Here is a 45,537-nt window from a genome sequence, read left to right as displayed (position 1 = left end):
GCCCCTGCTCGCCCGCCGGCACCGCCGGCAGGGCCGCGCCCAGCTCCAGCGCCTGGCGGGCACGCTCGCGGGCGGCCGGCGGATCGGCGGCAAGGAGCGTGTGCGCCTCGGCCACCAGAGCACCGAGCAGGGCGCTGTCGACCTGGGCCGGCGTGAGGTTGAGCCGGTAGCCCGCGCCGTCGTGCAGCACGGCGGCGGCACCGCAGGTCGCCCGGGTGCGGGAGACGACCACCTGCAGCCCCTTGGCGGCGTTGGCCAGCGGCTCGCCCCGCCAGATCAGCTCGACCAGCCGCTCGGCCCGCACCGGCCGCCCCGGCTCGGACGCGAGCGCCGCCAGCAGTGCCTGCGGCCGATCACCGACCACCGACATCCCCTCCCACCGCACCCCGGCGAGCAAGGTGAGGGTGACGGCCACGCCGATCAGTCTAGAGTCGGCCGCCCACACCAGGCGATCGCCCGTCACCCCCCGGGCTGAAGACCCAGCTCACATCACCAACCATGGGCCTTGCCGGGGGTTTGCCGGACTGGTATCTGATGGACGATGACGCCCCGGAAGGTCTCCCGTGCAGCGGCCTCGACGCTTGGGGCCTGCCTGGCGCTCGTGCTGGCGTTCGCCGGCTGTGGCTCGGGTGGGGCCGGGCAGGAGAACCTTTCGTCCGGCTCCGGGACTGCGCCGGCCTCGACGTCGGCACTGCCGGGGTCGCTGGTCGTCCTCGGCCCCGGGGGGCTCTCCGGGGTGCTTGCGCGGCTGGACGAGGCGTTTGCCGCGGCACATCCAGGTTCCACGGTGTCGCCGAACCTCGGCCGCTCGCCGGCGCAGGAGCTGCAGCTCCGGCAGGGCTTTCCGGCCGACGTGTTTCTCACCGTCGGCTCCGACTCGATGACCCGGGCGTCGCGGGACGGGCTGGTCGCCGGCGGGGCGACGGTGTTCGCCCGCAACCGGTTGCAGATCATCGTCGCCGCGGGTAATCCCCGGGGTGTCCACACCCTCGCCGATCTGGCGAAGCCCGGTCTGACCGTCGTCCTGCCGGACGAGTCGACTCCGGTCGGCGGCTGTGCGGCGCGGTCACTGGCGAAGGCCGGCGTGACAGTGCGGCCGGCGTCGAGGGAACCGGGGGGCGCCGAGGTCGCGGAGAAGGTGGCCACCGGCAACGCGGACGCGGGCCTCGTGTTCGGGACCGACGTGCGGGCGGCCGGCACCAGAGTCACCGGCGTCGACGTTGCGGATGCCGACCAGGTGCCCGCCGAGTACGTCGCAGCGGTGCTCCGGCGCGCGCAGCAGACCGACACCGCCCGGGCGTTCGTGTCGTTTCTGACGACTCCCGTCGCCCAGCAGCACCTTCGCCAGTTCGGTTTTCTCGCGCCCTGACGGACGGCGGGTCGGGACGATCGGACTGCGGTGGTGGCCAACCCAGGTGGTGGCCAACCCAGGTGGTGGCCAGGTCGCGGTGGCCGTCAGAGACTGGCGCCGTCGTAGCGTTCGCGGGCGGCGAGCAGGTCACCGAGGTTGTCCCGAGACCACAGGCGGGCGGCCTCGATGAGCTGCAACAGTGACTGGCCGAGCTCGGTTAGCCGGTACTCGACCCGGGGTGGGTTCTCGTCGTGGCAGTGGCGGCTCACCAGGCCGTCACGTTCCATCGCGCGCAGCGTCTCGGTCAGTACCTTCGCGCTCACCGCTACCAGGATCTGGCGCAGCTCGGTGAACCGGCGCGGGCCGGCCTCGAGACACAGGACGATCATCGCCGTCCACTTCTCGCCGATGCGCAGGGGGAAGGCACTCATCGGGCACGCTGGGTCGAACGTCGGGGCGTTGGCCACGCTCTGCACCTGATCACGATAGCCGACGTTTTCCACCGGACTCATCGGCAAGGCGGTGGGGAGTCATCCTGCGCGGCCAGGCATTCTGGCCGATGCCGCGGCCGACCGCGTGGCCGGTCACCTTGCGGTAACCGGCAGGTCGTCGCCTACCTTGGCGCGCCATGGAACCCATCACCACGGAAAGTCCCATCACCACGGAAAGTCCTGCCTTCGACGGGCTGCGGGTGGCCGTGCTCGGGGCCGGTGGTCGCGCGGGGCGCGCCGTCAGCGCGGAGTTCGTCCGGCGTGGCCATGCCGTCCTCGGCGTGGTCCGGAACGTAGATCGGCATGCCGACCTGCGTGCGGCCGGCGTCGAGCTGGCGCCGGCCGACGCCACCCGCGAAGCCGAGCTGATCGACGTGCTGGCCACCGCCGACGTGATCGTCGTCGCGGTCACCCCCTTCACCGCCCCGCCACCCACCTTCGACGGCTTCGACGAGGCCTACTACGAACATGTCGTGCACGCGGTCGTGGCTGCCGCGCGGCCGTCCCCGCCGGTCCGGCTGTTGACGATCGGACTGTTCGCCACCCTGCCCCTGGCCGACGGTCGGCTGGTGCTGGACGACGCCGAGCTGTTCCCACCGCCGCTGCTGCCGTTCGCCCGCGCGCACGCCCGCGTCCTGCCGGCGCTGGAACGCCACGCCGGCGCACTCGACTGGCTTGTCCTCACCCCACCCGCCGGCCTGGCGCTCGCCGAACCGGCGTCGGGCGAACCGGCGTCGGGCGAACCGGCGTCGGGCGAACCGGTACCCGGTGGCGGCGTGGCGGCGAACAGCCCTGCGCTCGTCGTGCCGCCGGTCGAACGGGCCCGGGCCACCGGCACGCTCAGCTACGACGACCTGGCGCGGGCCGCCGCGGACCAGGCGGAGACCCCGACCCTCCACCGCACCCAGGTCGCCGTGCTGCCAGCCTGACCGCCCTGGAGCCGTCCACCCCGATGTTGGGGTCTTGTCCGTGCTCCGGCGGGCCTCCTACCGCGTACGTCGGCCGTGGCAACCCCACGATCCGCGGGTCCGGCCCGACCGGTGGCCCTGGCTCGTCGAGATGTAGATATGTCACACGTTCCGCGCGGACATGTCGGAGAGTGACCGCCCTGGGGACCGGCGGACGTCCCGCCAGAACACCCTCATGCCCATCCGCCCCCAACACCCGCCGACCGATACCCTCCGCGCCACCCGCACCACTTCCTGCGACGAAAACGGCTCCGTCGCGGGTAACCGAAAGCCATGATCCGTTCTTGCCGAGGCTTGGTGAAGGATCGGCGGGCCGGAATCTTCACTCCGCCTCGGCAGGAATCCGTGGCTTTGCGGAATGGTCGCCGTCCAAGGCGGACACGGAGGCACGGGCGCACGGGCGCACGGGCGTGTGAGACGAGGGTTGACCAGAACGCCGTCCATTCCGACCACGACGACCCTGCTGGCTTGCGCATGCGACGTGCTGGCTTGCGCATGCGACGTGGCACCGTCCCTCAACCATGGTCACTTTCTGTGATGCTGTTTTTGGGCTCCGCGGGTGTGGAGGGTGCACATGGGTCGTTGTGGGGGTGCTCGTGTCCGATATGACCCCACGAGGACCCGTGTAGCGCGATCTTGCTGGGGGCCGGTCGCGGGGCGTGGTGGTGACGGGGGCGTGGTGGTGACAGGGGTGGGTTGCTGTCTGTGCGGGTGAGGCGCGTTCTGGCTGCGGAGAGTAAATGGGTTGGCGACCGGGTTCGCGGCGGCGGAGGACTGCTCCCCCGTTCGGGGTGGACCAGCGGGGGTGCCCTGACCGGCGCTCGGCCCCGCGGGTAGGGCCGACGTCGGCGTGCCCGCAGGCCCGGCGGGATGCACGGATCTCCCGCACGGATGCCCCTCGGTGGACTCGGTGTGGCGGTGTGCGCGCACAGGCCGGTCAGGACTGACAGGTGACTAAAAGGTTGGCGGGATAGGCAGGAGCGCAGGACGAAGGGCAGGCGGATCGACAGACACGAGGGGAGCGTGGATGACGCGGCACAGGAACGACCGACCGCAGGTGCGCCGCGGCGGACGCAACCCCGCGCTGGACGGCGTGCGGGGACTCGCGGTACTGGCCGTGCTGGTCTTCCACATGGACTCGCTGCGCGGCGGCCATCTCGGCGTCGACGTCTTCTTCGTGCTCAGTGGATTTCTCATCACCGGGCAGCTGCTCGCCGAACAGGACCGGACCGGACGGGTCTCGTTCACCCGGTTCTACCTGCGCCGCGCCTACCGGCTGCTGCCCGCGTTCCTGCTGCTCATCGCGGTCGCCGCGACGGCCGTACTGGTGCTGGGCATCAGCACGGCAGCCGAACGCTCCTCGTTTCGGGGCAGCCTCGCCTCGTCGCTGCTGTACGTGAACAACTACGTCCAGGTGGGGTCGCAGTCCACCGGGGCGGGCTGGCTCGGCCACACCTGGTCGCTGTCGCTGGAGGAGCAGTTCTACCTGCTCTGGCCGCTGCTGCTGGTCCTCGCGTGCCGCTGGGGTCAGCTCGCCCGGCGGCTGCCGGCAGCGCTGCTCGCCGGGGCGGTCGCCGTGCTGGTGTGGCGCGACCTGCTGATCGCCCACGGTGCGACCGGCCGGCGGATGTACTTCGCCCTCGACACCCGGGCCGACGCGCTGCTCGTCGGCTGCGCGCTGGCCGCCTGGCTGCGGGTGGCCCGGGCCGGTGTGGACGGCGAGGGCGCCGCGGGTCTGGTGTGGCGGCGCCGTGTCGACCGGGTCCGGGCCGCCCTGCCGGTCGTCGGCCCGGTGGCGCTCGCGCTGCTGGCGGTGGGGGCACTGAAGGTGCCGGCCGACTGGGGGCCGCATCCGGCCCTGCTGTCCCACGGTGGCTACACCGTCGTCGCGCTCGTCGCCGGTGCACTTGTGCTCGCCCTGGAGCTGGGGTCCACCTCGAGCTGGCTGTTCCGCGGCCTGGCCGCCGCCCCGCTGGCCTGGCTCGGCCGGATCTCCTACGGCTTCTACCTGTGGCACTTCCCGGTCGTCGCCCACTGGGGCCCGGATCTCGCCGACGCGCTCGGCCGGTGGCCGGCGATCGTCCTGGTCGCCCTGATCTCCGTGGCCCTGGCCTCGGCCTCCTACTACCTGCTCGAACTCCCCATCCAGCGTCACCGCCCCGCCGACGCCCGCCCGCGGGTTCGCCCCGCAGCTGTCCAGCCCCGTCCCGCCGACGTCGGAGTCCGTCCTGGCGCGGAGCGGGTTCGTCCTGGCGCGGAGCGGGTTCGTCCTGGCGGGGAACGGGTTCGTCCTGGCGGCCCCCGGCTCCGCCCCGCCAGGTCGGCCGGCGTTTCCCCGGCCGCCGTGGTGATCGCTCCTCCTGCCTTCACCGTCACTGCTGCTGCCCTCGCCGGTGCGGGTGTCGGTGCTGGTGTCGGCATTCCGGCCGCGCGCACGGTTGCCGTGCTGGCGTCCGACGGGCACCAGGGGCGCTACGCCTGGAGTACGCAGGAGCGCCAGGCTTCCTAGGGTCACCTTGCAGGTAAGGGCTGGACGATCGCGTACGCCGAGGAGCCGCCGGCCGCGACGTCCTGTAGGTTTGCCGCCCCGGGGACCTGCCGAGGCCGGAACACCTTCGCTGGCCCGTGGGCGGGTGGCTGACCGATCCCGAGCTGCCCGTGGGCGTTGCTGCCCCAGGCCCAGATCGCGCGGTTGCCATAGGCCCCCGGTGTGGGGACCGTCCTGGCGCAGCGCGTAACCGGCCTCCCGCCGGCGGCTGTCGCCGTGACGGCGGTCAGGTCGGGCACCGGTCTGGCCACCCGGCCGTCCGCCGGGGAACCGTTGCCGAGCTGACCCAGGTCACCCCGGCCCCAGGCGGCCACGGTGTCGTCGCCCAGCAGCGCATAGGCGAAGTCCCCGCCGCCGGCGATCGTGCGGACCGTGGACAGCGGGGTCCGAGACCGTCCGACCACGGTCACGGGGGTCGTCCGGTTCGTGTGGCTGCCGTCGCCGAGCTGGCCGTGCCAGTTCGCGCCCAGGCCCGCACGGTGCCGTCGGTGCGTAGCGCGTAGCCGGCCCATCGGCCGCCGCTGATCGCGGTGACGCCGGTCAGCCCGGCCACGCGGACCGGGGTTGAGGCGTCCGTGGTGGTGCCGTCGCCGAGCTGCCCGTACACGTTGTTCCCCGCGACGACGCCGGCATGAGCGTCGTGTTCCTGCGCGGTGGCCTGCCAACCCTGCCGGACGACCAGCGTGACGATCACGCGAGCGGATTCATCCTCGCCTTTGTGGTCGATGATCTGGCGGGGGAGCTCGCCCGGCTACAGGCCGAGGATGTGCCGATCACGATGCCGCTGGCCGAGGAGGCATGGGGCGAGCGGGCGTTCCAGGTACGCGACCCGAACGGCGTCATCACCCAGCTCGCCGACTGGTCAGGTGCGGGCGCCCACGGCTAGGCCGTTTCTCGTCGGCTCCCAACCACCCCTGCCATCTACACACCGCCACTATTAGGCACCGTGGGTGCATGTCGCGGCTGTATCGCCGCCACGTTCGGGGGCATCCCACAGACCGTGGTCGTTCAGCCCGGCTATCACCGTGCCCAGCGACCGCTCTTCGGGTCCCGACCGGCCGGCACCTTGATCCACGAAAACCTGCCCATCCCAACCCTGGACGGGAGGGGGCCCGTCGACCCGACGGGCAGCGGCATACCCGGGACGACCACATCGCCGAGGAGTTCGGCGCCAGCGCCGATCCTGCCGAGGCTTGGTGACGGATCCGGGGCCTCGTGTCTTCACCAGGCCTCGGCAAGACGTGATCAAGGCCTCGGCGCGAGGCGACCAGCGTGGCTTCGACGGTCCACCGGAGGCGGAGGCGCGACCGCGTGACATCTTGAACCAGCCTTCGATGCCGAGGTGCGACCCAAGCCGCAAGGATCTTCGTGTCACTTCGTGCCGCGTCCAGTACCTAATGTCACACCGTCAATTCGGCACTCGTGACCGGGACCGGGGCCGGGAGTGGGAGTGGGAGTGGGAGCGTGACCGAGAGCGGCGCCGACCGTTCAGGGGCGGGTGCGGCCGTGCAGGACCAGGGCCCAGGTCAGGCAGGCGAAGGCCGCGGTGGAACCGGCGGTGCGGACCAGGTTCCAGCGGACCCAGGTCGTCTCGAACGCGGCCCGTGCGGCGGCGAGGTCGGTGGGTCCACCGGGCTGGCCGACGTGCGAGAGGTCGTTGTTGAGTGGCACGTTGACCGCGCCGGTGGTGACGATCGTCAGGCCGTACAGGACGAACCCGGCGGCGATCCAGCCCAGCGTCGCGCGGTGGCCGCTGCCGAGCTGGGCCACCCCCGCAAGGCCAGTGAGCAGCAGTGCGCCGATGAAGGCGAGGAAGAACCAGCCGTTGAGAATCGCGTCGTTGATCGAGCGCATCGTGGCGACGAAGGTCCGGTCGTCGGTGTGGCGCAGGCCCGGCATCACCGAGCAGGAGTAGGCGAAGTACAGCCCGGCCATCAGGCCCACGGCGACGGTGGCACCGACCAGCGAGGCGTGGCGCAACAGGTCCATCGACGATCTCGACCTTTCCGCAGGACGGGGCGTACCGACAACGGGCGTGGGGCGGTACTGCCCGGTGGTGTTCGTCATGAGGACCAGTCAAGGTCAACGCGTGGGGATGCTCCATGGCCGAGACGCTCGGATGCATGTTCGGGCGTCCAGATCGGGCGTTATCCTCGCGGCTGTGGACGCGATCGTCGGGCTGCTGGACGGGCCGCGGGCGAACCGGGCGTTCCTGCTGCGCTCGATCCTGACCCCGCCCTGGTCGCTGCGGATCCAGGACCGGGCGCCGCTGTCGATCGCGGCGATGGTCCGCGGCGAGGCGTGGGTGCTCGCCGACGACGGGACGCGTACCCGGCTCGCGGCCGGCGATGTCGTGGTGCTGCGCGGACCCGAGCCGTACACCGTCGCCGACGATCCGGCGACCCCGCCCAGCATCGTGATCCATCCCGACCAGCACTGCACCGATCTGGCCGGCAACAGCCTCGCCGCGGCGATGGACCTCGGCGTGCGTACCTGGGGCGACAGCCTTTCCGGCCCGACGGTCATGCTCACCGGCACCTACCTGCTCGAGGGGGAGGTGAGCCAGCGGCTGCTGCGCGCGCTGCCCCCGCAGGTGGTGGTGCGCCGAGACGGCTGGGACTCGCCGCTGGTCGGGCTGCTCGCCCAGGAGATCACCCGGGACGAGCCCGGGCAGGAGGCGGTGCTCGACCGGCTGCTCGACCTGTTGCTGATCGCCGTGCTGCGGGTCTGGTTCGCCCGGGCCGGCCAGGCCGCACCCGCCTGGTACCGGGCGCATGACGATCCGGTGGTGGGCTCGGCGCTGCGCTATCTGCAGAGCCATCCGGAACATCCGTGGACGGTCGCGAGTCTCGCCGCCAAGGTCGGGGTGTCCCGGGCGACGCTGGCCCGGCGCTTCACCGAGCTCGTCGGCGAATCGCCGATGGCGTTCCTGACCGGCTGGCGCCTCGACCTCGCCGCCGACCTGCTGCGCGAACCCACGGCAACGGTGGACGCGGTCGCCCGCAAGGTCGGCTACGGCAGCGGCTTCGCCCTGTCCGCCGCCTTCCGTCGCGTCCGTGGCACCAGCCCCCGCGACCACCGCCTCGCCCCGGCCGCCCGCTGACGTCCGCTGCGGTCCGCTGACCGGCTCGCCGCCGGCCGTCCACCGATCGGCTCGTCCTGGCCGCCTGGCCGCCTGGCCGCCTGGCCGCCTGGCGACCGGCTCCGCGGACGAACCATGACCTTAGGAGTTAGGTTAGCCTAACCTATTCATCGGTCCGGTTTGGGAGAGGGGACGGCATGGGCGAGGGTTTGGGATGGCGATAGACGTCGCGGACCTGCGTCCGGGGCAGGAGCTGGCCGCGCTGCGGCGGCCGGTGCGGACCCGGATCACGGTGGCCGCGGTGCTGCAGGCGCTGGCCGCGGTGCTGGCGGTGACCCCGGCGGTCGTGTTGGTGGAGATCGCCCGGCGGCTGCTGGACGGCGGGGGCACCGGTGGTACCGGCGGCGGCGGCGGTGGCCGGCCGGTGTGGGGGCTTGCCTGGCTGGCCGTCGGCCTGCTGTTCGCCCGGCTCGTGCTGTACGCCGTGGCCGGCCTGCTCAGCCATCTCGCCGACGCCGACCTCGCCCATCTGCTGCGCCGGCGCCTCACCGGGCAGCTCGGCGCGCTGCCGCTGAGCTGGTTCGCCGGTGGGGTGTCCGGGCAGGTGCGTTCGGTCGTGCAGGACGACGTGGCCACCCTGCACCATGCGATCGCCCACGCCCGGGCGGATCTCGCGGCGGCGATCGCCGGGCCGGTGGTCGTCGTCGGCTACCTGCTGTGGGTCGACTGGCCGTTGGCGCTGGTCACGATGGGCCTGGTGGCACTGGCCCAGGCCATCCGGATGTGGCTGGCCGTGCGCGCGGGCGACCAGCGGGCGCGGATGGCCGCGGCGAGCACCGAACTGGGCGCGGCGGTGCTGGAGACCGTGCGCGGCATCGCCGAGCTGAAGGCCTTCGCCCGCGACGGGCACGCCCCGCGGTTTCGCGCCGCGGCCGCCGCCTACGTTGACGCCGACGAGCAGGCTCAGCGGATCTTCCTGCGCCCGCGTGGGGTGGCCCGGGCGACGGTGGCGCCGTCCACCGTGGTGTTCGTGGTGACCGGGCTCGGGGTGGCGCTGGTCGGCGCCGGCTGGTCCGACCCGGTTGACCTGGTCGCCTTCGCCCTGCTCGGCGTGGGCCTGTTCGAACAGCTCACCCCGATCTACCTGGCGCAGGACCTGCGTGAATCCGCCCGGGACGCGGCCGGGCGGATCACCGCGCTGCTGCGCGAGCCGCCGCAGCCCGCCGTCGAACCCGACCGGGCCCGCACCCCGGGCACCCCGCTGACCGTCGACCTCGACGACGTCCACTTCGGTTATCCGGACGGCCACGCCGTCCTGCACGGGGTGAGCGCGACGCTGGCCCCGGGCACGGTGACGGCGCTGGTCGGGCCGTCGGGTGCCGGCAAGTCGACGCTGGCGATGCTGCTGGCCCGCTTCGCCGACGTCACCGGCGGCGCCATCCGCCTCGGCGGGGTCGACCTGCGCGAGCTCACCCGCGACGAGCTCTACCGCCGCGTCGCCTTCCTGCTGCAGGACTCGGTGCTGCTGGAACGCTCGATCCGGGACAACGTCGCGCTCGCCGTCCCGGCGGCCGGCGACGACGCCGTACACGCCGCCGCCCGGGCCGCCGCGATCGACGAGCGCATCCGCGCCCTGCCACGCGGCTACGACTCGGTCGTCGGCGTGGACGCACACCTGTCCGGCGGGGAGGCACAGCGGGTCGCGATCGCCCGCACGCTGCTCGCCGACACCCCGATCATCCTGCTCGACGAGGCCACCGCCTTCGCCGATCCCGACTCCGAGGCCCAGATCCAGGACGCGCTGGCCGCCCTCGCCGTCGGACGCACCCTGCTCGTCATCGCCCACCGGCTCTACACGATCACCGAGGTGGATCAGATTCTCGTCCTCGACAACGGCCGGGTGGTCGAGCAGGGCCGCCACGCCGACCTGCTGGCCGCCGGCGGACGCTACGCCGCGCTGTGGGCCGCCCAGCAGGGGGGCCGGCGATGAGGGGCGCGCTGCGCGGGCTGGTGCCCGCGGATCAGCGGGCGCCGCTGCGCCGCTATCTGGTGGCGATCGGCGGGTACGCCGTCGCCGAGGGAGTGGCGTTCGGGGTGCTCGCCCCGCTGCTGACCGCGTTGCTGCGCGGGCACACCGCCACCGCCGGACGCTGGGTGATCCCGATGGCCGTGGCGGCGGTCGTCGGCTGGTGGGCGCACTACTACCTGGGCTCGCGGGCACTGCGGCTGTCCACCGCCTGGCGGCGCGATCTGTACACCCGGCTCGGCGACACACTCCTGACCCTGCCCCTGGGCTGGTTCGACGCCGGCGGCGCCGGGGTCGTCCCGCAGCTGGTCACCGCCGACGTGGCCCGGGTGGCGAACATCGTCTTTCTCGCCCAGGCGCTGCTCGGGGCGATTCTGACCCCGGCGACCGTCGCGGTGTTCCTGTTCGCCTACGACTGGCGGATCGGGTTCGCCGCCCTGGCCGCCATCCCCCTGGTGCTCGTCGCGCTCACCCTCGCGCGACGTCTGACCGCCCGCGCCGAGGCCCTCGAGCACGCCGCGACGACGGATGCCGGCACCCGGCTGGTCGAGTTCGCCGGTGCCCAGCCGACCCTGCGCGCCGCCGGCCAGAGCGCCGCCGGGCGCGCCGAGCTGGACCGGGCCCTGACCGCCCAGCACCGCTCGGCCCGCCGCCAGATCGTCGCCGCACTGCCCGGTGAGTACCTGGGGGAGCTCGGCCTGCAGCTGGCGTTCACCGCCCTGCTGTTCACCGGGGTCGCCCTGACCACCCACGACGCGCTCGGCCCGGAGCGGATGATCGCGCTGGTCGTCCTCGGCATCAGCCTGCTGCGCCCGCTGGACGCCCTGGTCGGACTCGGCGCGGCCCTGCGGGGCACCGAGTCGTCCGCCGCCCGCATCGACGGCCTGCTCACCGTCGCCCCACTGCCCGAACCACCCCCGGACGCCGCCGTCAGCCGGATCACCCATGCCGGGGTCGACCTCGTCGACGTCCACTTCGCCTACCCCGACGGACCCGAGGTGCTGCGCGGGCTGACCCTGTCGATTCCCGCCGGGCGGACCACGGCACTCGTCGGCGTCTCCGGCGGCGGCAAGACCACGGTCACCAGGCTCATCGCCCGCTTCCACGACGTCGCCTCCGGATCGGTGCGCGTCGGCGGCGTCGACGTCCGCGAGCTGCCCGGCGCCACGCTGCTGCGCCACCTCGCGTTCGTCTTCCAGGACGTCTACCTCTTCGACGGCACCGTCGAGGACAACATCCGCTTCGGCAACCCCGACGCCACCGACGCCCAGGTCCGCGACGCCGCCCGCCGGGCCAGGGTCGACACCGTCGTCGCCCGGCTGCCGAACGGCTGGGCCGCCCGCGTGGGCGAGGGCGGCCGGCTGCTCTCCGGCGGGGAACGCCAGCGGGTCGCCATCGCCCGCGCCCTGTGCCGGGACGCGCCGATCGTGCTGCTCGACGAGGCCACCGCGTCCCTCGACCCGGAGAACGAGGCCGCGGTGCACGAGGCCCTGGCGGAACTCGCCGCCGAGCGGACGGTGCTGGTCATCGCGCACCGGCTGAACACGGTCGTGCGGGCCGACCAGATCGCGGTGCTGGCCGACGGGCGGGTCGTCGAATCCGGATCCCACGCCGAGCTGCTCGCCCGGGACGGCCGTTACGCCGCGTTCTGGCGCGAACGTGACCGGGCCGGCGGCTGGCGTCTGCGCGCCGACAACCCCCAGGTCAGCCCCGAACCGGGGGAGGAGGAACCGGCCCTTGGGTGAGCAGTGGAAAGCCCGCTCCGGACGGAGTGGACGAAGGCCCACCCACACCGGGGTGGCCGCAGGTCGGCCCCGGGTGGGGGTAGGCGAACGTGCGGGGGTAGGCGAAAGAGGGTGGGACGACCGGGTGCGTCAGAAGGACGGTCTGCCGACAACGGGCAGATCGCTTCGATCAAGGCGGGGATTGTTGAACTGCCACCGTCCGCCGACGAACCAGGCGAACGGCGTTTTCACAACAGAAATCCTACAGGCCATCGAGTCATATGCACTGAGCGCCCTGCCGTTTACCATGCGCTCATGGCGATACGGCTGGGTCGTCCAGTAATGCTCGCAGTAGTCGCCGCCGTCACCCTTGCCTTCGGGTTGGCGCCGGCTGCCGACGCGACGTCGCGGGCGCACCACGGGGCCGGATCCCCCGACGCCGCGACCGCCGTGCCCACCCCGGCTGCCGTGCCCGCCGCACAGCCGCCGGCAGAGCCCATGGACGTTCCCGCGTCGACGGGCACATCGGCAGAGGCATCGGTGTCGACGCAGACGTCGAGCTCGCCGTCGGCGGGATCGGCCTCGCCGTCCGCGGGGGTGGACGCGTCGGCGCCCCGGCTCCGCCTGGTGGTGTTCGAGCAGGACATCGTGCTCGTCGCGGCGCGCGGCTTTCCGGTACAGGCCCCGATCGAGCTGACCGCGACGGCCACCGGCCTGCGGGGCAGCACGACGACGCGCACCGACGCCGACGGGCGCCTGATCGTCGGCTTCCTGCTGCCCGCGGGCTACGACGGATCCGTCACCGTCACCGCCACCTCGGGCCCGACGAGCGCCACGAGCACCCTCGCGGTGACCGTGCCCACCGCCGCCCCGCACGCCACGACCTCGCCGTCCACCGCCTCCTCCGCACCCACTCCGTCGTCGCCCATGCCCTCGCCCTCGACGTCCTCCCCGGCCTCGCCGTCGGCTCCGTCGTTGGCTCCGGGTGCGACGCCCGCCGCCACCGCCGCCAGCTCCGAGGCGTCCCCGGCGGCGTCCACGCCCGTCGCGCCATCGACGAGCGGGGCGCCGCTGGCCGCCACCGGGGGTGGGGCACCCCAGCCGGTCGGGCCGGTCAGCCCGGGGGGTCGGGGCTGGAAGCTCGTCCTCGGCGACGACTTCGACGGCACCGCGCTGGACCGGACGAAGTGGCAGCTGTGCAATCCGAGCTTCCGTTCCCTGTGCCTGCCGTGGAACAACGAGAAGGAGATCTTCAACACCGCCGCGACGGACAACGCCAACGTCCGCGTGGCCGACGGCGCGCTGCACCTGAGCGCCACCCGGGACGCCGGCGGGCAGATCCACTCCGGCATGGTCAGCACCGGTCCGTGGCCGGCCTCCTTCGGCCCCGCCCCGGCCGGTTACCAGCCCTTCTCCTACACCTACGGCTACTACGAGGGCCGCGTCCGCATTCCCCGCGGCAACGGGTTCTGGCCGTCGATGTGGCAGCTGCCCGCAGGGACCACCGGCGGCGCCGGCTGGCCCGACACCGGCGAGATGGACGTCTTCGAGATCCCCGGCAACAATCCGTCCGAGTACCACTTCACCGCCCACTGGGGTGGCGGTGGCGGCGAATGCGGTCACCCCTGCTCCCCGCAGCAGGCGACGATCTCCGACGCGTCCGCCGGCTGGCACGTCTTCGGCCTGGACTGGGAGCCCGACGGCCTGACCTGGTATGTCGATGGAAAGAAGATGGGTCGCACCGTCAGCGATCCGGGTGCGGTGAAGAACACCCCGTTCTACGTCATCGCCAACTTCAGCGTCGGCGGAAGCTGGGGTCCCCTCGGCGGCGGGGTGGACGCGAGTACCCCGTTCCCCGCCAGCATGGACATCGACTACCTGCGCGTCTACCAACGCGCCTGACCGTCACCCCGACGGTCTCCCAGCCGACGGCCGGCTCCCACCCGAAGGTGACCCGCCGGGTGGCGGATCAGTCGCATAATGCATTATCGGGGGAACTCGGGTGACGGCAGGGCTGCCTGTCGAGCCTCGGACGACGGCACCGGTGGGGGCTGGGGGTCGCGGCGAGGTGGTTTCCGAACGCCTGGAGCGGGGGCGAGGTGCGGACGCAGGACGGGGCGGACGACCCCCGGGTCGCGCGTGCGCTGATCGTGGCCGCGCTGGCTGACGCGCCCACGTTCGAACGTGCCGCCGCCCGCCGGCTGCTGCATGACCGCGTCGTCGATCACCTTGGGCCGGGGTGCGAGCTGTACCTCGCCGAGTACGACGTGCCCCACCAGTGGTTCGCCGCCCTCATCCACGAGCTGGCGCAGGAGCCGGGCGGGCTCACCGCGCTGTGTCGCGCGGTGGATGATCTCCAGCCCGGTTCCCGGCTGTCCCGCCAGCTCGCCCGGCTCGTTGTGGCTGAGGAGGCACCCGATGACCGGGCGTCGATGCAGCAGCACCGGCAGCTGGAACCGGTCGAGCTCCGTGAGCTGGCGGTGATCTTCGGTACCGGGGTCGGCGCGCGGCAGCTGCTGGTCGCGGCCGGGCTGCCGGCGGAACGCATCCCGGTCGCCGAGGGCGACGCGGCTGCCTTCTGGACGCAGGTGTCATGGCTGCTCGGGCACGGGCTGATCCGCGACGGGCGTCGGCGGGTCCTCGCGGCCGCAGCCAGGGCCTTTCCGGGCAACCGCGTGTTCGCCACCGACGGCTCCTGACGGAGCGTCTGCTCATGAGGGTGGTGTCCGACGAGGAACGGGAACGTCCGATGACGATCGGCCAGTCGAGGAGAGACTCTCCCCGATCTGTCCGTCGGGTTACGCTGTGCACCAGATTCGGCGAGCTGCGCGATGAGGGGCGGCTGCCGGCGAGCCTGGTGCGAGCACCCGGGGGGGCCGTGACCCAGCGCGAATCGTCGTCCGTGCGGCGTGATCTGTTGCGTGCGCAGTTGCTGCGTGGGTTCGTCGACGTGCTCGACCACCGCGCCGCTCCGCTCGACCTGGCCCAGCGGGCCCTGTTGGTGGAGTGTTTCGAGCGGCGTGCCGGCGTCCGGCTGTACCTTCCGCAGCTCGACGTTCCCCGCGACTGGTGCTTCCAGTTCGTGACGGGATGCGTCGACGATCTCGACGACGGGGTGCAGACCCTCGTCGACGCGGTCGAGGACCTGCGTCCGAACTCGGTACTGGTACGTAACCTGCGGCACCTGCAGGATGAATGGGACGCCCTGGAGGTCGCCGACCAGGCTGGTGAGTTGTGGGAGGTGCTGCGCACGGAGCTGGGTGCGATCCCCGCGGAGGCGGCGACTCGAGCGTTTCGCCAGGCCTGCCGCCCGGGGCAGCCGCCCGAGCACTGCGTGGACGCCTGGCAGCTGTTCGTATGGGCCGCCGGGCGGGAGCCGCCCCCGGATGCCCTGGCGCCGCACGCGATGTTCCTGCTGCGCTGCGCCGATCTGCTCACACCCACCACGGCGGTCCGGGTCGAGGCGTGGCTGCGCGCGCTGGCCTATCAGCGGGATCTCACCCCGCAGCTGAACCGGTCCCGGCTCGAAGCCGCTGTCTTCTCCACCTGGTCCGGGGCGCGGCGCACCTGCGTGGTCTGCCTGCAGTTCCAACCGCTCGGGTCGGCGCGCACGCATCGCGCGGCCTGGTGGCTGGGCTGGGCGGGGGAGAGCGTCCCCTACCGTGGTCCGGCCCGACCGGCGCTCCCGGAGGAGTTCGAACAGATCGCTGCCCAGGTGATCGACGAGGCCGAGGAGGTCCTGGCGGGTGAGCTGCCGACCGGTGCGCTTGCCACCCTGACCGTGGAGATCGTCCTACCGGTGGAGCAGCTCGCCCTGCCCGTCACCGGGTGGGGCCGCACAGTCGGTGGCACCCGCCGTCTCCTGCTGCAGGACCACGCCCTCGTGGTGCGCAGCTTTGACCGTGCGCACTGGCCTGCCGCCGCCCGGTTTCGCTGGTTGCAGCGCTGGGCCGCGCTCACGCAGGCGGGCGGCGCCGCTCCGGTGGCGGTAGACGCCGCCCAGGTCGGCGTCTATGGACTGGACACCGACCAGCGGATCAGTGCGGTCGCGATCAGCGGTCTGCCCACCCCCGGATCGCCGGCCCACCGTCAGCTCACCGGTGCGCTGGCGGCGGGCATCGGTGTCGCTGCCTGGGAGCAGCCCGACCCCGACCGTCCCGCTGACGACACCGCCCTGATCTCCCTGCTGGTCGACGGCAGTCCCCTCGACCTGCCGCACCGCTTCCGCATCGAGAACCTCGCCCGCCTGGAGTCGCTCGGTGACCTCGCCGCCCTCGGCGATCCGGCGAAGGCCCGCGACGCCGCTGCCCGGCGCACGGCAACCCTGCTCTGGGATGATCCGGGACAGTTCGCCGGATGTGCCCGGTCCGACGCGACGTCGTGGGAGATCACATGACGGCGGACGACGCCCGTGGCCTGCACCGGCCGGCCGACGACCAGGCGGACAAGCCGACCCGGCTGCGATACCTGCGGGAGTCACCTCGCGGTGGGCTGCCGTCGACCGGCTGGGACGAGCGTGGATTCGCCGAGACCCTGGGCCTGGCCCTGCGCCCGCTGCCGGCGGATCCCTGGGATCTCCACCTCGTGGTCGACGCGAACCCGACGTTTTCCGCCGTGTGGTCCGATGCGGTTCCCGTGCTGGCCGGGACGCTGCGGGAACAGCGGGCGTTCCACCGGGTCGCGGTCACCTACCTGGTTCCCGACCACGATCCGACTCACCACAATCCGACTCACCACAATCCGACCGATCGTGGTTTGACCGATCGTGGCCTGGTCGACTACCTGGACGCCGTCCGTCCCCGGGGGGGCGCGGCGCGGCGGATGACCTGGCTGCTGACCGACGGGATGGGCCCGGCCTGGCGGTCCGGACGGATGGCGCGGGTACTCGGCGGTTGGGCGGTCGGCGGGCCGGTGGCGGTCCTCGACGTGCTCGCGGCGCACACCTGGCAGCAGAGCGACCTGCGGGCCGCGCGGGTGCGGATGCTCGGGGTCGGTGCCGACGATCCGGGCCGGGTGAGCTCGTGGCACTACGGCCAGCAGGCGCCCCCACGCTCCACCGGGACGAGCCGTGCGGGTGGGACGGACAGCGCGGGCGCCCCGGACGGCGTGGGTGCGCCTGCGGGCGGGGCCGGCGTGGCAGCCGGGTTCCCGACGGTGCCGATACCCGTGCTGGAAATCGACGCAGGGTGGATCGCCCGGTGGGCCCACTTCGTCGCCGCGCGGGATCTGAGCTGGTTCGAGACCGCTGCGGTCATCGCCGGGCCCGGCGCACCGCCGGCACCAGACCCGGCCGCACCGGACCTGGCGTCATCGGCGGCCGAGCGGCTCGCCGCCTTCTGCGCCTACGCCTCGCCCACCGCCCAGCGCCTGGCCGCGCTGCTGGCGGTCGTCCCCGCGCTGGGACGTCGTGGCCTGCGTGCGGTCGCCGGCATTGCCGGTGCCCACCGGCGGGACCTGTCCGAGGTGTTCGCCTTCGGTCTGCTGACGCCCGGTACCGCCCGGACGACGTTCGAGCCCGATCCCGACCTGCGCGGCGCCCTGCGTGCCCAGCTCACCCGCTCCGACGTCGAACGGGTGCGCCGCGCTGTCGACCCGACCACCCCGCCGCCCCCGCGCCCACCCACGCGGTCGCCGGGGCCCAGCCCGACCCGCAGCCCGACACCACGTCCACAATCCGAGACTGAGAGTGAAAATCTCATCACTATGAGTAGTATCGCTGGGGTGGGTCGACTCATGCCCGAGGCCATCGGGTCCTCGACGGAGATTCCCGCCAGCCGGCGGGACGACAGCGGGACGGGTCCACCCGTGCGCGGCACCGAAACGCCGGCACCGAGTGCCCCGGAACCGAGTACTCCGGAACCGAGTACCCCTGAGCCGTCGGGTCACCTGCCGCGGGTGTGGGCCAACGTGCCGCCACGCAATCCCCACTTCACGGGTCGGCACGATCTGCTGGTCGACCTTGACGTCCGGTTGCGCGAGGGGATCACCTCCGTCCTGCCCGAGGCGCTGCACGGGATGGGCGGGGTCGGCAAGACGCAGCTTGCCGCCGAGTATGTCTACCGGCATCTGGGCGACTTCGACGTCATCTGGTGGATTCCCGCCGAGCAGAGCGTCCAGATCGGCAACGCCCTCATCGAGCTGGGCCAGCGGCTCGGCCTTGACGTCGGTGCCGAGGCGAACGTCGCCGTCCGGCAGGTCGTCGAGGCGCTGCGGTTGGGGGACCCGTACCCGCGTTGGCTGCTCGTGTTCGACAACGCCGACGACCCCGCGTCGGTGCGAGAGTACTTCCCCGCCTCCCCGACGGGGCGGATCCTGGTCACTTCGCGTGATCCCGGGTGGGCAAACGTGAGCCGCCCCCTCGAAGTGGCCGTGTTCCGCCGTGACGAGAGCATCGACCTGCTGCGTAGCCGCGGCGGCCCGCTGACCGACGCCGACGCCGACCGGCTCGCCGCCGCCCTTGGTGACCTTCCGCTGGCGATCGAGACCGCCGCGACCTGGCGGGCCGAAACCGGTATGTCCGCCGACGAGTATCTGCTACTGCTCGAGAGCAAGCTGACCGATCTGCTCGACACCCAGACGGCCGACTACCCGCGCCCGGTCACCGCCGCCTGGAACGTGTCGCTGGACCGGCTGGCCGAAAGCAACCCGGCGGCGCTGGAGCTTCTCCAGGTATGCGCCTCCTTTGCGCCGGCGCCGATCTCCCGTCAGCTGCTGTCCCGGGCGTTCAACGAAACGATCTCCCCGCCCCTGGACGCGGCGTTGCGCGACCCGGTGAAGCTCAGCCGCGCGATCCGCGACGTCCACCGCTTCGCGCTGGCCCGCATCGACCATCGCGACAGCTCCATCGGAATGCACCGGCTCGTGCAGGCCGTGCTGGTCAACCGGATGACGCCGCAGCAGCAGGGGACCATGCGCCATGGCGCGCATGTGATGCTCGCGGCAAGCGACCCGAACGACCCGTTCAACCCCGCGCTGTGGCCGGTGTACGCGGACCTGTATCCGCATCTGGTCGCGTCGAACACCGAGCGGTGCGAGGATCCCCGGGTCCGACAGGTGCTGCTCAACCTGTGTGACTACCTCTGGGCCTGGGGCGACCACGAGGGCAGTGTCGAGTTCGGCCGCCGGGTGTACGACGCGTGGCGGGCCGGCTTCGGTGACGAGGATCCGTACACCCTCCAGATCGGGCTGCGGTTCGGCTGGGGGCTGGTCGCCGTCGGCCGCTACGCCGAGGCCGCCGAGGTGAACCAGCGCACCTACGAGCTGTCGACCAGGATCAACGGTCCCGACGCCGAGATGACGAACGAGCTCATGGGCAACGTCGGCGCCGACCTGCGCTGGCGCGGCGAGTTCGCGGCGGCACTCGAGATCGCCCAGGACGCCCATGCCCGCGCCCGCAGGGCGTTCGGCTCCGATGATCCGCAGACGCTGAGCACCGCCCACAATGTGGCGGTGTGCCTGCGCCTGCTCGGCCGGTTCAGCGAGTCCGTGGTGCTCGGCGAACAGGCCTGGGTCCAGAGCGTGCGACTGTTCGGGGAGGACAGCTCGAGCAGTCTGTCGACCCTGACCGGGGTCACCCTCGACCACCGGGAGCTCGGTGACTACCTCGGTGCCCGGGCCGCGCAGGAGAACATCGAGGCCGGTTTCCGACGGCTGTACGACATCTCGGCGGAGCATCCGTCCCGGTTGCACGCCAGCCGCTACCTGGCGGTGGCCCATCGCAAGGCCGGCGACCATCCGCGGGCCCTCACCCTGTCTCGTGAGGTCGAGCAACGCTTCTTCAACCGTTACGGTGGCTGGCACCCGTCGTCGCTCGCCGCCGCACTGGGACTGTCCATCGATCTGCGCCACGCTGGGCTGCTGCACGAGGCCCGCGCGATGTGCCTGCGGACGCTGCGTCGCTACGGTGAAAAAATCGGCGAGACGCATCCGCACACCCTCGCCGCGGCGGTCAACCTTGCCGTCATCGACCGGCTGGCAGGTCGTGCCGACGCCGCGCTCGACCTCGACGAGCAGACCCTGGCCGCCTTCGTCGAACGACTCGATGAGGCCCATCCCAGCACGCTCGCCGCAGCCGCGAACCTTGCCAGCGACCTGCACGCGCTGGGCCGCTTCGCCGCGGCGCTCGAGCGGGACGAACGCACGCTGGCGATCTCGACCGAGGTGCTCGGCGAGCAGCATCCCTCCACGCTGGCTGTGGCGGCGAACCTGGCGATGGACCTGCGGTCCCTCGGCCGCACCGATGAGGCACGCGAGCGGCAGGCCAGCACGCTGACCCGGATAGACGCGGTGCTCGGCCGCGACCACCCCGCCGCGCGCCAGGTGGTCGCCTGGATCCGGCTGGACTGTGACATCGACCCGATGCCCATCTGATCCGTCCGGCCAGGGCCGTCGGATCGGGCGGCGGGTGGCTGCTGCCCGGGCGATCGCCGCGGTGGGCCGGGCGTGCCACGGTGGGGGGTCAGGCGTCAGGTGGAGCAGGGGACGGCGGCGCGACGAGGGGGGCGAGCCAGGCGGCGAGATGGGGCACTACCCCCTGCGCCGCCGCCGGCCCGTCGCTTCGGACGACCTCCCGGGTCACCGCCGCGACGAGCTCGGGCCGCATCTGCAGCACACGGCCCGCCGGATGGTCCGCGCCGAGAGCCAGGCCCAGCCCGACCAGCGCCCGCCGGTGCTGCCCGGGCCGGTTCAGCTGTGCCAGGTAGAGCGCCCGCGCTCGGTCCCGGTCACCGCGTACGAGAGCACAGTCGGCGGCGCTCGCGCCGCGATAGACCCGCTGCGCCCCCTCCCGCTCGGTGCGGCGAAAGACATCCCGGTCGGCCAGCCACAACCGGGCCAGGCAGGCCCGGGTGTCGAATGCGCGGGCATCCGGATCGGGATCGAGGCGATAGGCGATCGCGGCCGGCTCGACGGGCGGCACCTGGGCGCCGGCGAGCCACGCTGCGGCAAGGCCGCGCGCGACCTGCGACCTCGCGACGAGATGATGATGCACGTGCCACAGCGCGCGGGCATCCGTGGTGGCCAGTTCCGCGAGGCGGCCGGCCTCGGCCGGTACCGGCTCGGTGAGCCAGCTGCGCACCGTGGTGACGACACCGGTCACGAAGCGGCGGCCCAGCGCGGTCAACGCCCCGGTCCGCAGCAGCTCGCGGCCGGTGTCGAACACTGCGCCCCGCCACAGGGCGAACTCGAAGTGGGCGAGCATCGCTTCGTTGCCTCGCGCCAGGTGGCGCTGGACGTGCCAGAAGTCGGCAACGCCGAAGAACGCGTACATCCCCTGCAGCATGCCCCTGGCGGGGCGCGGGTCGTCCCGCCAGGGCACCCGGTACCGTCGTGCAGCTGCCGCGGGATCGAGCAGATCGCCCAGGTGCGTCACGATGCCGAGCACCGCATGGCGCAGTTCGTGGGAGAGCATCACGGCGCCGTCCACCCCGTCCGACGGCACGGAGAGCTCCACGCTGCCGACCGCGTCCGCCGAGGTGGCGCTGAATGATCGGAAGCGCTGGGCGGCCGGCCGTGGCACGATGGCGGTGATCGTCGCGTCGAGTGCCGCCGCGGTCCGCGGATGCCCCGCCCGCAGCACACGCCGGGCCGCGGCAAGCCGGCTTTCCCACTCGGCGATCTGCACGGCGGGTAGCCAGTCCGGGCCGGCTGTGCCGCTGACCTGGCGATACGGGTCGACGTCCTCGATGGTGACCCCACTGGCAAGTGATCGGGTCGCCCGCCAGTGCAGCTGCGACGGCGCGTCGTGCAGGTCGCCTGGACGGTCGGCATCGGATGGACGGTCGGAGCCGTCCGGATGGCCGGGAACGGTGAGGTGTACCGCGGCCAGGGGACCGACGACGCGTGCGCCCGCGTCGGTCACCTCGACCGTGGCGTGGTCCCAGAGATCCAGCCCGGCGAGGTGGGCATGGCCGAGCGAGGGCAGATGGACGACGCCACGGCGGGCGGGGACCGCCAGGGTGCAGGCGCATCCGGCGCGCACCGCGGTCGCGACCGCCAGCGCATGCAGGTAACCGACCTCCACCCACAGCGGTAACTCCGCATGGACCCCTGCCGGCTCGGCGCCGGAGGGCTGACCGCGCAGCCGGCGCAGCAGCCGGGCGGCCCAGGCCCCGGTGAACGGCCGGTCGATGACCGCCCGGGCCGCCGCGGGGTCGCGGCGCTCGGCCGCGACGAGCAGCTCCCACGCGTCGTCCACCGGCACCAGCGGTCCCGCAGCGCCGGGCTGTACCCGCAAGAGCTCCAGCGCGGCGCGCAGGGCCAGGCGGCGATAACTGGTCTCGGCGTCCAGCAGCCGCCGCACGACGCCGTGATCGAGCCTGCCCAGTGCCAGCGAGTCGACGTCAGTACCGGACAGCGTGTGCAGGCCGATCTGCGGACTGTCGGGCGGGCGACCGGGCGGTGCCGCCGGCATCAGTCCAGCCGGCTACGGCAGCCGCCGCTGTCGTCGTTGGCAGACCATGCGCTGAACGCATCGACGTTGTGCAGCAGCTGGTCGACGCCGGACCGTAGAACCTCGTCCGCGCTGTCCCGGAGCTTGTCGAGACTCAGCTCGCGTACGTCGGCGAGCTGCAAACCGAGGGCGGCGTCAGCCATGGCGCTCCCGTTCATCCCCGACGGTTCCGCTCAGTGACCGAAACCGGCAGCCGAAACGTCACCTGTCGGGCAGAAGGTCAAGGCCGCTGTCTGAGTGTCGCACAACAACCACGCCTGGAGTGGCGAACGCAGGCGTCGGTCGCGTACCGGCAGGAGCAGGGGGCACGCGGTGAGCGTGTGGGTCAGGTGCCGTGCCGGCGTACCGTCCGCGGGAACGGCCGTCCTCGCCGGGGGACGGTCAGTGGGCGGTGCAGGAGGGGCGGATGTCGATGCCCGCGTAGTAGCGCTCGGCGGCGGGGGCGAGCGGGATCAGGCAGTACAGCGAACTGGCCGTGATGGCATCGCGTACGGAGCGGAAATGCCGGTCATCGTCGGCGCCCCACAGCGCGCGCTCGAAGTCGGCGCGGTCCTCGACCAGCGTATGGGCGGCGAAGGCGACCAGGGCCGGGTCTGCGGCGGCGTCGACCACCAGCCCGTTGGGCGCACCGATGGTGTTCACCTCCGGCACGCCGGCGTAGTCGCCGGGGCTGACGGCCACCGGCTCGTACACTCGACCGGCGACGAACCGGTCACCGAGCCGGTAACGGTAGGCGTCGTCCCAGTTCGTCATCATCGCCGGGAGGGAGTCCGCCAGCGGCAGCAGCCGCACCCGCAGCCCGGCGCCCAGGGCCTGCACGATCTGCGGGGTCGGCGCGCCACCAGCCCACACCAGGCCGTCGACCCGGTGTGCCTGCAGATCCGCCAGGCCGCTGGTGAGATTGTTCGGCACGGTCGGTGGATTACATTTCAGTACGTTCTTGAACAGGACGTCGCCGAGCTGCTCGGTGCCGGAGTTGTTCTGCCCGGTGGAGACCCGGTGGCCGCACAGCTGCGCCGCCGTCGTGATCGACGAGTCGGCCCGCACCAGCACGTGCAGCAGATCGAACCAGAGCGGGCCGACCGTGCGCAGGTCAGGCAGCGGTCCGTTGCTGAACTGGTTGACCCCGAACCGGGCGTCCACGGTGGTGTTGAGCTGGACCACAGCCATCGCGCAGGTCGTGCCGGTGGAATCCTGCAGGCGCAGCAGGTTGTCGCCGGTGCCGTTGGTGGCCAGCACCTCCACGTCGGTGCCGGGATAGCGGTCGGTGATGCGCGCTTTCAGCGCCTTGCCGTAGGCGTAGTAGGGGGTGCCGTGCTGCCCGGTGTTGATGGTGACGGTCGTGCAGGTCCCCAGCCGCGCCGCCGGATGCCACGGGGAGACGGGCGACGGCGGGACCAGCACGGCCACCAGGGCCAGGATCACCGCGGCGGCCGAGGCCAGGCCGAACAGCGCGCGTCGCCCTCGACGTCGCGGTCGCGGTCCGGGAGCGGTCCGACCCGCCGCGCCACCGGCACCATCGGAGCCGCCGGCACCATCGGAGCCGCCGGCACCATCGGAGCCGCCGGCACCATCGGAGCCGCCGGCACCATCCGAGCCGCCGGGACCATCCGCGGCACCTGCGCCCACCGACGAGCCGGCGCCGACCAGCGGGCCGACGAGGGTCGAGCTGGGCCGGGTGTCGGACGGGTCGACCGCGGTGGAGGGCTCGGCGGTGCCGGTCGGGCCGACCGGGACGCGCTGGCGCGGCGGCGCGATGATCGTGGTCTCCCAGTCGCGTCTGGCGCCGGAACTGCCGGACTCGAACGGCTCCGGCTCGGTGTCGCCGAGCAGGCTGCCGATCAGCTGGCGGGCGTCGGGACGACGGTCGGGATTCTTGTGCAGAGCCCGGCGGACGATCACCTCGAGGTCGGGGGCGAGACCGGTCAGGTCCGGCTCCTCGTAGACGACCCGCTCGAACAGCTCCGCGAAGGTGCCCTCGCCGAACGGCGCCCGCCCGGTCGCCGCGTACAGCACCACTCCGGCCCAGGCGAAGACGTCCGCGGGTCGGGAAATATCGAACATGCCCTGGTGGCGGGCGCGCTGCGCCTGCTCCGGGGCCATGTACGCCGGGGTCAGCCACTGTGGGACGTCCGGGTCGTCGCCGGCGTCCGCGCCGGTGCGCTCGGGGCCGACCAGCGCCGCGGCCACCCCGAAGTCGATGACCCGGGGACCGAACCTGGCCAGCAGCACGTTCGCCGGTTTGAGATCCCGGTGCACGACACCGGCGTTGTGGATGGCCCGCAGCGCGGAGGCCACGCCGATCGCGAACCGTTTGGTGTCGAACTCCGACAGCGGTTCGCCGGAAGTGATCTGGCGGCGAAGATCTGGACCGTCGACATACTCGGTCACCAGATAGGGGGTGGCCCCGGTATCGAAGTCGAGCACCGCCGCCGTGCAGAAGGGCTGTACCCGCCGGGCGCTTCTGATTTCCTGGAGAAAGCGACCGCGGAATCCCGGCGCGGCCACGTACTCGGCACGGATCGCTTTGACGGCCACCGGGGCGTCGTGATCGCGCGCCGCATAGTAGACGGTGCCCATCCCGCCTTCACCGAGGACGCGCTGCAGACGGTATGGACCGATTTCGTCCGGATCATGGGGGCGAAGGGGTAGTCCGGGCAGGTCCGACCGGCGGCCAGGTCCGTTACCCGGCACAGGATGCCCGCCTGCCGGAAATCCCGGGCTGCCCGTCACGCTGCTCCCGTCCGACGTGATCCGACCAGTCGCACTCCGGTGAGTCCGGCTGCTCGAAGGAACCATACCGGAGCGAAAAGTCTCCGCGGAATGAGGCTCGCCACCCGGTTATCGGCATTTCGGCCCGGCCCGGCGGCCCGTGCGCCGGCACTGGCCCGGACGGGTGACGGCCGGACTGATCGGGCCGGGTGAGTTGGTAGCGTCCGCCCTGGCAACGTAAGCGGGGTGTCCCGGGTGACCGGGAAGAATCGGGAAGCCGGTGGAAGTCCGGCACGGGCCCGCCGCGGTGACCGGGGAGCAGCCGTCCACGCGTCTCCCACGCAGCCACTGGGCCGTGCGGCCTGGGAAGGCGGGCGGCCGGCGTCGATCCGGGAGTCCGAAGACCGGCCCCGCCACAGCGCCGCCCTCACCGGCGGCCCGGCAGCGGGAGCCTGGCGTGTCCACCCAGCACGATTCCACCCAGCACCATTCCACCCAGCACCATTCCACCGAGCACGATTCCACTGCGCAGGTCCTCTACGACCTGCTGCACCGCCGTCGGGACGTGCGTGGCGAGTTCACCGGCGCCCCCGTACCCGATCCCGTCCTGCGTCGCGTGCTCGCGGCCGGGCATGCCGCGCCCAGTGTCGGGCTGAGTCAGCCGTGGGATTTTGTCGTCGTTCATGATCTCGAGACCCGGCGCGCGTTCGCCGCGCACGTGCAGCGGGAACGGGCGGTGTTCGAGGCGACGCTTGATCCGCAGCGGTCCGCCCGGTTCGCCCAGATCCGCATCGACGGGGTGCTTGCCTCGTCGCTGTCGCTGGTCGTCACCTACGACCCGGCCCGAGGCGCCCCGGCGGTGCTCGGCCGGCACGCGATCGCCGACACCGGCCTCTACTCGGTGTGCCTGGCCGTGCAGAACCTCTGGCTGGCCGCGACCGCCGAGGGACTTGGGGTCGGCTGGGTGTCGTTCTACCGCGAACCGTTCGTGCGTGACCTGCTCGGCATCCCGGCCGGGATCCGCCCGGTCGCCTGGCTGTGCGTGGGTCCGGTGACCGCCCTGGCGGAACTCCCCGACCTGGAACGACACGGCTGGGCCCGGCGACGTCCCCTGGCGGAGGTCCTGCACGCCGAGCGGTGGGGCAGCCGCGGCGAGGCCCGGACCTGACGAGGCCACTGTCGGCTACCGCTACGTACCACCCGTGAGCACGACGCTGGTCGCGGCAGCTTGCCGCACCATGTCACGCCCCATGCACCTGGAGTCATAGTGAAGATCGGGATCTACCTTGCCAACGCGGCCGGCCCGCAGGACGTCGTCGAGCGGGTCCGGGCGGCGGCCGACGCCCGTCTGGACAGCGTCCATCTCAGTCAGCTGATCGGCTGGGACGCGCTCACGCTGGTGGCGATCGGCGCGGCCGCGGTGCCCGACATCGAGCTGGGTACCGCCGTCGTCGCCACCTACCCGCGCCATCCCGTCGCCCTCGCCGGGCAGGCCATGACCGCCCAGGCGGTGAGCTCGCGTCCGCTCACCCTGGGCGTCGGGCCCAGCCATCAGGTCGTCATCGAGGGAGTGTTCGGCCACAGCTACGACCGTCCCGTGCGGCACATCCGCGAGTACCTCACCGCGCTGCGCCCGCTGCTGCGCGGCGAGCCGGTCGAGGTGCGCGGGCAGACCCTCACCGCGGTCGGCCAGCTCGACCTGCCCGCCATCCAGACGCCGTCGCTGCTGCTGGCGGCGCTGGGGCCCACGATGCTGACCGTCGCCGGCGAGCTCGCGGACGGCACGGTGACGGTGTGGACGGGGCCCGGAACGGTTGCCGACCACATCGTGCCGACGATCACCAAGGCGGCCGACGCGGCGGGACGCCCCAAGCCGCGGGTGGTCAGCGCGGTCGGACTGTGCGTGACCAGCGACCCGGACCGGATCCGCGCCTCGGTGGCCGAGCGGCTCGGCTTCGCCGGCAGCCTGCCCGCCTACCGGGCGACCCTCGAACGCGAGGGCCTGGCCGGCGTGCACGAGACGGTGGTGGCCGGCGACGAGGCCACCGTCGCGCGGGCGGTGCGTCGCTACCGGGACGCCGGCGCGACCGAGCTGCTGGTCGGGCTGCTCGGCGACGCCGAGGAACAGGCCCGGACCCTGCGCCTGGCCGCCGACCTGCGCCCATCCATGGCCTGACCGCACCGCCCGGACGGCCCCGGCCCGGCCGACCCTGAACGGATGTGCCCGAGGCCGGGGGCCCGTTTGTGGGCTGTCCGTTCGGGCCGTCCAGGTGACTCGGGGTCGCTGCGGGCGCCCGGGCACCGGCGGGCCATGCGTCCGTGGCGGTGCCAGCCCTGGACGCCTGACCTGCCTGAGGTGCCCGGGCCGCGGGTGGTGATCGGCTCCCGGTCCCCGGGCGGGGTGACCCGCACCGAACCGTTCACCCCCGGTGATGAAACCCATATCGACGCCGGACCGTGCGCCCAGGGACGTCCGGCATCCTGACCAGGGACCGCACCAGCGACTGTCGGGTACCGGTTCGTGCCCGCGGCACAGGGAGAAAAAGGGGCAGGTCGACTGCCGACGCCGACGCCGACGCGGGAGGGACGACGTGCGCGACGCATGGGGAGACGCCGGCGGATCGACGTGGAACTGCGCAGCGAAGTGGTGATGGCACGCAGTGGTTAGAAGGCTGGGAAGTTCCTACACCCTGCTGTCGCGGGTCGGCCGGGGCGGCATGGGTGAAGTGTGGCGCGGTCACGACGAGGCGGGCAATGTCCTGGCCTTCAAACTGCTGCTGCCGCATTTCACCGCCGACCCCGGCGTGGTTTCCCGGTTCATGCGGGAACGGGCCATCCTGATCCGGGTCCAGTCGCCGTTCGTGGTGGCCATCCACGACCTGGTCGCCGAACGCGGTGATCTGGCCATCGTGATGGAGTACGTCGAGGGTTCGGACCTGCGCCAGGAGCTGTACCGTCGGCGCACACTCCCACCCGCCGAGGCGGTCAGTCTGATCGTCGACATTCTCACCGGGCTCGCGACCGCCCACCGCCTGGGCATCGTCCATCGTGATCTCAAACCGGAGAACGTGCTGCTCGACCGCCGCGACGGGATGTCCCGGCCGAAGGTCTCCGACTTCGGCATCGCCGGTCTGTGCGCCTCGGCAACCCGTCTGACCGTGCCGGGAGGGATGCTCGGCACCCCCCTCTACATGGCGCCGGAAAGCGTCGACGGCGGAGTTGTCGGGCCCGCGGCGGACGTCTACGCCGCCGGCACCATGCTCTACGAGATGCTGTGCGGCGTCGCGCCGTTCGCCGGCCGGGAAATGCTGTCCATTCTGCGGGCCCATGCCGATCTGGCCCCGGGCCGGCCGCCGGGCATTCCCGACGAGCTGTGGACGGTGCTGGCCGCCATGCTCGCCAAGGATCCGCGGGAACGGCCCGACATCGACCGGCTGCAGGCGCTGCTGCCGGGGCTTACGGGTATGGCCGCCGGCCTCAGCCTGGACACGCCACCAGCCTCGAGTCGGATCCACTCGATTCCCGTGCCCGGGCAGACCCGGTTCCGTCCCGGGATCGCCATCCGCGTGCCCGCCCGCCCGGGCGCCTCCGGTGAGGCCGCGGCCGCGCTGCTGACCCCGTTGCCGGCGCCGATCACCGGAGCCGAGGCCGTCGGGGTGGCCGGACCGGTGGCATCGGCGGGGGCCGGGCCCGACGAACCGGTGACCACGCCGGTGCGCATCTCGGCACTGGCCCGGTCACCGGCGGGCACGGCGGCAACCGGGGGCGGCGAGGACCTGGCCGGGTCCGAGGAACCGATCACCACACCAACATCGCTGCCACCGTCGGCATCCCTGCCGTCTTCGGCGTCCCTGCCACCGTCAGGATCGCTGCCGCCGTCGACGGTGCAGCCACCGTCGACCTCGACGCCACCGTCGGCACCGCCGATTGCCCCGGCACCGTCGGTGCCGCTGTCGGTGCCGCTCTCGGTGCCGATACCCGGGGTGGACACCGCGCCCACCGAACACACCGAGCTGGTTCCGCCGCCGGCGGGTCGGACCTCCGAGCCGCGAGCGCGCTCGTCGGACGCTTCGTCGCGGCGGGGAAGCGTGAACACCGCTGCTGCCGCGGCAGGTTCGTCCGCCGGCGCGCGGCCCGATTCCGAACAGACGGTCATCGCCTCCTCGCTACCCGCCGCGGCGCGTGGCCCGGCCGTCGCCGCAGCCGCGGCTGACCCGACGGTGCGCGCCGGGTCGGGGCGCGGGACGGCCGGGCCGCGTGGGATGTCCGGGCCGGGTCGGATGTCCGGGCCGGCGGATCGACGATCATCGGCGACCGGGGGCGGCGGGCATCGGGCGCCGGCCGGCCGGTCCCGCCTGGGCTCGGGTGGCCGGTGGGTCGTGATCGCCGCGGTCGCGGCGGCCCTGGTGATCCTCGCCGCGATCGTCGCCGTCGGTGGCGGTGGTGGCGGTGGTGGTGGCGGTGGCTCACCGCGGTCTCCCGAGCCGACGTCGCAGCCCAGCGGCACGTCGTCCGGCGCCACCCCGATGGCGCCGGGGACCGGACCCGGAGGCCTACCCGCCGTGCCGGGCAGTGCTGGTGGTCAGGGCGGCACCGACGTTCCCGGCGCTGACCCGCAGGGCGGCGGGCGGCCGGCGTCCCGCGGATCCAGCACTGTTCCCGGCGGAACCGGTGGTCGACCGGGTCCGGCCGCCCCGCCACCGGCCCCGGGGGCGGCGTCCACGCCGGCCGCGCCGGAACCGACCACACCTGCGGCACCCACCCACGCCCCCTCGTCACCGACCCGCTCGCCGGATCCGGACCCCCCGTCACCGACCACGGAACCCTCGCCCGAACCCACGACGGCTCGTCCCACGGTGCGCGCCACCGGGCGCGTGACAGCCTCTCCGACGATCAGGTCGACCATCTCCGCAACGTCCGAGACGTCCGCGACGTCGTCCATCGCTCCCGGAGCAACGTCGACCTGCGACGCCGCGGCCTCGGACACGTCCTGCCCGACCCGACCCGGCTGGCTCGGACTGCTGCCCGCCGACCGCGACCACAACATGATCTTTATGGCCTGACCCTTCGCCGACCTGACGGCGCTGGGCAGTTTCTCGCGGATCAGGGCACACCCAGCGACCGCTCGACAGCGGCGTCACAGACCGTGGCCATGGTCGCTGGACGGCACCGTGTTGCCTGACGCCGTGTTGCCCGAATAGGCCAGCAGAATCGAGCACGGCAGCGAGAGCGCTGCCGTGTACCCACCTGGTGGCTTCGCAACGACAGTTCGTGGATGGCGAGGGTGATCGAAGATCCACGAGAAGCGACCTGAAGTCCGACGACGCCAGGGTCTGCCGGCGGTGCCGCCATCCGGGCCTGGCGGCGTGGACGTCAGCAGGCCGGCGGGGTACTGCCGGCCGCGCCGTTCGGGTTACCGGTGGGGCAGCTCGACGGAGAGGCACCGACCGTGGGCTCCGTGGACGGCGTCGGCCTGGTGGTGGGGGACGCGCCGGACGTCGGCCCGGTCGTGACGGATGGAGACGGACTCGAAGGGACCGACGGGCTGGGCGTCGTCGTGACCCCAGCGGTCGCCGACGGGCCGGCACCCGAGGACGCCGTCGTGCCGACCGGTGCGGACGGGCGACCGCCTGCCGGCACCGACGGGCCCCGATGCGGACCATCGCCACGGCGAGGATCGGCGCCGTCCGGGGTGAGGCCACCCCCCGGGCCCGGCGCCAGACCGCCCTGGGCCGGCGGTGGTGTCGGCTCCACCTGTGGATCGCCACCGCCACTGGCGGCAAACGCGACGACGACACCGGCCAGCAGCACGATCAGCAGCGCGACGCTGGCCAACGGCGCGGCCCGACGCCAGGGCGCCGGCAGCCAGCCGAACATCACCTCGAGACGCCCACCGCCGCCGGGCACTCCAGCGGACCCGCCCGACCGCCGACCAGCACCGTCCCCGTGCCCGCCAACCCCGTGCCCGCCGGCCGCGATGCCACCCGGGCCGATGTCGAGCCCACGCTCGCTCCCGCCGCCGTGCCCGCCAACCCCGCCAGGGCCCTGGCTGCCACCGGCCCCGCGGTCGCTTCCGTCGACGACCTGGCGCGGAGCACCGATGGCCAGCTGGGTGGCGGCGCTCAGGCGCGGATCGGTCTGGCCAGGCCGCCGTGGCACCGGCACCGTGCCGGCCGAGTGGTCGTCGTCCGGCGGCGGGGTGGGCCGCAGTGCCAGGGGGTGGGTCGGCTGGTCGGGCCGGTCGGGGTCGAGCGCCGGGGGGCGGTCGTCGGGCGAGCTCAGGGGCGGTCGGGCCTGCCACGGGGTGAGTGCCAGCGCCGCGGCGCGGTCGGCGTCCGCGGGCGTACGCACCTGCGGATCGGCGACCAGGCCACGGACCAGGTCGGCCGCGCTCGGGCGGTCCTGCGGGTGGCGCGTCAGCGCGGCCCGGACCAGCTCGACCAGCGCCTCCGGTACCCCGGCGATGTCGGGCGGTCGCTGGTCACGCATCCGGTTGAGGACATCCGCCTCCTCCGAGGCGAACGGCGGATGCCCGGTCGCCGCGTAGGTCACGCAGGCACCCCAGGCGAAGATGTCGGCGGCCGGGCCGGCCCGCTCCCCGCGCAGCTGCTCGGGGGCCATCCACGCCAGGGTGCCGATCAGAATCCCGGTGCGGGTGTGGCTGGGGGTGCCGGCGGCCCGGGCGATGCCGAAGTCGATGACCTTCGGGCCGTCCCAGGCCAGCAGGATGTTCGACGGTTTGAGGTCGCGATGCACGACACCGACGGCGTGGATGGCGATCAGTGCGTCGGCGAGCCCCACACTGAACCCGTGCAGCAGGCGTTCCTCCATCCGGCCGTGGCGCAGCACCGCGTCGGCGAGGCTGGTGCCCTCGACGTACTCGGTGGCAAGCCAGGGGGAGGAGGCATCCGGATCGGCGTCGAGCACGGCGGCGACCGCCCGCCCGTGGACCCGCCGGGCTGCCGCAACCTCACGGCGAAACCGCTCCCGGAACTCCGGGTCGCCGGCGAACCGGGCGTCGGGAACCTTCACCGCCGCCGCCCGACCCTCGGCGTTGAACCCCAGATAGACCGTTCCCATGCCGCCGGCGCCGATGCGGTTGTGGATGGTGAACGGACCGACCCGCCGCGGGTCGCCGTCGACCAGTGGCGTCAGCACGGAGCCGACCCGCCACCGGGACGGACCCATCCCGCGCCGCGCTGCCGTGGTAGCCGGCCGCCCGATGCGGACCGCCCGACCTGCGCCGAAATGGTCGCTCCTCCGATCACGTACTGATCACGTTCTGTAGGACGGCCCGACCGCCGTGACGGCATGATCCGGCAGTGCCGTCCATGCTGCCTCCAGACGTTAGCGCGTGCGTCCGACAGGTTGGGGCCAGCCGCTCGAGGTGGGTGCGTCGCCGCCCACCCAGGGCCGGCCTGCGACCATCCATGGCCATCGGCCGCCTCGTGATCACTCGGGACCATCGTTCAACCGCGGAGGGCTAGCGGCGGCTGCCGGTGGCATTCGGGTCGTTCGGCGGGATCGTGTCGAGCGCGGTGAAGGCCGTGCCGGTCCACTGGAAGCGCACGTCGGCATGCCCGGAGGGCGCGCCGGGCTGATCCTGCGGATTGAACGTGTCATAACGCAAGGTGACCCGGTGATTGGTGGGCTGTCGGGCGAGGGCGATGTGGGCGCTCGGCGCCGAGGTGTCGGTGCCGCGGTACTGGCCGTCGGCGAAGACGAAGGCGAGCTGCTGCGGGTTGCCCCCGACGGCACTGCCGGTGCCGATCACCACGTTGAGTGGACGGTCCTCCTGATAGGTGCTCAGGTCCGGCTCGAAGCCCTTGCTGCGGATGATCGACGTGACCGAGGCCTCGGACAGCACGGTGGGTGACGGCGACGGGGTTGTGGTCGGCGTCTGGCTCGGGGTGGTGGAGACGGGGACGGTTGCGGGGGTCGTCGCGCTCGGGGCGGTGGCCGGTGCGCCTGGCGCGGTCGATACCGGGCCGGTGCCCGCCGTCGCGGTGATACTGCTCGACCCGGCGCCGGACGGTTCGCCGCTGTTGTTGTGGTCGCCGCTCAGGGCCACCGCCGCCGCGATCCCGCCGCCGAGCAGCAGCACCGCCGCCAGCACCCCGACGATGATCGCACCACGCCGGTCGGACGAACCCCCGGACCGTCCGCCGCCGTCCGCCCGCCCACCGCCCTGCCCGCCGTAGCCGGCAGTGCTGCGACCGTCCGAACCGTAGCCGTCCGGACCGTAGCCGTCCGAGCGGTAGCCGTCCGAACCGTAGCCGTCCGAGCGGTAGCCGTCCGAGCGGTAGCCGTCCGAACCGTAGCCGTCCGGACCGCGGCTGGCGGCGCCGTATACAGCTGGGCCCTGGCCTGCCTGGCCGCCCTGGTCATAGCGGGTGGTGCCGGGACGAGGGACGCTGGGCGGGCGGCCGTCCCGGGAGGTGAAGGTGGCCGAGGACGGACCCTGCGGCGGAGTCGGCGGTAGCGACCAGATCTGGGCCAGCGCGGTTTCGCTCGCCTCGTCCGAGGCGGCGGCGGAGCGCAGGTTCCGACCCAGCAACCGGGCCAGCAGGTCCGCGGCGCTCGGGCGGGCCGCGGGCTCCTTTGCCAACGCGTCCCGCACGGGTCCGACCAGGCCGGCGGGCAGACCGCCCAGATCCGGCTCGGCCGTGAGGATCTGCATGCCGACGGCCTCGGCCCGCTCACCGCGAAACGGCGGTCGCCCGGCCGCCGCGAACGCCACGCACGCACCCCAGGCGAAGATGTCGGCCGCGGCGTCCGCCCGTTCGCCACGCAGCTGCTCGGGGGCCATCCAGACCAGCGTGCCGATGAGCATGCCGGTGCGGGTGTGGCTGGTGCTGTCCGACGCCCGGGCGATGCCGAAGTCGATGACCTTCGGGCCGTCCCAGGCCAGCAGGATGTTCGCGGGCTTGAGATCGCGGTGCACGACACCGGCCGCATGGATGGCCACCAGCGCGTCGGCGAGACCGATCGCGAGTCCCTGCACCAGGTGAGCGTCGAGCGGCCCGCGGGTCGCCACCGCATCGGCGAGACTGCGTCCCTCGACGTACTCGGTCGCCATCCACGGACGTTCGCCGCTGAGATCGGCGTCGAGCACGGTCGCGACGGTGCTGCCGCGGACCCGCCGGGCGGCCGCGACCTCCTGGCGAAAACGCGCCCGGAACTCCGGGTCGTTGGCAAGCCCCCCGGACGGAACCTTCACCGCGACCGGGCTGCCGTCCGCGCCGAACCCGAGGTAGACCACGCCCATCCCGCCGGCTCCGATGCGGTTCGCCAGCCGGAAGGGGCCGATCCGCTGTGGATCGTCCGACGTCAGGGGGGTCAGCACACCTGTTCCTCTCCTGTGGGCGCCCGGCGGCGGGCGGCGATGCGACGGTCGGACCCGGAGAATTGTGTCGTAGCGCCACTGATGCCCGCAGCCACGCGGGCATCAATCACAATCCGTGAATAAAATTGGCACATCTCGTGACTTTCTGGTGTGTGCCGCGAACCCGTGCGGGTTATCCCGATGGATGATCGCAGTAACCCGTCGCAGCCGCACGCTCAACCCCCTGCGGCTGGAGCGCCCTGTCGGGTTCCCGACAGGTGGTGGGGTGTCGGCGCGAGTCGTGGTGGCGGCGTCCGTGGTGGTCGAGGGCGTCCCTGGCTGTGGCCCACCGTCGCGTCACCCGGCGTTTGCCGGCCCGTCAACTGACGGTCTGACCAGGTCCGTACGGTGGGCCGGACGGCTTGCACGGACGTGCCAACGCACGAGAGGGAGGCCAGTGTGGCCGAGGTCGAACGGGTGATCCCCAAGGGTGCCGACGACCAGGTCGCCCCCCTGACGCACGGCGTCGGGGGCAACGGGCTCCGCGGCTGGCTCGGCGCCGCGGGCCTGGCCGAGCAGATCGGTGCCCAGGCGGAGCGACTCGCCGGCCTGCGTGTGCGCGACGAGGACGACGACGAGGCGACCCTGCTGCGTCCGGACGGTACGCCGGTCGACACCTGGCGGGAGAACTACCCGTACGAGGAGCGGCTGGCGCGCGCCGACTACGAGCAGGCCAAGCGACTGCTGCAGATCGAGCTGCTCAAGCTGCAGTACTGGGTCAAGGAGACCGGACAGCGCCTGCTGCTCGTCTTCGAGGGTCGCGACGCCGCCGGCAAGGGTGGGACGATCAAGCGGTTCACCGAGCATCTCAACCCCCGCGGCGCCCGGATCGTCGCCCTGGAGAAGCCCTCCCCACGAGAGCACGACTCCTGGTATTTCCAGCGTTACGTCCAGCACCTGCCGGCCGCCGGCGAGATCGTCCTGTTCGACCGCTCCTGGTACAACCGGGCCGGGGTGGAACGCGTGATGGGATTCTGTTCGCCCGGGGAGTACCGCGAGTTCCTGCGGCAGGCCCCGGAACTCGAACGGATGTGGACCCGCAGTGGCATTACCGTCATCAAACTGTGGTTCTCGGTGTCCCGTAGGGAACAGCAGACCCGGTTCATCGTCCGCCAGATCGACCCGGTCCGGCAGTGGAAACTCAGTCCGATGGACCTCGCCTCCCTCGACCGCTGGGACGACTACACCGACGCCAAAGAGGCGATGTTCTTCTACACCGACACGTCCGAAGCACCCTGGACGGTCGTGAAGAGCAACGACAAGAAGCGCGCCCGCCTCGAGGTCATGCGTCATGTCCTGCACCGTCTGGACTACACCGGCAAGGACGCCGACATTGTCGGCACCCCCGACCCGCTCATCGTCGGCCGCGCCGCCAACCTCCTGGAGACCGGCGAAAAGGCCGACCGCACCTTCCCCACCCTGCACTGATCCGCCCGAGCACCCCGCTTTCTCACCCCGCCCCGTTCCGCGTTCCCGTGCTGCGCGGGTTCTCGTATCGCCGTGCGCCCCCGGACTGTGCGGGCTTCGGACCTGCCCGCCCGACTGTGGCGTCAGTGCGGTTACTCGCCGTTACCTGACTGCTTTAGTCGCTATGCCCGCCTACGCGCTCGGGCATGTCGATCAAGGGGGTTCTTCTACAGGGTTGATCGCGCAATTTTGTCCTTTTCGTCCCGGCAGAAGGACCCATCGGCGATGATCATCCTTGTTCACCGGGCCTGCGGCCGCCTGGCGGTCAGGTGTCGGGACGTCCATTCGTCACCGAGCGTGGAGCCCGATGTGGTGGGTGGTCGCTCCAAAACGTGACGTTACGTTCTGTCGGTCGCTGGTGCTGCCGGCGGTGTCGGTGTCGATGTGGATGCCGGTGGCGATGTGGATGCCGGCGGCGCGGGCGTGGGCGCGGCGGGGGCGGGGGGGTCGTAGCGGGGGCGCAGGGGTAGGCCGGACCGGCCGTGGTCGGGGCGCACGGCGAGGGTCTGGTGGATCTGGGACTGTCCGGACTCGAAGCTCAACGCCGAGCCGGCCATGTACAGCCGCCACACCCGGGCCCGACCGGGGCCGACCAGGGCGCAGGCGGCGTCCCAGTGTTCCTCCAGCCGGCGCACCCAGGCGCGCAGGGTCAGGCCGTAGTGCTCGCGCAGGTTCTCGACATGGCGCACCTCGAACCCGGCGGCCTGGGCGAGCGTCGTCATCAGACCGATCTCGTGCAGCTCGCCGTCCGGGAAGACGTAGCGGCGCAGGAAGTCGGGGGTCGCCGGCAGCGGAACCGGGCCGAGGTGGGGCCGGCGCCGGTGGGCGCCCGCCGGATCACCGGGGACCGAGATGCCGTGGTTGAGCAGCCGCCCACCCGGGCGTAGCAGACCGTACAGGCTGGCGAAGTAGGTCGGCAGCAGGGCGCGGCCGACGTGCTCGACCATGCCGATCGAGCTGACCGCGTCGAACGGGCCGTCGGAAATCTCCCGGTAGTCCTGCAGTCGGATTTCGATGGAGTCGGCCAGGCCGGCCTCGGCGATCCGGCGGCGGGCCAGCTCCGCCTGCTCCACCGAGATCGTCACGCCCGTCCCGTGCACCCCGTGGTGGCGGGCGGCGTGCAGCAGCAGGCTGCCCCAGCCGCAGCCGACGTCAAGCAGCCGCTCGCCGGGGCGCAGGCCCAGCTTGCGGCAGATCAGCTCGAGCTTGGCGGTCTGGGCGGCATCAAGGGCGGTGTCGAGTTCGTGGTCGGGGGTCTCCCACACCGCGCAGGAGTAGACCATCGTCGGGCCGAGCACGAGCCGGTAGAAGTCGTTCGACACGTCATAGTGGTGGGAGATCGCGGCCGCGTCGCGGCGGGTGCTGTGCCGGCGCCCGCGCAGCCGGGCCTCCTCGGGCGGCAGCACCGGCGGGCGGGCACCGAGCGCGCGCACCAGGGCGAGCGCGGCCGGCGCCGTCGTCGTCACGTCCTCGCGCAGCCGTGCTGCCGCGGTGTCGATGGCCTCGCGCACGACCAGCGCCGCGAAGATGTCCCCCTCGACGTCCAGCTCACCGGCGACGAACGCCCGGGCCAGCCCCAGTTCGCCGGGACGGAACAACACCCGGCGCAGCGCCTCGGGGGAGTGCACCACGATCCGGGTCGAGGTGTCCGGGCCCAGCGTCGAGCCGTCCCACAGGCGCACCTGCACCGCCGGCTTGGCGCCGAGCAGTGCTTCGAGCAGCGTCCGGGCCGCGTCGGCGACCTGCGGCGGCCAGTCCTGGCCATGCGGCGGTTCCACGTCCCCCGGCGGTTCGGTGCCCCCCGGCAGTTCCGTGCCCCCCGGCGGCGGTTCCGTGTCCAACCGTGGCTTCCGGTCTGGCTGTCGTCCCCGGCTGGTAAGTGGGGCACCTGCCGGTTCGCGGTCGGTCGTCACACGCACCCTCCAGCTCCCGTGTTCCGTCCAGCCGGACGCGACACCGCCGGGGTCGGCTCGGCGGCACGGCGCGTGATCCGCCGGTGCGTGATCCGCTGGTCCGTGATCCGCTGGTCAGAGTCTCCCGGGACACCGTCGTTCCTGGTCATCTGGGAGAATCGTCCCCCTCATCGGCCGCGGGCACACGGTGGCAGGTGTCGCATCACAGTGGCCCCACCTATGGGAATAAGACGGCGGTGTGGCGGGGTCAGGCGACGGCGGAGGCGCCGAGGAGGGCTTTGAGGTCGCCCATGAGAGCGGGGGTTCGCTGGACCTTGTAGGCGTCGTCGAGGCGTAGGAGGGTGACCCGGGCGGGGGTCTGCAGGCGCAGGTGCACCTCGGTCGTGCCGGGGTGGGTGCCGAGGACCTCGCGCAGGCGCTCGACGGTCGGCGGGTTCACCCGGGAGGCCGCCATGGTGATCACCACCGGCGGGCTGAGGGCCTGCTCGGACAGGTCCGGCACGGTGAGCTCGGAGGCGATCAGGCGGGGTGCGTCCTCCCGTTTGTCCAGGCGGCCCCGGACGATGACGACGGCGTCCTCGGCGAGCTGGGTCGCGCAGGTCTCGTAGGTCTGCGGGAAGAACATCACCTCGAGACCGCCCTCGAGGTCCTCGATGGTGGTCAGCGCCCACAGCTTGCCCTGCTTGGTCACCTTGCGCTGCAGGCTGGAGATGATGCCGGCGATGGTGACGGTGGTGCCGTCGGCATACTCGCCGCCGGTCAGGGAGGCGATGCCGCAGTCGGCCTTCGCGGCGAGGACGTGTTCGACGTCGCGCAGGGGATGGTCCGACACGTACAGGCCGAGCATGTCGCGCTCGTGGGCGAGCTTCACGGCCTTGTCCCACTCCTGGTCGGAGAACTCCTGCACGCCGAACAGGGGAGCCGCGGCGGGATCGTCCGCGTCATCGAGGGCGAACAGGTCGAACTGGCCCTCGGCGTTCTTCTTCTTCACCCCCATCACCGCGTCGACGGCCTGCTCGTGGCGTTCGGCCAGGCCCCGGCGGGTGTGGCCGAGCGCGTCGTAGGCGCCGGCCTTGATCAGCGACTCGATGGTGCGCTTGTTGCAGACGACCGCGTCGACCTTGTCGAGGAAGTCGGGGAAGGACGTGAAACGACCCTTGGCGTTGCGGGTGCGCACGATCGACTCGACGACGTTCGCGCCGACGTTGCGGACGGCGGCGAGCCCGACCCGGATCTCGTTCGATCCGTGCGCGGTGTAGTCGGCGTTGGAGCTGTTGACGTCGGGGGCGAGCACCTTGATGCCCATGCGCCGGCACTCGTTGAGGTAGATGGCGGACTTGTCCTTGTCGTCGCGCACCGAGGTGAGCAGCGCCGCCATGTACTCGGCCGGGAAGTTCGCCTTGAGATAGGCCGTCCAGTAGGACACCAGCCCGTAGCCGGCGGTGTGCGCCTTGTTGAAGGCGTAGTCGGAGAACGGCACGAGGATGTCCCACAGCGTCTTGATCGCCGCATCCGAGTAGCCGCTTTTCTTCATGCCGCCGGAGAAGGGGACGAACTCCTTGTCGAGGATCTCCTTCTTCTTCTTGCCCATCGCCCGGCGCAGCAGGTCCGCGCCGCCGAGCGAATAGCCGGCGACCCGCTGCGCGATCGCCATGACCTGCTCCTGGTAGACGATCAGACCATAGGTCGTGTCGAGGATGTCGGCGAGCGGCTCGGACAGCTCCGGGTGGATCGGGGTGATCTCCTGCTGGCCGTTCTTGCGTAGCGCGTAGTTGATGTGCGAGTTCGCACCCATCGGCCCGGGCCGGTAGAGGGCGAGCACGGCGGAGATGTCCTCGAAGTTGTCGGGGCGCATCATCCGCAGCAAGGAGCGCATCGGCCCGCCGTCGAGCTGGAACACCCCGAGGGTGTCGCCGCGGGCGAGCAGCTCGTAGGCGGCCGGGTCGTCCAGGGTCAGGCCCAGCAGGTCGATCGTCAGGTTCCGGTTGGCCTCGACGTTGCGCACCGCGTCGTCCATGACGGTGAGGTTGCGCAGGCCCAGGAAGTCCATCTTGAGCAGGCCGAGCGTCTCGCAGGTCGGGTAGTCGAACTGCGTGATGATCGCGCCGTCGGCATCGCGGCGCCACACCGGGATGTGGTCGATGATCGGCTCGGCGGACATGATCACGCCGGCGGCGTGCACCCCGGCCTGGCGGATCAGCCCCTCGAGGCCCTTCGCGGTGTCGATCACCTTGCGCACGTCCGCGTCGGACTCGTACAGCCCGCGGATCTCACCGGCCTCGCTGTAGCGGGCGTGCTTCTCGTCGAAGATGCCACCGAGGGGAATATCCTTGCCCATGACAGCCGGCGGCATCGCCTTGGTGATCCGGTCGCCGAGGGCGTACGGATAGCCGAGCACCCGGGACGAGTCCTTGATCGCGGCCTTGGCCTTGATCGTGCCGTAGGTGACGATCTGGGCGATGCGATCCTCACCCCAGCGCTCGGTGACGTAGCGGATCACATCACCGCGCCGACGTTCGTCGAAGTCGATGTCGATGTCGGGCATGGACACGCGCTCGGGGTTGAGGAAGCGCTCGAACAGCAGCGAGTGGGGGATCGGGTCGAGGTCGGTGATGCCCAGCGCGTAGGCGACCATCGACCCGGCGGCGCTGCCTCGCCCCGGGCCGACCGGAATGCCCTGGCTCTTCGCCCACATGATGAAGTCCGCGACGACCAGGAAGTAGGCCGGGAACCCCATCTGCAGGATGATCCGGATCTCGTACTCGACCCGCTCGCGGTGTTCGTCGTCGAACCCGGACGGGAATCGGCGGTCCATCCCGGCCCAGGTCTCCTTGCGAAACCAGCTCTCCTCGGTCTCGCCGCTCGGCACCGGGAAACGCGGCATCAGGTTGCGCTTGGTGAACATGCCGGTCGGGTCGACCCGCTCGGCGATCAGCAGGGTGGTCTCGCAGCCCTCCTGCCAGATATCGGAGGAGTCGATCGCGTACATCTGCTCGGCGCTCTTGAGGTAGTAGCCCGAGCCCTCGAACTGGAACGACGGGTTCGCCACCGTGGAGGCGGTCTGCACGCACAGCAGGGCGGAGTGGGCGTCGCGCTCGGACTCGTAGGTGTAGTGCGAGTCGTTGGTGACCACGAAGCGCATGTTCAGCGTGCGGGCGATGTCGACCAGACCGTCACGGACCCGGCGCTCGATGTCGAGCCCGTGGTCCATGATCTCGCAGAAGAAGTTCTCCCGGCCGAAGATCTCCTGGTAGGTGGCGGCGGCCTCCAGCGCGGCGTCGAAATGGCCCAGGCGCAGCCGGGTCTGCACGATCCCGGACGGGCAGCCGGTGGTGGCCATCAGGCCCTCGGCGTGCTCGGCGATGATCTCCTGGTCCATTCGCGGCCACTTGATGTAGTGGCCCTCGATCGAGGCCCGCGAGTTCAGCCGGAACAGGTTCTTCAGGCCGACGGCGTTGCGTGCCCACATCGTCATGTGGGTGTAGGAACCACCACCGGAGACGTCGTCGCTCTTCTGGTGCGGCTCGCCCCAGCGCACCCGCTGCTTGAGCAGGCGCGACTGCGGGGCGACGTACGCCTCACAGCCGATGATCGGTTTGACCCCGGCGGCGGTGGCCTGCTTGTGGAAGTCGTACGCGCCGTACATGTAGCCGTGGTCGGTGATCGCGACCGCCGGCATCTGCTGGCGGGACACCTCGGAGAACATGTCCTTCAGCCGGGCCGCCCCGTCCAGCATCGAGTACTCGGTGTGGACGTGCAGGTGGACGAAGGAGTTGGACAACGTCGGATCCTTCCGCGCGCGGCATGCCGGCCAGGGCGGCCGACCGGCCCGGCACCGGGCACCAGGGGCGGGCACCGGGCGGGTGCGCCGCGGGGGATCGGCCGCATCTACGGGACTTGTCCCGGCAGCCTAGTCGGCCGCGGGTACCCCCGGACCGCACCGGGGGCCGTGTCCCACACCGAGCTACCGACCGTGCGAGCGCACGCCACGCGGTGCAGCCACCCCGGCCGCCTGGGTGATCGTCGGGACACCGGTTGCCGGGACACCGGTTGCCGGGACACCGGTTGCCGGGGCGTCGGTTGCCGGGACGTCGAGGGGCGGGACCTGGACGCGGCGGGCGGCCTCGACCGCGGCGGCGATCACGTCCACGGCCCGGTCCACCTCAGCCCGGGTGGTCGACCAGTTGCTCACCGACAGGCGCATCGCCGCCCGGCCCCGCCACACGGTGCCGGTCAGGTAGGCCTCCCCACCGGCCGTCACCGTCGCGGTGACCTCGCGGGTCAGTCGGTCGGCCACGCGCTGCGCCTCGCCGCCGGCCGTCGCCGGGCCGAGGTCTGGCGCCGCCCGGGCGTCGGCCAGGGGTTCGACGTGCAGCAGCACCTGGTTGAGCGGGACGGCCAGGCCAGAACCGGCGGACGGCGCCACCGCGTTGAGCACGCGCACCCCGGGTAGGACGGCGAGTCGACCCGCGGCGTGCTCGGCGAGGTCGCAGCAGCGGTCGACCAGCTCGCGCAGGCCGGTGCGGCCCAGCGAGCGCAACGCCGCGTAGACGGCGAAAGTCCGGGCCCGGCGGCTGAACTCCGGGGTCCAGTCGACCGGGTCGAGGGCGCCGGCGCCGTCGGACGGGAAGTAGTCGGCCGGTGCCACCATCGCCCGGCGATGTGCCGCCCGGTCGGCGACGATCGCGATTCCGCAGTCGTAGGGCACGTTGAGCCACTTGTGGCCGTCGGTCGCCCACGAGTCGGCGTCCCCGGCGCCCGCGACCAGCGCGCGCCGGCGTGCCGTGCCGGACACCGCCGCCCACAACCCGAACGCCCCGTCGACGTGGACCCAGGCGCCGTGCGCACGAGCGAGCGCGCAGATCTGCTCGAGCGGATCGGCGGCGCCGGTGTTGATCTCCCCGACCTGGGCGATGACGATCGTCGGAACCCGGCGGTCACCCGCGGTGGTGGCGGTGGCGGTCAGGGCGGCCCGCAGGGCGTCCGGCCGCATCCGGCCCCGGCCGTCGCCAGCGACGGTGATGATCCCGCGGCTGCCGAAGCCGAGCAGGCGCAGCGCGGCGTCCACGGTGGTGTGCCGGTCGGCGCCGGCGAGCACCCGCACCGGTGGGGCCCCGGCGAGACCGTCGGCGCCGACGTCCCAGCCGACGTTGGCGAGCACCCGGTGGCGGGCGGCGGCCAGCGCCGTCACGTGGGCCATCTGCGTCCCGGTGGTGAACCCGACGGAGGCCGTGGCGGGCAGCCCGAGGGCCTGCGTCACCCACCGTCCGGCGACCTGCTCGACGGCGCTGGCCGCGGGCGAGAGCGAGGCGAGGGCGGCGTTCTGGTCCCAGACGACGGCCAGCAGGTCGGCGGCGAGCGCGGCCGGCAGGGTGCCACCGACGACATAGCCGAAGAACCGTGGCGACCCGGTGGCGGTCAGGCCGTCGCCGACCGCCTCGACCAGGGCGTCGATGACCGCCACCGGGTCGTGGGGTGCCTCCGGGAGCGGTTCGTCCAGGCGGGCGAGCACGTCCGCGGCGGTGTCCGCGGGGCGCACCGGACGGCTGGCCAGGGTGGCGAGCCAGGCGTCGGCATGCCCGGCGGCGCCGCGCAGCGCCGCCCGCAGCGCCGACCCCGGCTCGGCGGACGGGTTCAGCGCTCCACCGCCTGGCTCTGTGCGGCCGGCGCGGCCGGGCGTCCCTCGTGCTCGAGCCAGTCGAGGATCGCGGCGGCGGTACGGTCCGGATCCTCGAGCATGGGGACGTGCCCGATGCCGTCGAGGATCTCCACCCGCCAGTCGGGTCGCCGCACCGCCGCCGCACGGGCCACCGCGACCGGGACCAGCCGGTCGGCGGTGCCGTGCAGCAGCAGCGTCGGTGTGGTCGTGGTGCGCAGATAGCCGGTCAACGGGGTCCGGCGGGCCATCGCGGTGACCACCGAGCGGGCCGCGGTGACGAACGCCGCGTCGGCCCCCGCGGTCAGCCCGCGTTCCTGCTGGGCACGTTCCATCATCGCGCGGGTGTCCGCCGGGATCCGGGTCGGATCGCCGCACAGCCGCACCAGGCTCTCCTCGACGAGAGCGAGCGGGGTCAGCCGGGCCCGGCGGCGGGCCAGGGCGCTGGTGCCCAGCCATGGGACGAACAGGGTGGCGAACAGTGCGAGCGTCGTCGGCGCGGGACAGGCCCCGCGGGGCAGCGGCAGGGCCGGATCGATCAGGACGAGCCCGGCGACCGTGTCCGGCGAGAGCCCCGCCTGGTGCAGACTGATCATGCCACCCATCGAGTTGCCGACCAGGACGGCCGGCCCGGTGAGCACCTCGGTGAGGAACCGGTCAAGCAGACGCTGGTTGCCCGCGACGTCGGCGCGCCGCCCGACGGCCGGGGTGCGCCCATGCCCGGCGAGATCGAGCGCCAGCACCCGGTAGGTGGGGGTCAGCAGCGGCGCCAGCCGTAGCCAGTTGTGGTACGAACCGCCGAGCCCGTGCACGCACACCAGCACGGGGCCCGCCGCCGGGCCGCCGAAGTCAACGACATACACCGGTCCGCCGAGCTGCGCCCGATAGGCCTGGTATCCGTCCTCGGCCGGTCCGGCGGCGTCCGGTCGCAGCGGCGCGTGGGCGGCGAGCAGGCCGGTGTCGGCCAGTGGCACGGGCGTGGTCCTGGTCATCCTCTGACGGTAGGACGCCCAGCGTGCACGCGCGTGCGAAGCGGGTCGTGCGGTCGGCCGCGTGGGTGGCGGCCGACCTTCACCCAACCGCGATCCGATCGGGATACGGCGCTGATCCCGCCAGGATCTGCGCCCCCGTCAGGATCACAGGGAGCGGGACGCTCCCAACCGCAGCCGCTTCGGGTTCGCAAGGGACTCGAAGGCGGTCCGGATGCTGTTGGCCTCCACCGCCACAGCTCCGTCGATGACGGGCTCCTGCGGGGTCGACCCGGGCAGACCCGCGGTCAGCGGGGAGATCTGCTGCTGCTCCACGCGCACGCTCCTTCCAGTGGTGTCGGCACCTGTCCCCAAAACGGTATCCAGGGGGCGGCCCACCCCAGGACGGGAGGTGGTTCTGGTCACACCACAGATCCGAACCGTCACCCCGCCGGGGCATTGTTCACGCAGGTCGGAAAGCTCCTGTGCAGCATGGTGCGAACGGCCGGAAACGGCCAGGCACCGCCGCCCGGACGAGTGTCCAGGCGGCGGCGCCGAAGTGGTGCGGTCAGGCGTCAGAGGTCAGGCGATGGCCGGACGTCAGGCGCCGGGTGCGGCCGGGGCCGCGGTGGTGGGGGTGCCGGCGCGACGCGGCGGACGACCGTGCGCCGTGGCGGGTCGGCCACCGATCCGGTGCCCGTCGCGGCGGGGGGGTCGGTGGTCACCCTCACCCCAGTCTCTTATAAAAAACATAACCTTCCGACCAAGCAAGGCAAGTTTAAATATAGGTGGTCGC

At 72.5% G+C, this 45,537-nt stretch carries 29 protein-coding genes, 2 pseudogenes and 1 riboswitch; of the genes and pseudogenes, 15 read left to right on the top strand and 16 right to left on the bottom strand.

Translation table 11 applies throughout. From position 1 onward, the window contains the following. A partial coding sequence (locus ND747_RS04365; protein ID WP_251731979.1) for a helix-turn-helix domain-containing protein occupies positions 1 to 415 on the bottom strand: 415 nt, incomplete at its 3' end. A gap of 126 nt (positions 416 to 541) precedes the next feature. On the opposite strand from ND747_RS04365, the gene modA reads away from it, so the two are divergent. Then, positions 542 to 1,369 (top strand): molybdate ABC transporter substrate-binding protein, encoded by an 828-nt coding sequence (gene modA, locus ND747_RS04360; protein WP_251731978.1) that lies wholly within the window; start codon positions 542 to 544, stop codon positions 1,367 to 1,369. Between the two features lie 86 nt (positions 1,370 to 1,455). On the opposite strand, the gene ND747_RS04355 is transcribed toward modA, so the two are convergent. Further along, the gene (locus tag ND747_RS04355; RefSeq protein WP_251731977.1) at positions 1,456 to 1,782 is read right to left on the bottom strand and encodes a helix-turn-helix domain-containing protein; all 327 of its coding nucleotides are present in this window, start codon (positions 1,780 to 1,782) and stop codon (positions 1,456 to 1,458) included. Positions 1,783 to 1,979: 197 nt separating this feature from the next. Between ND747_RS04355 and ND747_RS04350 the strand changes: the two genes are divergently transcribed. Next, entirely contained in the window at positions 1,980 to 2,771 is a 792-nt protein-coding gene (locus ND747_RS04350; RefSeq protein ID WP_251731975.1) for an NAD(P)-dependent oxidoreductase, read from the top strand. A gap of 1,066 nt (positions 2,772 to 3,837) precedes the next feature. Then, on the top strand, positions 3,838 to 5,319 hold the full coding sequence (locus ND747_RS04345; protein WP_251731973.1) for an acyltransferase: 1,482 nt from the start codon (positions 3,838 to 3,840) through the stop codon (positions 5,317 to 5,319). A 2-nt stretch (positions 5,320 to 5,321) separates the two neighbouring features. Here ND747_RS04345 and ND747_RS04340 read toward each other — a convergent pair whose 3' ends face one another. Then, a complete protein-coding gene (locus ND747_RS04340) occupies positions 5,322 to 5,768 on the bottom strand; it encodes a hypothetical protein (protein ID WP_251731971.1) in 447 nt (148 codons plus the stop codon). Then, positions 5,765 to 5,965 (bottom strand): RCC1 domain-containing protein, encoded by a 201-nt coding sequence (locus tag ND747_RS04335; protein WP_251731969.1) that lies wholly within the window; start codon positions 5,963 to 5,965, stop codon positions 5,765 to 5,767. Before ND747_RS04335 ends, ND747_RS04340 begins: the two co-directional genes overlap by 4 nt. A gap of 9 nt (positions 5,966 to 5,974) precedes the next feature. Here ND747_RS04335 and ND747_RS04330 point away from each other — a divergent pair. Next, positions 5,975 to 6,244, top strand: a pseudogene (locus tag ND747_RS04330) (VOC family protein); the annotation flags it as partial. A 602-nt stretch (positions 6,245 to 6,846) separates the two neighbouring features. On the opposite strand, the gene ND747_RS04325 reads toward ND747_RS04330, so the two are convergent. After that, a complete protein-coding gene (locus ND747_RS04325; RefSeq protein WP_251731965.1) occupies positions 6,847 to 7,347 on the bottom strand; it encodes a DUF1772 domain-containing protein in 501 nt (166 codons plus the stop codon). A gap of 172 nt (positions 7,348 to 7,519) precedes the next feature. Between ND747_RS04325 and ND747_RS04320 the strand changes: the two genes are divergently transcribed. The 7 genes from ND747_RS04320 to fxsT all read left to right on the top strand — a co-directional run bounded on the left by ND747_RS04320 (position 7,520) and on the right by fxsT (position 20,560). Beyond that, entirely contained in the window at positions 7,520 to 8,461 is a 942-nt protein-coding gene (locus ND747_RS04320) for an AraC family transcriptional regulator (RefSeq protein ID WP_251731963.1), read from the top strand. Positions 8,462 to 8,654: 193 nt separating this feature from the next. Beyond that, a complete protein-coding gene (locus ND747_RS04315) occupies positions 8,655 to 10,430 on the top strand; it encodes an ABC transporter ATP-binding protein (protein ID WP_251731962.1) in 1,776 nt (591 codons plus the stop codon). Further along, positions 10,427 to 12,211: an ABC transporter ATP-binding protein gene (locus ND747_RS04310; protein ID WP_251731960.1), complete on the top strand. Its 1,785-nt coding sequence runs from the start codon at positions 10,427 to 10,429 to the stop codon at positions 12,209 to 12,211. The genes ND747_RS04315 and ND747_RS04310 overlap by 4 nt, the downstream gene beginning before the upstream one ends. 321 nt (positions 12,212 to 12,532) lie before the next feature. Continuing rightward, positions 12,533 to 14,092, top strand: coding sequence for a family 16 glycosylhydrolase (locus tag ND747_RS04305; protein WP_251731958.1), 1,560 nt, complete (start codon positions 12,533 to 12,535; stop codon positions 14,090 to 14,092). Between the two features lie 197 nt (positions 14,093 to 14,289). Beyond that, positions 14,290 to 14,889: an effector-associated domain EAD1-containing protein gene (locus tag ND747_RS04300; RefSeq protein WP_251731957.1), complete on the top strand. Its 600-nt coding sequence runs from the start codon at positions 14,290 to 14,292 to the stop codon at positions 14,887 to 14,889. A gap of 14 nt (positions 14,890 to 14,903) precedes the next feature. Further along, positions 14,904 to 16,586 (top strand): hypothetical protein, encoded by a 1,683-nt coding sequence (locus tag ND747_RS04295; protein WP_251731956.1) that lies wholly within the window; start codon positions 14,904 to 14,906, stop codon positions 16,584 to 16,586. Next, positions 16,583 to 20,560, top strand: coding sequence for an FxSxx-COOH system tetratricopeptide repeat protein (gene fxsT / locus ND747_RS04290; protein ID WP_251731954.1), 3,978 nt, complete (start codon positions 16,583 to 16,585; stop codon positions 20,558 to 20,560). Before ND747_RS04295 ends, fxsT begins: the two co-directional genes overlap by 4 nt. 88 nt (positions 20,561 to 20,648) lie before the next feature. Here fxsT and ND747_RS04285 read toward each other — a convergent pair whose 3' ends face one another. From ND747_RS04285 to ND747_RS04275, 3 genes are all read right to left on the bottom strand, one after another. After that, positions 20,649 to 22,601 (bottom strand): HEXXH motif domain-containing protein, encoded by a 1,953-nt coding sequence (locus tag ND747_RS04285; protein WP_251731953.1) that lies wholly within the window; start codon positions 22,599 to 22,601, stop codon positions 20,649 to 20,651. After that, positions 22,601 to 22,783, bottom strand: coding sequence for a hypothetical protein (locus ND747_RS04280; RefSeq protein WP_251731952.1), 183 nt, complete (start codon positions 22,781 to 22,783; stop codon positions 22,601 to 22,603). The genes ND747_RS04285 and ND747_RS04280 overlap by 1 nt, the downstream gene beginning before the upstream one ends. Before the next feature lie 238 nt (positions 22,784 to 23,021). Beyond that, positions 23,022 to 25,439: a serine/threonine-protein kinase gene (locus ND747_RS04275; RefSeq protein WP_285899969.1), complete on the bottom strand. Its 2,418-nt coding sequence runs from the start codon at positions 25,437 to 25,439 to the stop codon at positions 23,022 to 23,024. Between the two features lie 140 nt (positions 25,440 to 25,579). Further along, a riboswitch (cobalamin riboswitch) is annotated at positions 25,580 to 25,780 on the top strand. Between the two features lie 116 nt (positions 25,781 to 25,896). Between ND747_RS04275 and bluB the strand changes: the two genes are divergently transcribed. From bluB to ND747_RS04260, 3 genes are all read left to right on the top strand, one after another. Continuing rightward, positions 25,897 to 26,520, top strand: coding sequence for a 5,6-dimethylbenzimidazole synthase (gene bluB / locus ND747_RS04270; RefSeq protein ID WP_251731981.1), 624 nt, complete (start codon positions 25,897 to 25,899; stop codon positions 26,518 to 26,520). 99 nt (positions 26,521 to 26,619) lie between these two features. Further along, positions 26,620 to 27,528 (top strand): TIGR03564 family F420-dependent LLM class oxidoreductase, encoded by a 909-nt coding sequence (locus tag ND747_RS04265; protein WP_251731950.1) that lies wholly within the window; start codon positions 26,620 to 26,622, stop codon positions 27,526 to 27,528. A 484-nt stretch (positions 27,529 to 28,012) separates the two neighbouring features. Next, the gene (locus tag ND747_RS04260; RefSeq protein ID WP_251731949.1) at positions 28,013 to 30,415 is read left to right on the top strand and encodes a serine/threonine-protein kinase; all 2,403 of its coding nucleotides are present in this window, start codon (positions 28,013 to 28,015) and stop codon (positions 30,413 to 30,415) included. A gap of 310 nt (positions 30,416 to 30,725) precedes the next feature. Here ND747_RS04260 and ND747_RS04255 read toward each other — a convergent pair whose 3' ends face one another. Further along, on the bottom strand, positions 30,726 to 32,510 hold the full coding sequence (locus ND747_RS04255) for a serine/threonine-protein kinase (RefSeq protein WP_251731948.1): 1,785 nt from the start codon (positions 32,508 to 32,510) through the stop codon (positions 30,726 to 30,728). Between the two features lie 325 nt (positions 32,511 to 32,835). Next, positions 32,836 to 34,698, bottom strand: a complete 1,863-nt coding sequence (locus tag ND747_RS04250; RefSeq protein WP_251731947.1) for a protein kinase — start codon at positions 34,696 to 34,698, stop codon at positions 32,836 to 32,838. A 546-nt stretch (positions 34,699 to 35,244) separates the two neighbouring features. Between ND747_RS04250 and ppk2 the strand changes: the two genes are divergently transcribed. Beyond that, positions 35,245 to 36,165: a polyphosphate kinase 2 gene (gene ppk2 / locus ND747_RS04245; protein ID WP_285899972.1), complete on the top strand. Its 921-nt coding sequence runs from the start codon at positions 35,245 to 35,247 to the stop codon at positions 36,163 to 36,165. A gap of 377 nt (positions 36,166 to 36,542) precedes the next feature. Here the strand turns inward: ppk2 and ND747_RS04240 are convergent, their stop codons facing one another. From ND747_RS04240 to ND747_RS04215, 6 genes and pseudogenes are all read right to left on the bottom strand, one after another. Beyond that, positions 36,543 to 37,982: a class I SAM-dependent methyltransferase gene (locus tag ND747_RS04240; RefSeq protein WP_374216139.1), complete on the bottom strand. Its 1,440-nt coding sequence runs from the start codon at positions 37,980 to 37,982 to the stop codon at positions 36,543 to 36,545. A gap of 382 nt (positions 37,983 to 38,364) precedes the next feature. After that, positions 38,365 to 41,898: a DNA polymerase III subunit alpha gene (gene dnaE / locus ND747_RS04235; RefSeq protein WP_251731944.1), complete on the bottom strand. Its 3,534-nt coding sequence runs from the start codon at positions 41,896 to 41,898 to the stop codon at positions 38,365 to 38,367. 183 nt (positions 41,899 to 42,081) lie between these two features. Then, positions 42,082 to 43,755 (bottom strand): aspartate aminotransferase family protein, encoded by a 1,674-nt coding sequence (locus ND747_RS04230; RefSeq protein ID WP_374216138.1) that lies wholly within the window; start codon positions 43,753 to 43,755, stop codon positions 42,082 to 42,084. After that, complete coding sequence (locus ND747_RS04225; RefSeq protein WP_251731942.1) at positions 43,752 to 44,765, bottom strand: alpha/beta fold hydrolase; 1,014 nt, start codon at positions 44,763 to 44,765, stop codon at positions 43,752 to 43,754. Before ND747_RS04225 ends, ND747_RS04230 begins: the two co-directional genes overlap by 4 nt. A gap of 144 nt (positions 44,766 to 44,909) precedes the next feature. After that, positions 44,910 to 45,077 (bottom strand): hypothetical protein, encoded by a 168-nt coding sequence (locus ND747_RS04220; protein WP_251731941.1) that lies wholly within the window; start codon positions 45,075 to 45,077, stop codon positions 44,910 to 44,912. Between the two features lie 264 nt (positions 45,078 to 45,341). Continuing rightward, positions 45,342 to 45,537 (bottom strand): annotated as a pseudogene (locus ND747_RS04215) (hypothetical protein); the annotation flags it as partial.

Origin of the sequence: Frankia sp. R82 (assembly GCF_023716925.1) — a bacterium.
Taxonomy (GTDB): Bacteria; Actinomycetota; Actinomycetes; order Frankiales; family Frankiaceae; genus Frankia.
Note: the sequence above shows the minus strand (reverse complement) of the source record. Positions and strands in the feature narration are given on the sequence as shown.

Coding starts and splice junctions, on each gene's coding strand:
- modA (WP_251731978.1), top strand. CDS start 542: ATGACGCCCCGGAAGGTCTCCCGTGCAGCGGCCTCGACGCTTGGGGCC.
- ND747_RS04355 (WP_251731977.1), bottom strand. CDS start 1,782: ATGAGTGCCTTCCCCCTGCGCATCGGCGAGAAGTGGACGGCGATGATC.
- ND747_RS04350 (WP_251731975.1), top strand. CDS start 1,980: ATGGAACCCATCACCACGGAAAGTCCCATCACCACGGAAAGTCCTGCC.
- ND747_RS04345 (WP_251731973.1), top strand. CDS start 3,838: ATGACGCGGCACAGGAACGACCGACCGCAGGTGCGCCGCGGCGGACGC.
- ND747_RS04325 (WP_251731965.1), bottom strand. CDS start 7,347: ATGGACCTGTTGCGCCACGCCTCGCTGGTCGGTGCCACCGTCGCCGTG.
- ND747_RS04315 (WP_251731962.1), top strand. CDS start 8,655: ATGGCGATAGACGTCGCGGACCTGCGTCCGGGGCAGGAGCTGGCCGCG.
- ND747_RS04310 (WP_251731960.1), top strand. CDS start 10,427: ATGAGGGGCGCGCTGCGCGGGCTGGTGCCCGCGGATCAGCGGGCGCCG.
- ND747_RS04305 (WP_251731958.1), top strand. CDS start 12,533: ATGCTCGCAGTAGTCGCCGCCGTCACCCTTGCCTTCGGGTTGGCGCCG.
- ND747_RS04295 (WP_251731956.1), top strand. CDS start 14,904: ATGAGGGTGGTGTCCGACGAGGAACGGGAACGTCCGATGACGATCGGC.
- fxsT (WP_251731954.1), top strand. CDS start 16,583: ATGACGGCGGACGACGCCCGTGGCCTGCACCGGCCGGCCGACGACCAG.
- ND747_RS04285 (WP_251731953.1), bottom strand. CDS start 22,601: ATGCCGGCGGCACCGCCCGGTCGCCCGCCCGACAGTCCGCAGATCGGC.
- ND747_RS04280 (WP_251731952.1), bottom strand. CDS start 22,783: ATGGCTGACGCCGCCCTCGGTTTGCAGCTCGCCGACGTACGCGAGCTG.
- ND747_RS04275 (WP_285899969.1), bottom strand. CDS start 25,439: ATGGTTCCTTCGAGCAGCCGGACTCACCGGAGTGCGACTGGTCGGATC.
- ND747_RS04225 (WP_251731942.1), bottom strand. CDS start 44,765: ATGACCAGGACCACGCCCGTGCCACTGGCCGACACCGGCCTGCTCGCC.